The sequence below is a fragment of the Nonomuraea sp. B208 genome, from assembly GCF_057536035.1.
This window is the reverse complement of record NZ_BAAJOU010000024.1, coordinates 277985-331655: the sequence shown is the minus strand read 5'-3', so window position 1 is coordinate 331655 and position 53671 is coordinate 277985. Positions and strand designations below refer to the sequence as shown.

58 protein-coding genes (2 of these 58 cut by a window edge) are annotated in these 53671 nt (G+C 73.6%); 30 read left to right on the top strand and 28 right to left on the bottom strand.

Annotated features, from left to right (window positions below; translation table 11 throughout):
* Positions 1 to 248 carry the 3' portion of a response regulator gene (locus AC27IY_RS27760; RefSeq protein ID WP_344219184.1) on the top strand. 427 nt of this gene lie to the left of the window's left edge, so the window shows 248 of its 675 coding nt (coding positions 428-675); its start codon lies off the left edge, out of view; it ends in the stop codon at positions 246 to 248.
* Here the strand turns inward: AC27IY_RS27760 and AC27IY_RS27755 are convergent.
* Positions 221 to 898, bottom strand: a complete 678-nt coding sequence (locus tag AC27IY_RS27755; protein ID WP_487179716.1) for a DUF2306 domain-containing protein — start codon at positions 896 to 898, stop codon at positions 221 to 223. The genes AC27IY_RS27760 and AC27IY_RS27755 overlap by 28 nt on opposite strands.
* Before the next feature lie 163 nt (positions 899 to 1061).
* On the opposite strand from AC27IY_RS27755, the gene AC27IY_RS27750 reads away from it, so the two are divergent.
* Positions 1062 to 2054, top strand: coding sequence for an NAD(P)-dependent alcohol dehydrogenase (locus AC27IY_RS27750; RefSeq protein WP_487179714.1), 993 nt, complete (start codon positions 1062 to 1064; stop codon positions 2052 to 2054).
* Between the two features lie 122 nt (positions 2055 to 2176).
* Positions 2177 to 2983 (top strand): peptidoglycan recognition protein family protein, encoded by an 807-nt coding sequence (locus AC27IY_RS27745; protein ID WP_344219190.1) that lies wholly within the window; start codon positions 2177 to 2179, stop codon positions 2981 to 2983.
* Positions 2984 to 3001: 18 nt separating this feature from the next.
* On the opposite strand, the gene AC27IY_RS27740 is transcribed toward AC27IY_RS27745, so the two are convergent.
* Positions 3002 to 4549, bottom strand: a complete 1548-nt coding sequence (locus AC27IY_RS27740; RefSeq protein ID WP_487179712.1) for an alpha/beta hydrolase — start codon at positions 4547 to 4549, stop codon at positions 3002 to 3004.
* A gap of 322 nt (positions 4550 to 4871) precedes the next feature.
* Between AC27IY_RS27740 and AC27IY_RS27735 the strand changes: the two genes are divergently transcribed.
* Positions 4872 to 5324 carry a hypothetical protein gene (locus AC27IY_RS27735; protein WP_091086177.1) on the top strand — a complete coding sequence of 151 codons (453 nt, stop codon included), beginning with the start codon at positions 4872 to 4874 and terminating at the stop codon, positions 5322 to 5324.
* 91 nt (positions 5325 to 5415) lie between these two features.
* Positions 5416 to 5697, top strand: a complete 282-nt coding sequence (locus AC27IY_RS27730) for a hypothetical protein (RefSeq protein WP_423470714.1) — start codon at positions 5416 to 5418, stop codon at positions 5695 to 5697.
* A gap of 10 nt (positions 5698 to 5707) precedes the next feature.
* Here AC27IY_RS27730 and AC27IY_RS27725 read toward each other — a convergent pair whose 3' ends face one another.
* Positions 5708 to 6268, bottom strand: a complete 561-nt coding sequence (locus AC27IY_RS27725; protein WP_487179711.1) for a TetR family transcriptional regulator — start codon at positions 6266 to 6268, stop codon at positions 5708 to 5710.
* A gap of 65 nt (positions 6269 to 6333) precedes the next feature.
* Between AC27IY_RS27725 and AC27IY_RS27720 the strand changes: the two genes are divergently transcribed.
* Positions 6334 to 7083, top strand: a complete 750-nt coding sequence (locus AC27IY_RS27720; protein WP_487179709.1) for an SDR family NAD(P)-dependent oxidoreductase — start codon at positions 6334 to 6336, stop codon at positions 7081 to 7083.
* Between the two features lie 10 nt (positions 7084 to 7093).
* On the opposite strand, the gene AC27IY_RS27715 is transcribed toward AC27IY_RS27720, so the two are convergent.
* Positions 7094 to 8542: an MFS transporter gene (locus tag AC27IY_RS27715; RefSeq protein WP_423470710.1), complete on the bottom strand. Its 1449-nt coding sequence runs from the start codon at positions 8540 to 8542 to the stop codon at positions 7094 to 7096.
* 102 nt (positions 8543 to 8644) lie between these two features.
* Here AC27IY_RS27715 and AC27IY_RS27710 point away from each other — a divergent pair, with 102 nt between their 5' ends.
* A complete protein-coding gene (locus tag AC27IY_RS27710) occupies positions 8645 to 9070 on the top strand; it encodes a MarR family winged helix-turn-helix transcriptional regulator (protein ID WP_364452050.1) in 426 nt (141 codons plus the stop codon).
* A 37-nt stretch (positions 9071 to 9107) separates the two neighbouring features.
* Here AC27IY_RS27710 and AC27IY_RS27705 read toward each other — a convergent pair whose 3' ends face one another.
* Positions 9108 to 9683 (bottom strand): carboxymuconolactone decarboxylase family protein, encoded by a 576-nt coding sequence (locus AC27IY_RS27705; protein WP_449952374.1) that lies wholly within the window; start codon positions 9681 to 9683, stop codon positions 9108 to 9110.
* An 81-nt stretch (positions 9684 to 9764) separates the two neighbouring features.
* On the opposite strand from AC27IY_RS27705, the gene AC27IY_RS27700 reads away from it, so the two are divergent.
* Positions 9765 to 10031, top strand: a complete 267-nt coding sequence (locus tag AC27IY_RS27700) for a hypothetical protein (RefSeq protein WP_487179708.1) — start codon at positions 9765 to 9767, stop codon at positions 10029 to 10031.
* Between the two features lie 11 nt (positions 10032 to 10042).
* Here the strand turns inward: AC27IY_RS27700 and AC27IY_RS27695 are convergent, their stop codons facing one another.
* On the bottom strand, positions 10043 to 11215 hold the full coding sequence (locus tag AC27IY_RS27695) for an SRPBCC family protein (RefSeq protein WP_423448398.1): 1173 nt from the start codon (positions 11213 to 11215) through the stop codon (positions 10043 to 10045).
* 185 nt (positions 11216 to 11400) lie between these two features.
* Here AC27IY_RS27695 and AC27IY_RS27690 point away from each other — a divergent pair, with 185 nt between their 5' ends.
* From AC27IY_RS27690 to AC27IY_RS27680, 3 genes are read left to right on the top strand one after another with little or no spacing between them, the layout of a single operon-like run.
* A complete protein-coding gene (locus AC27IY_RS27690) occupies positions 11401 to 11982 on the top strand; it encodes a hypothetical protein (protein ID WP_487179707.1) in 582 nt (193 codons plus the stop codon).
* 5 nt (positions 11983 to 11987) lie between these two features.
* Positions 11988 to 13358, top strand: a complete 1371-nt coding sequence (locus AC27IY_RS27685; protein WP_487179705.1) for an SRPBCC family protein — start codon at positions 11988 to 11990, stop codon at positions 13356 to 13358.
* Between the two features lie 2 nt (positions 13359 to 13360).
* The gene (locus tag AC27IY_RS27680) at positions 13361 to 14002 is read left to right on the top strand and encodes a GvpL/GvpF family gas vesicle protein (RefSeq protein ID WP_487179704.1); all 642 of its coding nucleotides are present in this window, start codon (positions 13361 to 13363) and stop codon (positions 14000 to 14002) included.
* Between the two features lie 2 nt (positions 14003 to 14004).
* Here the strand turns inward: AC27IY_RS27680 and AC27IY_RS27675 are convergent, their stop codons facing one another.
* The 4 genes from AC27IY_RS27675 to AC27IY_RS27660 all read right to left on the bottom strand — a co-directional run bounded on the left by AC27IY_RS27675 (position 14005) and on the right by AC27IY_RS27660 (position 18938).
* Positions 14005 to 14919, bottom strand: a complete 915-nt coding sequence (locus tag AC27IY_RS27675) for an ornithine carbamoyltransferase (RefSeq protein ID WP_423448404.1) — start codon at positions 14917 to 14919, stop codon at positions 14005 to 14007.
* 116 nt (positions 14920 to 15035) lie between these two features.
* A complete protein-coding gene (locus AC27IY_RS27670; RefSeq protein ID WP_487179703.1) occupies positions 15036 to 16691 on the bottom strand; it encodes a heparinase II/III domain-containing protein in 1656 nt (551 codons plus the stop codon).
* A complete protein-coding gene (locus tag AC27IY_RS27665; RefSeq protein ID WP_487179730.1) occupies positions 16691 to 17683 on the bottom strand; it encodes a hydroxyacid dehydrogenase in 993 nt (330 codons plus the stop codon). Before AC27IY_RS27665 ends, AC27IY_RS27670 begins: the two co-directional genes overlap by 1 nt.
* Positions 17684 to 17849: 166 nt before the next feature.
* Positions 17850 to 18938: a LacI family DNA-binding transcriptional regulator gene (locus AC27IY_RS27660; protein WP_344219225.1), complete on the bottom strand. Its 1089-nt coding sequence runs from the start codon at positions 18936 to 18938 to the stop codon at positions 17850 to 17852.
* A 216-nt stretch (positions 18939 to 19154) separates the two neighbouring features.
* Between AC27IY_RS27660 and AC27IY_RS27655 the strand changes: the two genes are divergently transcribed.
* The 9 genes from AC27IY_RS27655 to AC27IY_RS27615 all read left to right on the top strand — a co-directional run bounded on the left by AC27IY_RS27655 (position 19155) and on the right by AC27IY_RS27615 (position 28585).
* Positions 19155 to 20438, top strand: a complete 1284-nt coding sequence (locus tag AC27IY_RS27655; RefSeq protein WP_487179702.1) for an ABC transporter substrate-binding protein — start codon at positions 19155 to 19157, stop codon at positions 20436 to 20438.
* Positions 20435 to 21385: a carbohydrate ABC transporter permease gene (locus AC27IY_RS27650; RefSeq protein WP_487179701.1), complete on the top strand. Its 951-nt coding sequence runs from the start codon at positions 20435 to 20437 to the stop codon at positions 21383 to 21385. Before AC27IY_RS27655 ends, AC27IY_RS27650 begins: the two co-directional genes overlap by 4 nt.
* Positions 21382 to 22203 (top strand): carbohydrate ABC transporter permease, encoded by an 822-nt coding sequence (locus tag AC27IY_RS27645; RefSeq protein ID WP_423448410.1) that lies wholly within the window; start codon positions 21382 to 21384, stop codon positions 22201 to 22203. The genes AC27IY_RS27650 and AC27IY_RS27645 overlap by 4 nt, the downstream gene beginning before the upstream one ends.
* A gap of 16 nt (positions 22204 to 22219) precedes the next feature.
* Entirely contained in the window at positions 22220 to 23635 is a 1416-nt protein-coding gene (locus AC27IY_RS27640; RefSeq protein ID WP_487179700.1) for an RICIN domain-containing protein, read from the top strand.
* A 90-nt stretch (positions 23636 to 23725) separates the two neighbouring features.
* Positions 23726 to 24667 carry a cucumopine synthase-related protein gene (locus tag AC27IY_RS27635; RefSeq protein WP_364452087.1) on the top strand — a complete coding sequence of 314 codons (942 nt, stop codon included), beginning with the start codon at positions 23726 to 23728 and terminating at the stop codon, positions 24665 to 24667.
* Complete coding sequence (locus tag AC27IY_RS27630) at positions 24664 to 25755, top strand: NAD(P)/FAD-dependent oxidoreductase (protein WP_344219237.1); 1092 nt, start codon at positions 24664 to 24666, stop codon at positions 25753 to 25755. Before AC27IY_RS27635 ends, AC27IY_RS27630 begins: the two co-directional genes overlap by 4 nt.
* A gap of 3 nt (positions 25756 to 25758) precedes the next feature.
* Positions 25759 to 26985, top strand: a complete 1227-nt coding sequence (locus tag AC27IY_RS27625; RefSeq protein WP_423448412.1) for a cytochrome P450 family protein — start codon at positions 25759 to 25761, stop codon at positions 26983 to 26985.
* A 69-nt stretch (positions 26986 to 27054) separates the two neighbouring features.
* On the top strand, positions 27055 to 28227 hold the full coding sequence (gene manA / locus AC27IY_RS27620) for a mannose-6-phosphate isomerase, class I (protein ID WP_487179697.1): 1173 nt from the start codon (positions 27055 to 27057) through the stop codon (positions 28225 to 28227).
* Between the two features lie 160 nt (positions 28228 to 28387).
* On the top strand, positions 28388 to 28585 hold the full coding sequence (locus AC27IY_RS27615) for a hypothetical protein (RefSeq protein WP_364452097.1): 198 nt from the start codon (positions 28388 to 28390) through the stop codon (positions 28583 to 28585).
* Positions 28586 to 28605: 20 nt separating this feature from the next.
* Here AC27IY_RS27615 and AC27IY_RS27610 read toward each other — a convergent pair whose 3' ends face one another.
* Complete coding sequence (locus tag AC27IY_RS27610) at positions 28606 to 30264, bottom strand: FAD-dependent oxidoreductase (RefSeq protein ID WP_487179695.1); 1659 nt, start codon at positions 30262 to 30264, stop codon at positions 28606 to 28608.
* 93 nt (positions 30265 to 30357) lie between these two features.
* Between AC27IY_RS27610 and AC27IY_RS27605 the strand changes: the two genes are divergently transcribed.
* Entirely contained in the window at positions 30358 to 30939 is a 582-nt protein-coding gene (locus AC27IY_RS27605) for a helix-turn-helix domain-containing protein (protein WP_487179693.1), read from the top strand.
* A 10-nt stretch (positions 30940 to 30949) separates the two neighbouring features.
* Here the strand turns inward: AC27IY_RS27605 and AC27IY_RS27600 are convergent, their stop codons facing one another.
* From AC27IY_RS27600 to AC27IY_RS27575, 6 genes are all read right to left on the bottom strand, one after another.
* Entirely contained in the window at positions 30950 to 31420 is a 471-nt protein-coding gene (locus AC27IY_RS27600) for a VOC family protein (RefSeq protein ID WP_364452104.1), read from the bottom strand.
* A gap of 78 nt (positions 31421 to 31498) precedes the next feature.
* The gene (locus AC27IY_RS27595; RefSeq protein ID WP_344219250.1) at positions 31499 to 32392 is read right to left on the bottom strand and encodes an ABC transporter permease; all 894 of its coding nucleotides are present in this window, start codon (positions 32390 to 32392) and stop codon (positions 31499 to 31501) included.
* A 93-nt stretch (positions 32393 to 32485) separates the two neighbouring features.
* The gene (locus AC27IY_RS27590) at positions 32486 to 33325 is read right to left on the bottom strand and encodes a hypothetical protein (RefSeq protein WP_487179692.1); all 840 of its coding nucleotides are present in this window, start codon (positions 33323 to 33325) and stop codon (positions 32486 to 32488) included.
* An 82-nt stretch (positions 33326 to 33407) separates the two neighbouring features.
* Positions 33408 to 34379, bottom strand: a complete 972-nt coding sequence (cydB, locus tag AC27IY_RS27585; RefSeq protein ID WP_487179691.1) for a cytochrome d ubiquinol oxidase subunit II — start codon at positions 34377 to 34379, stop codon at positions 33408 to 33410.
* A 14-nt stretch (positions 34380 to 34393) separates the two neighbouring features.
* Positions 34394 to 35767, bottom strand: a complete 1374-nt coding sequence (locus tag AC27IY_RS27580) for a cytochrome ubiquinol oxidase subunit I (protein WP_423448421.1) — start codon at positions 35765 to 35767, stop codon at positions 34394 to 34396.
* An 83-nt stretch (positions 35768 to 35850) separates the two neighbouring features.
* Positions 35851 to 36825, bottom strand: coding sequence for an Acg family FMN-binding oxidoreductase (locus AC27IY_RS27575; RefSeq protein WP_487179690.1), 975 nt, complete (start codon positions 36823 to 36825; stop codon positions 35851 to 35853).
* A gap of 198 nt (positions 36826 to 37023) precedes the next feature.
* On the opposite strand from AC27IY_RS27575, the gene AC27IY_RS27570 reads away from it, so the two are divergent.
* Together AC27IY_RS27570 and AC27IY_RS27565 are read left to right on the top strand one after the other, a co-directional pair.
* Entirely contained in the window at positions 37024 to 37692 is a 669-nt protein-coding gene (locus AC27IY_RS27570; RefSeq protein WP_364452120.1) for a CBS domain-containing protein, read from the top strand.
* An 80-nt stretch (positions 37693 to 37772) separates the two neighbouring features.
* Entirely contained in the window at positions 37773 to 38552 is a 780-nt protein-coding gene (locus tag AC27IY_RS27565; protein WP_487179689.1) for a hypothetical protein, read from the top strand.
* On the opposite strand, the gene ppk2 is transcribed toward AC27IY_RS27565, so the two are convergent.
* On the bottom strand, positions 38530 to 39312 hold the full coding sequence (gene ppk2, locus AC27IY_RS27560) for a polyphosphate kinase 2 (protein ID WP_449952321.1): 783 nt from the start codon (positions 39310 to 39312) through the stop codon (positions 38530 to 38532). The two genes, AC27IY_RS27565 and ppk2, sit on opposite strands and share 23 nt — an antisense overlap.
* 88 nt (positions 39313 to 39400) lie before the next feature.
* Entirely contained in the window at positions 39401 to 40240 is an 840-nt protein-coding gene (locus AC27IY_RS27555; protein WP_449952318.1) for a universal stress protein, read from the bottom strand.
* A gap of 138 nt (positions 40241 to 40378) precedes the next feature.
* Here AC27IY_RS27555 and AC27IY_RS27550 point away from each other — a divergent pair, with 138 nt between their 5' ends.
* Entirely contained in the window at positions 40379 to 41104 is a 726-nt protein-coding gene (locus AC27IY_RS27550; RefSeq protein WP_423448430.1) for a helix-turn-helix domain-containing protein, read from the top strand.
* On the opposite strand, the gene AC27IY_RS27545 is transcribed toward AC27IY_RS27550, so the two are convergent.
* Positions 41105 to 42130, bottom strand: a complete 1026-nt coding sequence (locus tag AC27IY_RS27545) for a glycoside hydrolase family 113 protein (protein ID WP_449952313.1) — start codon at positions 42128 to 42130, stop codon at positions 41105 to 41107.
* 88 nt (positions 42131 to 42218) lie between these two features.
* Here AC27IY_RS27545 and AC27IY_RS27540 point away from each other — a divergent pair, with 88 nt between their 5' ends.
* Positions 42219 to 42821 carry a TetR/AcrR family transcriptional regulator gene (locus tag AC27IY_RS27540; RefSeq protein WP_423448434.1) on the top strand — a complete coding sequence of 201 codons (603 nt, stop codon included), beginning with the start codon at positions 42219 to 42221 and terminating at the stop codon, positions 42819 to 42821.
* Here the strand turns inward: AC27IY_RS27540 and AC27IY_RS27535 are convergent.
* From AC27IY_RS27535 to AC27IY_RS27510, 6 genes are all read right to left on the bottom strand, one after another.
* On the bottom strand, positions 42816 to 43223 hold the full coding sequence (locus tag AC27IY_RS27535; protein ID WP_423448436.1) for an ATP-binding protein: 408 nt from the start codon (positions 43221 to 43223) through the stop codon (positions 42816 to 42818). The two genes, AC27IY_RS27540 and AC27IY_RS27535, sit on opposite strands and share 6 nt — an antisense overlap.
* The gene (locus AC27IY_RS27530; RefSeq protein ID WP_487179688.1) at positions 43220 to 45202 is read right to left on the bottom strand and encodes a SpoIIE family protein phosphatase; all 1983 of its coding nucleotides are present in this window, start codon (positions 45200 to 45202) and stop codon (positions 43220 to 43222) included. The genes AC27IY_RS27535 and AC27IY_RS27530 overlap by 4 nt, the downstream gene beginning before the upstream one ends.
* Positions 45199 to 45510: an STAS domain-containing protein gene (locus AC27IY_RS27525; RefSeq protein ID WP_344219011.1), complete on the bottom strand. Its 312-nt coding sequence runs from the start codon at positions 45508 to 45510 to the stop codon at positions 45199 to 45201. Before AC27IY_RS27525 ends, AC27IY_RS27530 begins: the two co-directional genes overlap by 4 nt.
* A gap of 166 nt (positions 45511 to 45676) precedes the next feature.
* Positions 45677 to 47434, bottom strand: a complete 1758-nt coding sequence (locus AC27IY_RS27520; RefSeq protein ID WP_423448440.1) for a SpoIIE family protein phosphatase — start codon at positions 47432 to 47434, stop codon at positions 45677 to 45679.
* 99 nt (positions 47435 to 47533) lie between these two features.
* Positions 47534 to 48301, bottom strand: coding sequence for a hypothetical protein (locus AC27IY_RS27515; RefSeq protein WP_487179687.1), 768 nt, complete (start codon positions 48299 to 48301; stop codon positions 47534 to 47536).
* A complete protein-coding gene (locus AC27IY_RS27510; protein ID WP_344219017.1) occupies positions 48298 to 48798 on the bottom strand; it encodes a SigE family RNA polymerase sigma factor in 501 nt (166 codons plus the stop codon). The genes AC27IY_RS27515 and AC27IY_RS27510 overlap by 4 nt, the downstream gene beginning before the upstream one ends.
* 116 nt (positions 48799 to 48914) lie before the next feature.
* Between AC27IY_RS27510 and AC27IY_RS27505 the strand changes: the two genes are divergently transcribed.
* From AC27IY_RS27505 to AC27IY_RS27495, 3 genes are all read left to right on the top strand, one after another.
* Positions 48915 to 49286, top strand: a complete 372-nt coding sequence (locus AC27IY_RS27505; RefSeq protein WP_364452149.1) for a hypothetical protein — start codon at positions 48915 to 48917, stop codon at positions 49284 to 49286.
* Positions 49287 to 49388: 102 nt separating this feature from the next.
* Positions 49389 to 49682 carry a TraR/DksA C4-type zinc finger protein gene (locus AC27IY_RS27500; RefSeq protein ID WP_364452152.1) on the top strand — a complete coding sequence of 98 codons (294 nt, stop codon included), beginning with the start codon at positions 49389 to 49391 and terminating at the stop codon, positions 49680 to 49682.
* A 222-nt stretch (positions 49683 to 49904) separates the two neighbouring features.
* Complete coding sequence (locus AC27IY_RS27495; RefSeq protein ID WP_423448445.1) at positions 49905 to 50636, top strand: dienelactone hydrolase family protein; 732 nt, start codon at positions 49905 to 49907, stop codon at positions 50634 to 50636.
* A 37-nt stretch (positions 50637 to 50673) separates the two neighbouring features.
* Here AC27IY_RS27495 and AC27IY_RS27490 read toward each other — a convergent pair whose 3' ends face one another.
* Both AC27IY_RS27490 and AC27IY_RS27485 read right to left on the bottom strand, forming a co-directional pair.
* The gene (locus AC27IY_RS27490; RefSeq protein ID WP_344219025.1) at positions 50674 to 50904 is read right to left on the bottom strand and encodes a hypothetical protein; all 231 of its coding nucleotides are present in this window, start codon (positions 50902 to 50904) and stop codon (positions 50674 to 50676) included.
* A 298-nt stretch (positions 50905 to 51202) separates the two neighbouring features.
* Complete coding sequence (locus AC27IY_RS27485) at positions 51203 to 52633, bottom strand: MFS transporter (RefSeq protein WP_487179686.1); 1431 nt, start codon at positions 52631 to 52633, stop codon at positions 51203 to 51205.
* Positions 52634 to 52697: 64 nt separating this feature from the next.
* Here AC27IY_RS27485 and AC27IY_RS27480 point away from each other — a divergent pair, with 64 nt between their 5' ends.
* Positions 52698 to 53378 carry a TetR/AcrR family transcriptional regulator gene (locus AC27IY_RS27480; RefSeq protein ID WP_487179684.1) on the top strand — a complete coding sequence of 227 codons (681 nt, stop codon included), beginning with the start codon at positions 52698 to 52700 and terminating at the stop codon, positions 53376 to 53378.
* Positions 53379 to 53564: 186 nt separating this feature from the next.
* Positions 53565 to 53671: the start of a hypothetical protein gene (locus tag AC27IY_RS27475; RefSeq protein ID WP_487179683.1), read on the top strand. Its footprint extends 118 nt past the window's final position; only the first 107 of its 225 coding nucleotides appear in the window; it begins with the start codon at positions 53565 to 53567; the stop codon falls past the right edge of the window.

Genomic DNA, 53671 nt, shown 5'->3' with positions numbered 1-53671 from the left:
TCGGCGCGTTCGCCGGCTCGGCCCCGTCGGCGCCGCCCGCGCAGCCGGTCGAGCCGCTGACCGAGCGGGAGGAGGAGATCCTGGCGACGGTGGCGCGCGGCCGGACCAACAGCGAGATCGCCGCCGAGCTGCACATCTCGCTCAGCACGGTCAAGAGCCACGTCGCGAGCCTGATGACGAAGCTCGGCGTGCGCAACCGGGTCGAGATCGCGATGTGGGCCTACGAGACCGACCGGGTCAGGCGCTGACCCCGGCGGCCCGTGCTGCGGCGGATCAGCCCTTCGGCCACCGCCAGGTTGACCGCCCATCCGGCGCCGAGCAGCAGCGCCCGCGTCGTGCCCGTGGGATCGCCGCCCGCGGCGCCCGTCCAGAGGCCCAGGATCAGCGCCTGGCTGCCCGCGCCGAGGCCCAGCGCGTAGGCGCGGATCATCCAGGCGCGGTGGTGGGCGTAGCGGCGGCGCAGCACGGCGGCCAGGCCGAGGACGAGCGCGGCCGCCATGAGCGAGCCGAACCCGAGCCGGAAGGCGGCCAGCAGGTCGCCGTCGCCGTCCTGGCGGGGGTAGGAGAGCGTCATCCATATGCCGGACAGCGCCACGACCAGCCCGAGCGGCAGCAGGATCCGCCCCATCAGCCGGTGCCTGGCGGGCGGCCTGCGGCCACCGAACTGGAAGGCCCCGAGCACGATGTAGCCGGTCGCCGCGATGATGTGCGCCACGACGGGCACGGGCATGGCGGCGAAGCGGGCGCCGTCCGGCATGACGTCCGGGCCGCCGGACAGGGCCGACAGCCGGAGCGCGCCGGCCACCAGGGGGACGACGGAGAGCGCGATCAGCGCGACGGGCACGAGCCGCGACGCGCGCCGCCCGGCTGAGCCGGTGGGAACGGATGCCTGGGTCATGCCTCGATGGTGGCGGCCGGGGTGGGGGCCGCTCATCGGCGCTTCGGCCCTGATCCAGGCGTCCCAAAGGCCACTCGGGAGGTCGTACTTTCGGCGGTTACGACGGGGCGGGGCCGCGCCCACACTGGCGTTCGTCAGTCCCCACCCGAACAAGGAGCGCCCCATGAAGGCCTTCGTCCTCGACTCCTACGGCTCCCCCGACGCGCTGAAGCTCACCGAGCTGCCCCGCCCCGTGCCCGGCCCCGGCGAGGTGCTGGTGCGGGTGCGCGCCACGTCCGTCCAGCCCTTCGACTGGCACCTGATGCGCGGCGAGCCGCGCCTGGCCCGCCTCATGCCCGGCGGCCCCGGCCTGTTCCGGCCGAGCCTGCCGATCCTCGGCGCGGACGTCGCCGGCGTCGTCGAGGAGACCGGCCCCGGCGTGACCGAGGTCGCCCCCGGCGACGAGGTGTACGCGATGTCCGGCGGCGGCGGCTTCGGCGAGTACGCCGCCGTCAAGGTCGCCGACCTGGCGCCCAAGCCGCGGACGCTGTCGTTCGAGGAGGCCGCGGCGGTGCCGATGGCGGCGCAGACCGCCCTGCTGGCCCTGCGCGACGACGGCGGCCTGGAGGAGGGGCAGCGGGTCCTGGTCAACGGCGCCTCCGGCGGCGTGGGCACGTTCACGGTGCAGCTCGCGCGGGCGTTCGGCGGAAAGGTCACCGCCGTGTGCAGCCCCGCGAACCTGGACGTGGTGCGCTCGCTCGGCGCCGAGGAGGTCGTGGACTACACCAAGGAGGACGTCCTGGGCCTCGGCCGCCGCTTCGACCTGGTCGTCGACATCGCGGGCAGCCACCCCGGGCGGGCCTACCGGCGGCTGATCCGGCCGAAGGGGCGGCACGTGCAGGTGGGCGGGCGGGGCAGCCGGTGGCTGCAGCCGATGGGGCGGATGTTCGGGACGCTGGCGGCCGCGCCGTTCCTGCCGCACCAGGTCGCCATCACCAACGGCCCGTGGAAGGAGACCCGGCGCAACCTGATCACGCTGGGCGCGCTCATCGACGCGGACGAGGTACGGCCGGTGATCGACCGGCGGTACACCTTCGAGGAGATCCCGGCGGCCGTCCGCTACCAGGAGGAGGGCCACGCGCGCGGCAAGGTCGTCGTCACCGTGACGGAGTCCTGACCTCTGCGCGCGCAGGTCAGCCCGCCCGGCCGGGGGCCGGGGCGGGGAAAGCGCTCATAATCCCGATTTTGTCGGGCATTCTAGGGAACCGCGCAGGACGCACGAAGCGATGGGAGTCCTTGATGCCGTTCCTGACCCAGCTCGCCGACGTCGCCCGCCGCACCGGCAGCCCGGTCACCGAGGTGGCCGGGTGGCGGACCCGGGGCCACGGGCCGCAGCCGGAGGTGCAGGGCGTCGTCTGCCACCACACGGCCGGCCCGGCCGGCGGCGGCGACTACCCGTCGCTGGCCGTGGTGCGCGACGGGCGGCCCGGCCTCGACGGCCCGCTGTCGCACTTCGGGCTCGGCCGCTCCGGCCGCATCTACGTGATCGCCGCCGGGCGGTGCTGGCACAACGCCCCCTCGACCTCGCCCTGGCACGACAACTCCAGCTCGCTCGGCATCGAGGCCGAGAACAACGGGACCCAGCCCTGGCCGGCCGCGCAGCGGGAGTCCTACGTCCGGCTGTGCGCGGAGCTGTGCCGCGAGTTCAAGCTGCCGGCCTCGCGGGTCAAGGCGCACCGCGAGGTCAACACCGCCAAGCCCGACCCCCACTCCATCGACATGAACGACTTCCGGGCGTCGGTGGCCGCCATCATCAAGGCCGGCCCTGGCGCCTTCTGGACGGAGGAACTCGTGAGGAACCTGCCGGTGATCAGGCTCGGCGACGACAACTACGACGTCAAGACCGTGCGCGGCTGCCTGTTCGCCCGCGGGCACGTGCCCCCGGCCGCGTACGCCGACCTCCCCGGCGGGCTGCGCGCCTGGCTGGAGTCCACGGTCGCCGACGAGGGCCTCATGGCGCTGGTGAGCGCGTTCCAGCAGGCGAGAGGGCTCGGCGCGGACGGCGTCGTCGGCCCGGAGACCTGGCCGCCGCTGCTGCGGGTCTGACCCCCGGCCGCGACCCGGTCATGGGCAGGTGGTGCGGTTCTCCGGGACCGTGCCGTCCAGGAGGAACCGGTTCACGGTGTCGTCCACGCAGGAGCTGCCCGAGCCGTACGCGCCGTGGCCCTCACCCCGGTGGATGAGCTCCACGCCGGCGCCCAGCCGTTCGGCCATCGTGGCCGCGCCCTCGTACGGCGTCGCCGGGTCGCCGGTGGTGCCGACCACGAGGACGGGCGGCGCTCCCGGGGCGCGCACGTCGGTCGCGGGCGCCGCGCCGGCGACCGGCCAGCCCGTGCACTGCAGCAGCGACCAGGCCAGCAGCTCGCCGAAGACCGGCGAGGCGGTGCGGAACTCCGGCAGCCGGGCGCGTACGTGCGCGGCGGTGTAGCGGTCGCTGGAGTCGGCGCAGTTGACGGCGGCGTTGGCGGACTGCAGGTTCGTGTAGCGGCCGTCGTCGCCCCGGCCGTAGAGGGCGTCGGAGAAGTACAGCAGCAGGTCGCCCTTGCCGTCCTCGATCGCCGAGCGCAGCGCGAGCCTCAGGTACGGCCAGGACTCGCGGGAGTAGAGCGCGGCGGCGATGCCGTACAGGGCCTGGGTCTGGGTGAGCCAGCGTCCGCCGGCGGCGGGCAGCGGGCGCGAGTCGAGGCGGGCGAGCAGCCGGGCGATCCGCCGCTCGCCCCGCCGGTTGTCCTGTTCCCCGCCCTTCCGCCGGGCGGCCCGCCCGCCGGGGACCGGGCAGTCGCGCCGCCCGGCGCAGTCGCGCAGGAAGTTGCCCAGCGCCCGCTGGAACCCCTTCGCCTGGTGCAGGGCGACCTGCTCGGCGTTCTCCGTGGGGTCCACGGCGCCGTCCAGCACCATCCGGCCCACCCGCTGCGGGAACAGGTGGGCGTAGACGCCGCCGAGTTTGGTGCCGTACGAGATGCCGAAGTAGTGCAGCCGCTCCTCGCCGAGCGCCTGCCGCAGGAGGTCGAGGTCGCGGGCGGCGTTCTCGGTGCCGACGTACGGCAGCACGGCGCGGGCGTGGCGGGCGCAGGAGGCGGTGAACGCGCGGAAGCCGCCGATCAGGGTGCGTTCCTCGGCCGGGCTGTCGGGGGTGCCGTCCAGGTCGCGCCAGGCGTCGAACCCCCGGCCGTCCAGACAGCGCACCCCGTCGCTGCGGCCCACGCCGCGCGGGTCGAAGCTGACCAGGTCGTAACGCCGGTGCAGCTTCAGGTAGCGGTCCTTCGCGATCGGCGGCAGCGTGGCCACGCCGGACTCGCCTGGGCCGCCGAAGTTGAAGACGAGCGAGCCGAGCCGCCGCTCACCCGCGCCCGGTTTGGCCTTGGCGCGGATGAGCGCCAGCCGCAGCCGCGGACCGTCCGGGCGGGCGTGGTCCAGCGGCACCTTCAGCGTCGCGCACTCCCAGGCGGTGCCGTCGGCCAGCGGCTCCGGCCGGTCGCCGTTCTCCTGTGCCGGGCACCGCTTCCACGTGAGCTCCTGGCCGGTCGCAGTGGCGGGCGGGGCGGTCACAGTGACGGTCACAGTGGTGGCCACCAGGGGAAGCAGGGCGGCCACGGCCGCGAATCTCCTCATGCACGCTCCTCGGGCAGGCGGCCGGTCGCCGCGCGACGACATCCTGGCGGCCCGCACGCTCCGGCGTACGGCGGTTTCCCGCGCCTTGGCGCGGCCACGACCACGTCATCGACGTCCTGCCCCGGGGCGGGTGAAACTTTCATCGGCCCCTGCCGGACCTGCTCCGGTCGCCGGGCTGGTGGGCGGCGTGGCCCGCGAAAAGGGGTGTGCAGGCGGCCCGGTTCGTGCCCGGCCGGATGACGCCGGCACCGGACCCCGTGCACGTCCGACCATAATCTCGCCGCGAGTGGACCCGCCCTACTCCCCCATCAGGAGGACGTGCATGCGAAGCCGCATCGCGCTGTTGCTCGCCGCCATCGCCGTCGCGCTGCTGCCGCTCAGCCCGGCACAGGCCGCGTACGGACCCCCGAGCCCGATCATCCTGCAGGTGAACGCGAGCGACGGCACCCAGCTCGCCCGCGTCGAGGGCACGGTCGCCTTCGACGACGGGAACACGCGGTACACCTATTCGCTGGTGCTGTGCCGCCGTTCGAGCTTCCAGGCGCCGTACGTCAGGATCTACGTCAACGGCGTCCTCTACAACACCCTCTTCTGGAACCCCTCCACGACCGTTCCCTGGTGCTTCTACTCCGGCTTCGCCTCCCCGCACTCGGGCGAGGTGGACTACGGGGCCGTCGTCCGGAACGTCACCTTCGAGCTGATCGGGTCCAGCTTCCCGAACAACGTCTACAGGGAACACCGCAGCGGCTTCACCTACGACAACCCCTACAACTGACGATCCCGTACGACGGCAGAAGGCCGCGCTGACGTGGCCTTCTGCCGTCGCGGTCTTGCCGTGATCATCCGGCTCTGCTTACGTGGTCGGGATGAACCGTCGAACATCACCTGCGAGCCGCGTCGCGCTGCTGCTCGTCCTGGTGGCGGTCCCTCTTCTGCTGGTCAATTGGCTCGTCGCCGGCCTGATCCTGGGGTCGGGCTGCGTCTCCCCGTACGAGGGCGGCAACATCACGGAATGCGCGGGCGGGCTCTCCGAGGAGGAGATGTCGGCCGTGGCGGGGCTGGTGGCGTTGGCGCTGTTCGCGCTCCAGTCCTGGTTGATCGCCCGGCGGTACGGCAGGAAGAAGGCCGGGCGGCCGGCCGAGGGCTGACCGGCGGGCGTCAGAGCTCCACGCCTTCGCGGAGCAGGGACCAGGCGCGGCGGACGGTGGCGCGGCGCTCAGGGGCCGGGATGTGGGCGAGGGCGCCGGCGATCATGCCGAAGATCAGCACGAGGTCGTCGGCCGAGACGCCGGGACGGATGCGGGGAGCCCGCCGCGGGTCGTCGAGGACGCCCTGGAGCAGGCCGACCACGCGCTCGCGCAGGCCGAGGATGCGCGGGTCGGGCTCGGCGGAGGCCCGGGAGACCAGCTCGATGAACGCGGTCGAGGCGACGGCGTTCTCGGTCATCACCGCGAGCAGGTCGTCGATGGTGCTGCCCGGCTCGGCGGCGAGCGACTCCAGGGCGGCGACCTGCTCCTCGAACACGGCCATGGCCAGCGCGACGCGGTCGGGGAAGTGCCGGTAGAGGCTGCCCTGGCCGACGCCGGCGGCGCGGGCGACAGAGCTGAGCGGCGCGCCGTAGCCCTCGGCGGCGAAGACCTGGCGCGCGGCGGTGATCAGCGCGGCGCGGTTCTCGGCGGCGGCGCTGGGTCCTTTGTTCGGTCGACGCGGCCCCGGCATGAGGGTTATCGTACAACCGGACAGAGATGTCCGGTTGCCGAGCACCCCCCAGGAAGGACAGGCTCATGAACGCATTCGACGACCGTGTCGCCCTCGTCACGGGAGCGGGGTCGGGGATCGGCCGGGCCATGGCGGTGGCCTTCGCCAAGGCCGGCGCCCGGGTGGTGGCCGCCGACGTGGACCGGGCGCGGGCCGAGGAGACGGCCGCCATCGTGGGCGAGGCCGCGCTCGCCGTCACCGCCGACGTCGGCGACCAGGCGTCGGTGGCGGCGCTGACGGAGGCGGCCATCGGCGCGTACGGGCGGATCGACGTGCTCTGCAACAACGCCGGCATCCTGGACACCATGGCGCTGCCCGCCGAGATCGCCCCCGAGGTGTGGGACCGGGTGATCCGCGTCAACCTGACCGGCGCGTTCCTGGTCACCCACGCGGTGCTGCCGCACCTGCTGCGCCAGGGCCGGGGCGCGATCGTCAACACCGCCTCCGAGGCGGGCATCCGCGGCGGCGCGGCCGGAGCCGCCTACACCGCCTCGAAGCACGGGCTCATCGGCCTGACCAGGAGCGTCGCCTGGGCGTACGCGAAGGACGGCATCCGCTGCAACGCCATCCTGCCCGGCCCCACCGCGACCAACATCGCCGACGGGGCCAGCTTCGACCCGGCCGGCACCGCCCGCCTGTCGCCGGTGCTGGCCCTGGGCGAGCTCATGGCGCAGCCGGAGCAGATGGCCGACGCCGCGCTCTACCTGGCCTCGGACGCCGCCTCGTTCGTCAACGGCGCGATCGTCCCCGTGGACGGCGGCTGGTCGGCCGGGTAGGAAGGGGCGCTCAGCGGGCGGGCAGCTCCTCGTCCAGGCCGGACGGGGCGCCGGCGAGGTGGCGGGCGGCGGCGCGGCGGCCGGGGATGGCGGTGACGATGAGCGCCGCCAGCACTGCCACGCCCGCCCCGATGACGAACCCGGTACGGAAGCCCGCCTCGGACGGCAGCGTCGCCGGACCGACCTGGATCGTCATGTTGGCCAGCACCGCGCCGAGCACGGCGCTGGCCGACGAGGTGCCGATCGAGCGCATGAGGCTGTTGAGGCCGTTGGCGGCGGCCGTCTCGGTACGCGGGACCGCCGACATGATGATCGACGGCATGGCCGCGTACGCGAAGCCGATCCCGGCGGCCACCACGGCAGAGAAGATGAGGATGCCCCAGGCGTGCCTCATGAGGACGAGGGCCAGCAGGTAGCCGGCGGCGATGACGAGCGCGCCGAGCAGCAGGGACGTCTTCGGCCCGCGCGCCGCCGACAGGCGGGCCGCCACGGGCGAGATCGCCATCATGACCAGCCCGCCGGGCGCCATCCACAGGCCGGCCTCGACCATCGAGCGGCCCAGGCCGTAGCCGGTGGCGACGGGGAGCTGGAGGAGCTGCGGGGTGATGAGCGACATCGCGTACATGGCGAAGCCGATCACGATGGAGGCCAGGTTCGTCATGAGCACCTGGCGGCGGGCGGAGGTGCGCAGGTCGATCAGCGGCGCGGGCACGCGCAGCTCCCACCAGCCCCACAGCAGCAGGACGAGCACCGAGGCCCCGAACATGCCGAGCGTGGTCCCGCTGGTCCAGCCCCATTCGCTGCCCTTGGAGACGGGCAGCAGGAACAGCACCAGGCCGGCCGACAGGCCGATCGCGCCGACCACGTCCAGGCGGCCGGGCGACCTGACCGGCGACTCGGGCACGATCACCAGGATCAGCACGCTCATCAGCAGCCCGAGCCCGGCCGCCGCCCAGAACAGCGCGTGCCAGCTCACGTACTGGGCGACGAGCGCGGCGGCGGGCAGGCCGAGCGCGCCGCCGACGCCGAGCGAGGAGCTCATGAGCCCGATGGCCGAGCCGAGCCGCTGCGGCGGGAGCACGTCGCGCATGATGGCGATGCCGAGCGGGATGACGCCCATGCCGAGGCCCTGGAGGGCGCGGCCGGCGACCATGGGGACCAGCGTCTCGGCGGGCGCGCACACGAACGAGCCGGCGGACAGCAGGAGGGCGCTGGCGACCATGACGCGGCGTTTGCCGTAGAGGTCGCCGAGGCGGCCGGAGACGGGCATGGCGACCGCGCCGGCCAGCAGCGTGGCGGTGATGGCCCAGAAGGCGTTCGCGGTGGTGGTGTGGAGGAGGGCCGGGAGGGTGGCGATGAGGGGGACGATGAGGGTCTGCATCAGCGAGACCGTGATGCCCGCCGCCGCCAGCACCCCGACGATCAGTCCGCTGCGCGGCACCGTGCCCGGTTCGTCCATGCGTCGCTCCCCCGATGTCGGCCTGCACGCCAGGCGCAAATGGTGTGCATCATACACATGCCCACTCAACGGATATTCTTGACTCCCGCGACGGGAGGCAAGGTGCGCAGGGAGATCGCCGACATCGAGCGGGAGCTCATGTTGATCGGCCGTTACAAGGAGCTGGTGGCGGCCGGCCGGCCCGACGAGCGGCCGCTGGAACGCAGCAGCTACATCCTGCTGAGCCGGTTGGAGGCCGAGGGGCCGCTGTCGATCGGGCAGCTCGCGCGGGCGTTCGGCCTCGACACCTCCACCGTGAACCGGCAGACCGCCGTGCTGCTGCGGGCCGGGCTGGCCGAGCGCATCCCCGACCCGGAGGGCGGCATGGCGCGCAAGCTCCGCGTCACCGAGGAGGGGCTGCGGCGGGCGCGGGCCGAGCGGGAGGGCCGGCTGCGCGGGCTGGCCAAGGTGCTGGAGGGCTGGACGACGGAGGAGCTGGAGTCCTTCGCCGGCGGGCTCGCGCACTTCAACGCCAGCATGGAGCGCTGAGAACGTCCTGTCCCGGCCTCCGTGAAGGCTGCGGAGGTCATTCGCCGGCGAAGACCCTCAGTTGCAGGGCGAGCGTGCCGTAGTAGCCGACCAGCGTCGTCAGCTCGAACAGGCCGCGCTCCCCCAGCGCCGCCACCGCCCCCGCGTACTCCTCGTCGTCCAGCCGGCCGCGCGCCGTGAGCGCGGCGACGGCCCGCAGCGCGGCGCGCTCGGCGGGGTCGTCCGGCTCGGGCAGGCCGCCCTCCCGCAGCGTCGCCAGCTCGTCCTCGGTGAGGCCGCACGCGCGGCCGGCCGCCTCGTGCGCCTCGCGCTCGAACGCGCTGTCCCAGTGCGCGGCCACGGCCAGGATCGCCAGCTCCCGTACGCGGGCGGGCAGGACCGAGCCGTAGCGCACCGCGGCCCCCAACGCCTGCAGCGCGCCGCCGACCGGCGGGCTGAGCAGCATCGCGTTGAACGGGCCGCGCAGCCGCCCCTCCGCGTCGGCCAGCGCGAACGGCTGCGGCCCCCGTGACCGGGGGCCGCCGGCGATGGCCTGGTAGACCTGCCGCTGCTCCTCGTCCAGCTCGTCCGGGCGCAGTCCGGGCAGGCGTCGCCCGGGGTCGCTCCGCTCCACTCACGGCCTCCGTCCGTCCGTTTAGCTGCGCATTACAGCCTGCCTCCTATCGTGACGCCCGAGGAACTCTCGGGAGCGTTCATGTCACAGAGAAAGGTCAAGCGCAGGCGCGCCGAGCTGCGGCGCGAGGAGGCTGCGCGGCAAATCAGGCACAAGCGGGCGGTGCGCAGGTTCGCGCTGGTCGCCGTCGCGCTGGTGGCGGTGGTGGCGGTCGCCACGGGGGTGCTGGTGGTCACCTCGCTCGGCAAGCCGCCGGAGACGGCCGCCCCGGCCGTCCCGTCAGCGTCCGTCTCGCCGGCGGCCTCCACGTCCCCCACTGCGACCGCGTCGCCCTCACCCTCTCAGTAGGAGACCGGCGGTCACGCGCGGGCGACGGCCGGGAGCGCGGCGTGCTCGGCGTGCGTCTTGAGCATCGCCAGGCTCTGGCGCAGTCGGCGTTCGGGGTCCGTGCCCAGCAGCCGGGCCACGATGTGGCCCGCCGCCCCCGCCACCGGGTTGTACGAGAGCCGCACCTGCACCTGCGTCCGGCCGCCCGGCCCCGGGGCCAGCCGCAGCGTGCCCGCGTGCGCGATGAGCTCGCCCTCGGCCGACTTCCAGGCGAGTTCGCGGCCCTCCACGCGGCGGGTCTCGCTCGCGTCGAACCGTACGGGTGTGCCGCCCGGGCCGCTGACCAGCCAGTGGGAGGTGCGGCCGTCGACGGACAGGCGTACCTCGTACACGTGCGGCATGAACTTCGGGAACGCCGAGTAGTCGCTGATCAGCCCCCAGACGGCGGCCGGGGGCGCGTTCACGGTGACGGCGGCGGTGACGTCGACCCCGCGGCGCCCGGCGTTGATCCCGGTCAGGCGGCGCAGCGGCAGGTTCGTCGCGGCGCGCACGGCCAGCACCCCGGCCAGGCCGCGCGCCGCCGTCGAGAACGGGCCCGGCAGCCGCAGGGTCCAGAGGACGACCGCGGCGGTGCCCGCCAGGAAGCGGGCCGACGGCGACCACTGGACCTGCAGCAGCTCGGGCACCGGCCGCCGGAGCCTGCCGCCGTGCAGCCGGGACGTCCCTCCGGCCTCGCGGTGGGCGGTCCAGACGGCCTCGACCCCCCGTACGCCGGGAACGCGGCGAATCGCCCGGCGGGCCCGTTCGTCCTCCGCGGCCAGCACGTCGCCGGCGAGCGTGACGATTCCCTCGTCCACCCGAACCTCGACGGCGTGCGCGTGGCTGACGTGGCGGCCCAGCTCGGCGCGTACGCGCTCGTGCAGCACCCGGTCGTCGACGGACTGGCTCCTGCAGCGGTAGCGGACCGCCGCGGCCAGCCCCCGGCTGCGGTTGGTCAGGTCGCGGCTCAGGACGCCGAGGCCGTCGCGCAGCTTGTGCGTGGCGTGGGCGGCCTTGTCCCGCCCTATGGCCCGGCGGCTGCGTCCTCGTACCGGGTCGCAGAAGTACGCCACCGCGGCCCCGGCGCAGAACGCCGCCCCCGCCGTGACGGCTCTCCCCGGCCCGCGCCGCCCTCCAGCGGCTTTATCGTCCGTGCTCAGGCGCATGGTGTCCCCCCTCGTCCGCCCCTCGACCAGCGGCTACCCGCCTCCGGCCCCTGTCATGCGTCATCGCTGTTCATCGCACCGACCCAAAATGTGTCCCTTTTGTCGGCATATGTCGTTTTTTAAGGGAGGGTCGGGGCATGGAGGGACGGATTCCGACCGGGCGCGTACGCGCAAAGGAGCGGGCCATGAACGAAACGGGCAAAGTTGCGCTGGCCCTCGTCGCCGGCTACTACCTCGGCAGGCGGCACAAGCTGCGCATGGCCTCGGCCATGGCGGCGACGATGCTCTTCCGCAAGCTCAAGCGGAACGGAGGCGACCTGCTGAGCGGCTCGCCGGAACTGGGCGAGCTGACCGGACGGCTGCGCGGGGAACTGCTGGATCTGACCAAGTCCGCCGCCATGACGGCCGCGGTCCGGCAGATAGAGGCCCTGGCCGACCGGCTGGAGCAGGCCGGGCAGGCCGAGAAGGGCAGCGAGAAGGGCGCCGAGGAAGGCACCGAGAAGGGCCCCGAGAAGGACACTGCAGAGGACACCGAAGAAGGCACTGCAGAGGGCACTGACGAAGGCGCCGAGGAGGACGCCGACCAGAAGGGCGGCGGCGAGGAGGACGAGGAGGAGGAAGAAGAAGAGCCCCGCAGCAAGAAATCCCGCCTCCCGAAGCCGCACGTGCCGAAGCCGCACGTGCCCAGGGCCGCCGATCGGGTCAGAGCGGCCGCGTCGGGCGTGGCCCGCCGCCGGTCCGCCGAGCGGGACAAGACGAGGGAGTGAGCGCGATGACCGAAGCGCTGAGGGCGGCGGAGAAGGTCGTCGGCAAAGGCAAGGAAACCCTGAAGAAGACCCCGGTGGTCGGCAAGGCGGCCTCGAAGCTGCCGACGGGAGAGCTCAGCTCCGCGCTGAAGCGGCTGGGAGTGGCCGCCGCCGGGCGGGCGTTGACGTCGGTGATCGGCAAGGTCGAGGGCGTGAACGGGCGGCTGAACAACTACACGCCGGGCGGCTCGGGCCGCGGTTCGGGCCGCGGTTCGGGCGGTGACCCCGGCGATGACCCCGGCGGTGACCCCGGCGACGGCTCGGAGGGCGGCTCGGGAGGCGGGCTGCTCAGCGGCGCCAAACAGTTGCTCGGCGGGTCGGGAGGCGGCTCGATCGGCGGCTCGACGCTGGCCGGAGCGGCGAAGGGCGCCATCAAGGGCGTGTTCGGCAAGATCGGCAAGATCTTCAAGCGCGGTAAAGGCTCGGGCGGCAAGTCGCTCAAGGTCACCAACATCGTCGAGGCGATCGACATCGGAGCGCCCCGCCGAATCGTCTACAACCAGTGGACGCAGTTCCGGGACTTCCCGACGTTTATGAAGAAGGTCGAGAACATCGACCAGCAGTCCGACGAGAGGCTGAACTGGAAGGCGCAGGTCTTCTGGTCGCACCGCGCCTGGCGGGCGAAGATCCTGGAGCAGACGCCGGACGAGCGGATCATCTGGCGGTCGGAGGGCGACAAGGGGTACGTGGACGGCTCGGTCACCTTCCACGAGCTCACGCCCGACCTGACCCGTGTCGTGGTGATCCTGGAGTACTACCCGAAGGGGCTGTTCGAGCACACCGGCAACCTGTGGCGGGCCCAGGGACGGCGGGTACGGCTGGAGCTCAAGCACTTCGCCCGGCACGTCATGTCCCACGTGATGCTGCATCCCGAGGAGATCGCCGAGGACGGCTGGCGGGGCAAGATCCACGACGGCGAGGTGACCCCGCCGGAGGAAGCGGAAAAGGAAGGCGCACCCGAAGAGGAGGAAGGCGCCGAGGAGGAAGGCGCCCAGCAGGAAGAGCCCGAAGAGGAGGGCGCCGAGGAAGAGGAGCCCGAAGAGGGGGAAGAGCCCGAGGAAGAAGGGCCCGAAGCGGAGGAGGGTGCCCTCGACCAGGGCGAGCCCGAAGAGGAGGAAGAGGAGCCCGAGGAGGAAGAGGAGCCCGAGGAGGAGGAAGAAGAGGAGCCTGAGGAGCCGGAGGACTACGAAGAGGACGAGGGCGAGGAGGAGCCCGAAGAGGAGGAGGAGCCCGAGGAGGAGCAGCCGGCTGCCGGGGAGAAGCGCGGGGTGCGGGCGGAGCCGCGCCGGGCGGGCAATCCCAGGGAGTCGATGCGCCCGATCCGCCGCAGGTCGTGACCATGCCGGTGCCGGGTGAGCAGAACCAGGGCGCGCGCCTCCGGGCGCCCGCCCTCTACGTGTACGGCATCGTCCCCGCCGACGTCGAGGTGGACGGGCAGGCCCAGGGCGTCGGCGAAGCCGGCACCATGCGGGTGATCCGCCACCGCGAGATCGCCGCCCTCGTGAGCGAGACGGACCAGAGCACCCCCCGGCCGACCGACAGGGCCGCGCACGAGGACCTGCTGGACGCCACCGCCGCCGAGGTCCCGGTGCTGCCGCTCCCCTGCGGGACGGTGGTCCCGGACCGGGCGGCCGTCCTCGACGGCCTGCTGAAGCCGCGTCACGACGAGTTCGCCCGCGCGCTCCGGGAGCTCGAGGGGCGGGCCGAGTACCTCGTCGAGCTCCGCTACGCCGCGCAGGAGCGGCCACGCGAGCCCGACGTGCGCGCCCTGGTCGAGGCGCTCGCCCCGATCGCGGCACGCCTGTCGCCGGGCCGCCCGACCGGGAGGCGGGACACGGCCCGGCTGGCGGTGCTCGCCGAGACCCGCCGGGCCGGCGAGCTGGAGCGCGCCCTGGACACCCTGGCCGAAGGCTGGGCGGGCCGGATCGAGCTGCGCCTGTTCGGCCCGCTGGCCCCGTACGACTTCGTGCCGCCCGGCTGAGGTCAGCGGGAGGCGGCCAGGCGGTTGGTGAGCAGCGCCTCCATGACGGCCTGCGCGGCGGGCAGCAGGTTGGCGGCCTGCGCGAGCACCCGCGAGGCGGGCCCGTCCACGACGGCGGCCTCGACCTCGGCCCCGCGGCGGAGCGGCAGGTGGTGCAGGAAGATCGGGTCGGGCCCGGCGGCGGCGAGCAGGTCGGGGGTGACCCGGTAGGGGGCCAGCGCCGCCGTCGCCGCCGTGGAGACGGGCCAGGCGCCGGTGCAGACCGCGTCGGCCTCCTTGACCGCCTCGTACGGGTCGGGGGTGACGATCACCTTTCCGCCGCCGCCCGAGGCGGCCTCCTCGGCCCTGGCCAGGACGGCGGGGTCCGGTCCCGCGTCTTCCGGAGCCGCGACGGCGAGGGTCAGGCCGGTCAGGGCGACGGCCTCGATGAGGCTGTGGGTGACGTTCGAGGCCGGGCCGACGCAGGCGAGCTTGCGGCCCCGCAGGTCGCCGAGGTGCTCGCGGAGCGTCATGAGGTCGGCGAGGGTCTGGAGCGGGTGGTGGTCGTCGGTCAGCGCGTTGAGCACCGGCACGTGCGCCGCCCGCGCGAACCTGACCGCCTCGGCGTCGTCGCTGATCTGCAGGACCACGAGCGCCGTGTACGCGCCGATCACCTGGGACGGCTCGCCCAGGCGCCCTTCGCGGCCACGCCCCCGCGTGCCGGGCCCGGCGTGCAGCGGCGTCCCTCCCAGCCGGGCGACGGCGGTCTCGATCGGTACGCGGATGCGGGCGCACGGCCGCGTGCAGTACATCAGCACGGTACGCCGGCGCAGCAGCCCGGGCGCCGCGAGCGGCCGGGCCTTGAAGTGGTCGGCACGGTCGAGCAGGAACCGCAGCTCGTGCCGGTCCAGGTCGGCGATGCGCAGCAGGTGCCTCACAGAAGCCGCTCCTCTCGGCGGGCGACGCGGGCGAAGGGGGTTCGCCATCCCAGCACACCACTGGGCCTACCCACGAGTACGGAGGCTAAGGAATCCAAATGGACGGACTTTCGTCCCTACGGCAGCCGGAAGGTGAAAACGCAGGTGCCGGAGGGGATGGAGGCGGTCAGGCGGACCCGATGGACGGTCTCCGGGCGGCCGTCGTGGCCGCGCACCTCCAGCTCCTCCGGGGAGGCGCGCCACGGTTCGGGCACGCGGAGCGTCACCGGCCCCCACGAGACCGTTCCCCGGCCCACGACCGGGCGGCGGCGCGAGACGAACACCTCCTCCACCCGGCACTCCCCGCCGTGGAAGGTGAAGGCGTCGGCGACGTCGAGCCGGCCGGGACGCCAGGTGAAGGTGCGGACGAGGCGGGCCAGGCGCGGCGTGCCGTACGCGGCGGTGAGGTCGAGGGCGAGCAGCAGCGGGTCGCCGGGGACGTGCGCGACGACCCGCGCGGCGCGTTCCCGCCCCGGGAGCTGGGCCGCGCCGTCGATCAGGGGGACCGAGTGCCAGTCCGCGGCGGCCTGCGGGGTGCGGTAGCGGAGCGGGCCGAAGTAGTCGCGGGTGTACTCGGGCGCGCCGAGGTCGTCCAGGATCGGCTCGCCGCCCGCGTACAGGACGAAGTGGCCGAGGTCGAGGTGGTTGTGCGGCTCGTCGTTGTGGCCGCCTTTCGCGGCGAACGCGCTCCCCTCCGTGCGGGCGGCGACGATCCCGGCGTGCGGAAGGAACGCCTGCGGGGCCGGCGGGCGGCGGGCCGCGCCGGTGGTCCACCAGAGGGTACGGCTGAGGTGCGCCCAGCGGTAGCAGGGGTCGTCGTGGAAGGACGGCCCGTCCCCCGGCCGGGCGGGCACGGCGACGTCCAGGCGTACGGCCAGCCGGTCGAGCAGCCCGGCCGGGTACGTCCCGTGCCCGGTCGCGTCGGCGAAGGCCGGGCGGTGGCCGCCGCCGAGGTCGATGGCCGCGGGATAGGCGGCCATGGCGCGTACGTGGGCGCGTACGTGGGGGTCGTCGAGCAGGTCGCGGCCGGTGCGTGCGCGCAGCGCCTCGGCGAAGTAGACGAAATACCCGAAACCGTAGGCCCAGTAGTCGGGGCCCTCCAGGCAGGCGCCGTCGGGGGCGGCCCCTGACCGGTACGACGCCAGGGCCGCCTCGACGCGGGGCAGCAGGACGGGCAGCCGGTCGGAGTCCAGGGCCAGGGCGGCCATCCCGGCCGCGCCGGCGCAGACGGCGGCCCAGTTGTGCGCGCACGTCTCCCACCACCAGCGGCGCTCCTGCACGGGCGCGAGGACCCGCCGGTCCACCTCGTCCCGGACGCGGGCGCTGATGGCCGGCGCGATCTGGTCTCCCAGGAGGGTGACCGCCTCGGCCAGGGTGTGAGCGGTCTCGGCGGCGAACAGGTCCACGTGCCGGTCCAGGTCCGCCGGGTCGTCGCCGTCCGGGGCGTGGGCGGGCAGGATCCAGGTGTGCTCGTCGCAGACGGACCCGAGAAGGGCGTCGAGCGCCGGGTCGGGACGGTCGTCCAGGTGGGCGGCCAGGAGCAGGGCGGCCAGGCGACGGCGCCGCTCGAAGTAGACGGCCTCGTACGCGAGCCGATCACCGGACTCGGCGAAGCGCCGCCACAGGGAGAGCATCAGCGCGGGCACCTCCGTCTCCCGAGCCCGCACCGCCTCCACCCGGACCTCCCGCACGAACCGCTCCAGCACGGCAGGCAAGGCGGATGGGGTGGGCATCAGGCGATGTGGGGGAGGTCGGAGGGGTGGACGGCGCCGTGGAGGGGGTGGCCGTGGGCGAGGCGTTCGACCTCGGCGACCGCGAACTCGCCGAGCCGGCGCAGCTCCCTCCCCCGCGCCCCGCTGATGTGCGGGGTGACGAGCACGTTGGGCAGCCCGAGCAGCGGATGCCCCTGGGGCAGCGGCTCGGGCTCGGTCACGTCGAGCACGGCGCCGATACGCCCGCTCGCGCAGTGCCGGACCAGGGCGGCGGTGTCGATGAGCGCGCCCCGGGCGGTGTTGACCACGACCGCGCCGTCCCGCAGCAGCGCGAGGCGACGCCCGTCGAGCAGGTGGCGGGTCTCCGGCAGCTCCGGCGCGTGCACGGTGACCAGCTCGGCCTGGCGGCACAGCTCGTCGAGCGGCACGTGCCTGGCGCCGAGGGCGGCGGCCTCGTCCGGCCCGACGTACGGGTCGCTGAGCAGGATGTCGGCCCCGTGCTCGCGCAGCCGCGCGATGACCAGCCGGCCCACCCGGGAGGCGCCGACGACGCCGACGGCCGCCCCGGTCAGCCCGCCGCCGTCGCCGGGGGTGGCCACGCCGGGCAGTGCGTCGCCGGACCAGCCGGCCGCCGCGTACGCCCGCGCCCGCGCGAACGCCTGCTTGGCGGCCAGGACGAGCATGGCGAGGGTGTAGTCGGCGACCGGCACCGCGTTGGCCGCCGCCGCCGAGGAGACCGCGATGCCGCGTTCGAAAACGGCCGGCGTCAGGTGCCCTTTGACGCTGCCGGCGGCGTGCACGACCGCGCGCAGGCGCGGCGCGCCGGCGAGCACGGCGGCGTCGATGCGCGGGCAGCCCCAGCCGGTGATGAGGATGTCGGCGTCGAGCGGGCCGTCGAAGGAGTCGATCACGCCCCCGGCGACCCCGGCCACGGCCGCGAGCCGGCGCATCAGGTCGCGAGGGAACAACTCGGGCAGCAGGAGCGGCTGCATGGCGAACGCCACGCGCGGCATCATCCGGCCGTCACCCGGGTCGCCGCTCGGGCCGTCACCCGGATCGCCGCTCGGGCCGTCACCCGGGCCCTCGCTCGGGCCGTCATCCAGGTCGTCGCTCCGGGCGTCGCCCGGCCTGTCGCTCGGGCCGTCGCCCAGGTCGTCACCCGCCCGATCGCTCGGGCCGTCATCGCGACGCCACCGGCGGTCCGAGGCGGCGTACGGAGCCGCGGACGACGATGTGCGTGCCGAGCGTGAGGACGCGCGCGCCCCCCACGCCGTCCGGGGCGCCGGTGGAGGGCGGACCGGGGGTGAGGCGGCCGAGGGCCAGCCGGACCGCGGTGCGCCCGAGCTCGTCGTGGGGCAGGTGCACGGTGGTCAGCCCGAGGTCCTGCGCCGGGGGGACGTCGTCGTAGCCGACGATCGAGATGTCCTCGGGCACGCGCAGCCCGTGCTCGCGCAGCGCCTGGATGGCGCCGGCGGCCACCAGGTCGTTGCCGGCGAAGACGGCGGTGAAGGTCGGCGGACCTGCGGCGAGGCGGCGGCGCATGGCGGCGTAGCCGGCCTCGCGGTCGAACTCGGCCTCCACCTCCAGAGAGGGGTCGGCGGGGACGCCGTGCTCGGCGAGGGCGGCGCGGTAGCCGGCCACGCGGCTGTCGGAGGTGGTGTGGCCGGGCCGCAGCCCGAGGTAGAGGATCCTGCGGTGGCCGGCCGACAGCAGGTGAGCGGTGACGGCGTGCGCGCCGCCGGTGTTGTCGAAGCCGACGACCAGCGCCGGCACCCCCTCCCCCAGCGGCGGCCGGCCGCACAGCACCAGGCGGGAGCCGGCGGCGGCGAGCGCGTGGGCGTACTCGGTCATGCGCTCGCGGTATTCGTCGTCGACGACCACGCTGCCGACGAGGATGACGGCCTCGGCCCGCTGCTCGCGCAGGAGCCGCACGATGGACAGCTCCCGGCCGGTGTCGCCGCCGGTGGTGCAGATGAGCGAGAGCCGTCCCTCCTGGGCGGCCTGCTCCTCGACGCCCTGGGCGATGAGCGCGTAGTAGGGGACGGCGACGCTGTTGACGACGATGGCGATGGCCCCGGGGCGGGCCGCGGACAGGGCGCGGGCGTGGGCGTTGGGGACGTAGTCGAGCTCGCGCACGGCCCGGACGACCTTGTTGCGGGTGGCGGCGAGCACCGGGTACTCGCCGCCGAGCACGCGGGACACCGTGGCCACCGAGACGCCGGCCCGCTTGGCCACGTCCCTGATGGTGACGCGGTTGGACGGGGTCATGCGGGCCTCCTGCTGGTAACCGGTTACCTGATCGCTGTCCTGGACGGTAAGAGATCCGCTTTCCGTCGTCAACCCCGCCTGCACCGCGATTGTAACGAAAAGTTAACAGCGTGTTGACTCGTCACGTCGATCGCGTTTACCGTCCGGCTCACGACGTCTGAAGTAACCGGTTACCTGGCATCGGCCCCGATCCTTCCCCCCAGAGAGGTGGCCTCGATGGACGGACCACTCACCCGGCGCGGACTGCTCAGAGGATCCGTGCTCTTCGTCGCCGGCGCCGCCGTCGCCGCCTGCGGCGGCGACCCCCTGGCCAAGACGAAATCCACGCCCGCCGGCGGCGCCCCGAAGATCACGCTCAACCACTGGTACCACGAGTACGGCGAGGAGGGCACCCAGCAGGCGGCGATGCGGTACGCGGCCGACTTCACCAAGGCCAACCCCGACATCGCGGTCAAGGTCTCGTGGATTCCCGGCGACTACGCCACCAAGTGGACCGCCGCCGTGCTGACCGCCGACGGACCGGACGTGTACGAGGTCAACGACGTCAGCCCCAACATGGTCAAGGCCGGCCAGGTGACGCCGCTGGACGAGGTGCTGGGCGCGGAGAAGTCCGACTTCGACCCGAAGGTGCTGGCGCCGTACACGTGGGGCGGTCAGGTCTACGCGGTGCCCATGATCATCGACCCGATGTTGCTGTTCTACCGCAAGTCCCTGTTCCAGAAGGCGGGGGTGGCGGTGCCGGGGAGCTTCGCCGAGCTGGTCGCGGCGGCCAAGAAGCTGACGGCGGGCAAGCAGAAGGGGCTTTTCGCCGGCAACGACGGCGTCGGCGCGCTCAACACGATGGTGCCCTGGTCGAACGGCAACCTGCTGATCGACGACCGGAAGATCATCTACGACGACCCCAAGGTGGTCGAGGCGCTGACCGGGCTGAAGGAGCTCTACGACGCCAAGACGACGCTGCAGGGCTACTCGACCGACTGGTGGGACCCGGGCGCGCTGATCAACGGCGCGGCGGCCATGCAGTGGGTGGGCCTGTGGGCGGTGCCCGGCATGACCGAGGCCCTGGGCGACGACTTCGACGCCTTCCCGCTGCCGGCGTTCGGGCCGGGCGGGCGTCCGGTGGTGAACATGGGCGGCTGGGTGCAGGTCGTCAACGGCAAGAGCCGCAACCTGGACGCGGCCAAGCGGTACGTGCGCTGGCTGTGGGTGGAGAACACCGCCGCGCAGACCGACTGGAGCCTCGCCTACGGCTTCCACGTGCCGCCGCGCATCAGCGCCGCCGCCAAGGCGGACAAGCTGACCAGCGGCCCGGCCAAGACCGTGATGGACGCGGTCGCCGCGCACGGCGTCAAGCAGCCGGCGCTCTGGACCGCCGAGGTGCGCCAGCCCTACACCGACGCCGTCACCGCGATCGTCAAGAAGGGCGCCGACCCGGAGAAGATGCTGGCCGAGGCGGCCCAACGCTCGCAGGACATCCTGGACAAGGTGCCCGTGCTATGACGACCCCGGCCGGCCTCGCCAGGCTGCGCACCGGCCGCTGGCCGGCCTGGCGCGCGTTCGTCCTGCTCACGCTGCCGATGGTGGCGGGGCTGTTCCTGTTCAAGTACGTCGCCATCGGCTGGGGGCTGCTGCTCAGCTTCAACGACGCCCGGGGCACGATCAGCCTGGGCTCCTGGAACGGGCTGGAGAACTACCGGCGGCTGCTGTCGGGCCCGGCCTTCACCCGGTCGCTGGTGACGATCCTGCTGTTCACGCTGTTCATCGTGCCGGTGACGTTCGCGCTGGCGCTCGGGCTGGCGGTGCTGGTGAACCGGCTGCGGCGGGGGCGGGCGCTGTTCCGCACCACGTTCTTCGTGCCGGCGGCGGTGTCGTACGTGGTGGGCGCGCTGATCTGGAAGATGAGCCTGTTCAACGGCACCCCGTCGGGGGTGGCCAACAGCCTGGCCTATCTGCTGGGCCACGAGGACGCCATCGGCTGGGTCGCGACGGTCGATCCGCCGCTCTACTGGATCGTGCTGGTCACCGTGCGGCTGTGGCTGCAGACCGGGTTCTACATGATCCTGTTCCTGGCCGGGATCCAGCAGGTGCCCGCCCAGCTCTACGAGGCCGCGCGGGTGGACGGCGCGCACTCCGAGTGGACGCTGTTCCGGCACATCACCTGGCCCATGCTGCGCAACACGTCGGTGGCGGTCACGCTGCTGCTGATCATCAACGCGTTCCAGGCGTTCGACGAGTTCTACAACATCCTGGCCTCCAACCTGTCGGGGCTGGGCGGCGCGGACGGCCGCACGCCGTTGATCTACCTGTTCCAGACCGCGCTCGGCGAGCAGAACTACGGGGCCGGATCGGCGGGCGCGTTCGTGGTGACCGCGCTGATCGTGACGTTCACGCTGCTGCAGGGGCGCTTCGCCGGGTTCGGCAGGACGGCCGAGGAGGAGGCCCGATGAGAAGGTCGCGGCTGGGCTCGTACGCGGCGGTGGTGGTCTTCGCGGTGCCGTTCCTGCTGCCGTTCTACCTGCTGGTCCGCAACGCGCTGATGACGCGGCGGGAGCTGGGCTCGCTCGACTGGCACTGGTGGCCGGAGACGGTGACGTTCCAGGGGTTCGCCGACGCCTTCGGCAACGACGCGGTGCCGCTCGCGCACGCGCTCGGGAACTCCACGCTGATCTCGGCGATCTCCGCGCCGCTCGCCACGCTGCTGGCCTCGATGGCCGGGTACGCGCTGGCCCGCATCCCGGTCGCGGCGGCGCGGCCGGTGTTCTTCTTCATCATCGCCACGATGATGGTGCCGGGTGCGGCCACGTTCATCCCGACGTTCGTCGTGGTCGGGTCGATGGGCGGGGTCAACACGCTGTGGGGGCTGATCGCGCCCGGCCTGTTCAGCGCGTTCGCGGTGCTGCTGTTCCGCGGCTTCTACCTGCGCTTCCCGCGCGAGCTGGAGGACGCGGGGCGGGTGGACGGCCTCGGCCACCTCGGGCTGTACGTCCGGCTGGCGCTGCCGAACTCGGGGGCGCTGTTCGCCTCGCTCGGCATCCTGTCGTTCATCGAGCACTGGAACGCGTTCCTGTGGCCGCTGGTGATCGGCCAGGACCCGGAGTACTGGACGGTCCAGGTCGCGCTGTCCACCAACCTCAACCAGCAGGCGCTCAACCTGCCCGCGCTGTTCGCCGGCGCGCTGGTGGCGATCCTGCCCCTCGTCGTGCTCTTCCTGGTCGCCCAGCGCTGGATCGTGCGGGGCGTCCTGCTCAGCGGAGTCAAAGGCTGATCCGAAGGAGCTTCCCATGTCCCGTGTGCTGCCCCTGCTGGCCGGGCTGTTACTCGTCCTGCTGCCCGCGCCGCCCGCCCGCGCCGCCCCCGTGACCGTCGCTGTCGGGGCGCCGTTCACCGACACCTCGGGCGGCGCGCTGCACGCGCACGGCGGCGGGGTGCTCAAGGTCGGCTCGTACTACTACTGGTTCGGCGAGAACCGCAACGCCGACGGCACCTTCCGCTACGTCTCCGCCTACCGGTCGACGGACCTGCGGAACTGGGAGTTCAGGAACCACGTGCTCACCCAGTCCAGCGCGGCCGAGCTGCAGGTGGCCAACATCGAGCGGCCGAAGGTGATGTACAACGCGGCGACCGGCCGGTTCGTCATGTGGATGCACAAGGAGAACGGCAGCGACTACGGCGAGGCGCGGGCCGCGGTCGCCGTGTCGGCCACGGTGGACGGGAACTACACCTACCTGCGGAGTTTCCGGCCGCTCGGGCACATGTCGCGCGACATCACGACCTTCACCGACACCGACGGCGCGGGTTACATGATCTCGGCCGCGGACGAGAACTACGACCTGCACGTCTACCGGCTGAGCGCCGACTTCACCGACGTCGCGTCGCTGGTGCGGGTGTGGGACGGCGACCACCGGGAGGCCCCTGCGCTGTTCAAGCGGGGCGGCGTGTACTTCATGCTGACCTCGGGCGCCACGGGCTGGCAGCCCAACCAGGCCAGGTACGCCACCGCCACCTCCATCACCGGCTCCTGGAGCGCCTGGCAGGACGTCGGCGACGCGACCACCTTCGGCTCGCAGCCGGCGTACGTGCTGCCGGTGCAGGGCACGTCCGGCACCTCGTACCTGTATCTGGGCGACCGGTGGGCCGGGGCGTGGGGCGGGCCGGTCAACGACTCGCGGTACGTGTGGCTGCCGATCCAGTTCCCCTCCGCGACGTCGATGAGCCTGTCGTACGCGCGGGAGCTGACGATCGACGCGGCGGCCGGCACGATCACCGCCGTGGGCTCCGGCCACGACCGGCTGACCGTGCGCCACTCGGGCAAGTGCGCCGACGTGCGCAACGCCTCCGGCGCGAACCTGACCGCCGTCATCCAGTACACCTGCGGCTCCGGCTTCAACCAGCAGTGGCGCGTCCAGTCCGTGAGCGGCGGCTACGTGCAGGTCGTCGCCAGGCACTCGGGCAAGTGCCTGGACGTGAACGGGCAGAGCACCGCCGACGGGGCCGCGATCCAGCAGTACGCCTGCGGCTCGGGCGCCAACCAGCAGTGGACGGTGCAGGACGCGGGCGGCGGGTACGTACGGCTGGTGGCCAGGCACTCGGGCAAGTGCGCGGACCTGCCGTCGTCGTCGCAGGCCGACGACGTGCAGTTCAAGCAGTATCCGTGCAACGGCGGCCAGAACCAGCAGTTCCTGCGCACCCCGCTGTAGGGGTGCCTCGTCCCCAGAAGTGGTCATGACCTGGTAAAAGGCCCACCCCCGCCCGAATCGGCACAATTTGTGACGATACAGTGACGAATTGTGAACGAGAAGCTCGTGGAAATAGCCTGGCCCGGCCTCGGTATCACCGTGGCCGCCGAACTCGACCAGCGGAACCCGGCCCTCGCCCAGTGCTTCTGGGACGCGTTGCCGTACCGGAGCCTGCAGGGCCACGCCCTGGTCGCCGGCCATCACCTCTACCACGTCGCACCGGTCCACTCGCTGCTGCACGCGCCCGCGGAGCACCGCGTGGACCGGCGCACCGTCCCGGACGGGACCCTGTTCGGCTCTCGCCTGCAGCACCTCGGCATCAAGTACGGCGAGCTCACCGAACCCATGACCGCCACGCCCATCGGCCAGGTGCTGCCGGAGCACCTGGACGGCCTGATCGAGGCGGGCCGCGAGGTCTGGCGGGCCGTCTACACCACCAAGGAGCCGGTCATCGCCGAGGTGCGCCGCGCCGGGGAGAGCGGCGGGCACCGGCTGCCCCGGCTCCCGGTCGGCGACCCGCAGGTCAACGCGCTCATCTCGGACGTGCACGCCGAGACCGAGCGCATCTGGCTCGACCCGCCGCGCGAGCTGGTGGACCTGCACGAAGGCCGCATCGCCTCCCGCGCGGGAAGCTACGAGACGGTCCTGACCACGCTGCTGTTCGTCAACGGCGAGACCCGCCCGCTCGGCTACAGCTGCTACGGCGGCCTCGTCCGGGCGGCCATCGAGGGCATGCCGATGCCGTGGCTGCGGCAGATGACCCGGCTGCTGGCCCACACCCCGGCGGAGTTCCTCGGCTACTGCGGCCTGGACACGCTGTGGGGGTTCACCCGGCGGCTCCTGGACAACCTCGACCGCATCAACGACCACGTCGACTTCATGTCGGTGATGGCCACCATGGCCCTCTACTGCAACTGCCTCGGCGGGTGGAACCTGCACCTGTTCCCGTGGGAGGCGGGCGACAGCCTGCGGCGCGTGGAGGCCCACGTATGACCGACACGCGCGTGGCGGTGATCGGCGGCGGCGTCATCGGCCTGTCGATCGCCTACCATCTCGCGGAGGCCGGAGTCGAGACGACGCTGCTCGAACGCGGCGCGCTCGGCTCCGGCGCCTCGCGCGCCACCGCCGACGTGGTCCGGTCGTACTTCGCCGGCAACCCCGTCAGCTCGGCGCTGGCCGTACGGAGCCTTGCGGCCTACCGGGACTTCCCGGTCCGGCCGGGGGCCGACCTGCCGCTGCGGCAGGTCGGCTACCTCGTCCTGTTCTCCACGCCCGAGCAGGTCGCCGCCTTCGAGGCCGACCTGCCCGCGCAGCGGCGGGCGGGCGTGGACGTGGGGCTCATCGGCGTGGAGGAGGCCAGGGAGCGCAACCCGCTCATCGGCGACCTCCCGCTGCTGGCCGCCGCCTGGTCGCCGCAGGCGTACGTCTCCGACACCGCCGCCATCGTCACGGCCTACGCCGAGGCGGCCCGGCGCTCCGGCGCCACGCTGATCACCGACCGCCCGGTCTCGAGGATCGACTCCTCGGCCGGGCGGGTGTTCACCGAGGACGGCGGCGAGCTGACGGCCGAGGCGGTCATCTGCGCGGCCGGCGCCTGGTCGCCCGCCCTCGTCCGCGGCGCGGGCGTGGACCTGCCGATGACCGAGCCCATCGAGCAGGAGCTGCTGCTCACCGATCCGCTGCCGCCCGGCACGCCGGAGATCCCGTGCACCCTGCACGCGGCGAGCGGCCTGCTGTCGCGGACCCGCGGCGACCGGCTGCTCGTCGGCATGGGGTATCCGGGTCCCGACCGGGAGGCGTGGCGGCGCGAGGTGGCGGAGCGGTTCGCCGAGGTGTACCCGGGCCTGTCGGGGCTGGGCCTGCGCCCGGCCGTCACCGGGCTGCGCGACGCCAGCCCGGACCGGCGCGCCTTCATCGGCCACCTGCCGGGGCCGCCGGCGTTCCTGTACGCCACCGGCTTCTCCGGGCACGGCCTGTGCAACGCGCCGGCCGCCGGCGAGCTCGTCCGCGACCTCTATCTCGACCAGGACCCCGGCATCGACGTGACCGCGTTCGCGGTCGGCAGACAACGAACGGGATGACCCATGACCGAGCTCGTGCGTTTCATCATCGATCCCGCGGCGCCGGACCCGCATGCCGACAACGACCGGCTGCGCGCGGCCGGGCCGCTCGTGCCGGTGACCGCCGAGGGCGTGGACGCCTGGGCGGCCACCAGGTACGCGACCCTGATGACCGTCCTCACCCATCCCGACCTCACGAGGGAGATCCAGTACTGGGACCCGCTGGAACGTTCCACGCTGCCGCCGGGGACCGCCATCGACCGCATCGTCACCGACATCTCCATGCTGAACGCCGACGGCGAGGAGCACCGGCGGCTGCGCGCGCCGCTCGCCGCCGGCTTCACCCCGCGCCGGGTGCAGGGCCTGCGGCCCAAGATCGAGGCGCTGACCGCCGCGCTGATCGACGACCTCGCCACCCTGCCGGCCCACGAGCCCGTGGACCTGCGGGCGCGCTTCGCCTATCCGCTGCCGCGTGACGTCATCTCCGAGATGATCGGCATCCCGCCGGCCCACCAGGAGCGGATGCACGAGCTGACCGACGCCGTCGCGCACGTCAGCGAGGACCTGGCGGACGGCCCGCGGGTGCGCGAGGAGCTGCACGCGCTGCTGCACCGCATCATCGAGGAGCGGCGGCGCTCGCCCGGCGAGGACATCATCACCGACCTCATCAGGCTGCGCGAGCAGGACGGCGGCAGGCTCTCGGAGGAGGAACTGTTCGCCACCATCGACCTGCTGTTCATCGCCGGCCACGTGACGACGGTCAACCTCATCACCAACGCCGTCGGCGCCCTGCTGCACACGCCCGGCCAGCTCGCCCTGCTGCGCTCCGGGAAGTGCCCGTTCAGCGCGGCCGTGGAGGAGACGCTGCGCTGGGACTCGCCGATCGCCTACTTCCCGTTCCGGTACGCCAAGCGCGACGTCGAGATCGACGGCGTGCACCTGCGGGCGGGCGAGGCCGTGCTGGCCTGCTTCGCCTCCTCCGGACGGGACCCGGAGCAGTTCGGCCAGGACGCCGACCGCTTCGACCTCACCGATCCGCCGGCCTCGCACCTGGCCTTCGGGCACGGGCCGCACTTCTGCCTGGGCGCGCCGCTGGCCCGGCTGGAGGCGGAGATCGCGTTGCGGGCCCTGTTCACGGCCTTCCCGGCGATCAGGGCCGCCGGGCCACGGGAGGAGTTGCGCCAGATCGACACGTTGCTCGGCAACAGCACCCGTACGATGCCGGTCGTCCTCGGGCCCCGCGCCCGGTAGCCGGCGGCGGCCGGGACGCCGGAGCGGCTCCGGCGTCCCGGCCGTCCCCGGGGGCGATAGCCTCTTACCGTGTCTCAGCTCGATCTGCGCGCTCCGATGCGCCTGGCGACCACCATCCGCCCCTACGACTGGGGGTCGGTGACGGCCCTTCCCGAGTTGTTCGGCACGGAGCCGACCGGGCAGCCGCAGGCTGAGCTCTGGATGGGCGCCCACCCCGGCGCGCCCTCCACCGTCGGGGGCGTCCCGCTCGACGCCGTCATCGCCGCCGACCCGGCCGCCGCGCTCGGCCCCGGCACCGCCGCGCGTTTCGGCGGGCGGCTCCCCTACCTGCTCAAGATCCTGGCCGTGGCCCGCCCGCTGTCGCTGCAGGTGCATCCCACCGCCGAGCAGGCCCGCGCCGGCTACGCCGCGGAGAACGCGCGCGGCATCCCGCTCGACGCCCGCGAGCGCACCTACAAGGACGACGCGCACAAGCCCGAGATGGTGTGCGCCGTCACGCCGTTCCACGGGCTGTGCGGCTTCCGCTCCCCCGCCGCCACCGCCGGCCTGCTCGACCGGCTCGGCGTGCCCGGCCTGCGCCCCTGGATCGGCGCGCTGCGCGACGGCGAGCCCGCCACGGCCCTGCGGACGGTCTTCGCCGAGATGCTCGCCGACGCGGCCGCGCCGCTGCGCGCGGAGGTCGAGCGCGCCCTGCTCGCCGCCGGCGACCCCGAGCTGGCCCCGTACGCGGAGATCGCCCGCGCCTGCCCGGGCGACCGCGGCGTGACCGCCGCCCTGCTGCTGCACCACGTCGAGCTGGCCCCCGGCGAGGCCCTCTACCTGGGTGCCGGCGTGCCGCACGCCTACCTCGGCGGCGTGGCCGTCGAGATCATGGCCAACTCCGACAACGTGCTGCGCTGCGGCCTGACCTCCAAGCACATCGACGTGCCCGAGCTGATGCGGGTGGTCGGCTTCGCGCCCGGCGAGCCGCACCGGGTGGCCGCCGAGCCGGGCGGTCCCGGCGAGCACCGTTATCTGCCGCCCGCGCCGGAGTTCGCCCTGGTCCGGCACGAGCTCGACGGCGAGCGGGCGCACGAGCTGCCCGGCGGCGTGCCGCAGATCGTGGTCTGCGTCGAGGGCGAGGCCCGGCTGGTCGGCGCCACGGTGCTGCGCCCCGGAGAGTCGGCTTTCATCCCCGCGGAGGTTTCGACCACCCGCCTTGAGGGTAAGGGGACGGCCTACCGGGCGGCCCCAGGAGCTTGAAAACCGGGCATGCTTGACAAACCGGGCATCTCGACGATGCAGCTTGATCCGCGGCGAACAGTGCCGTAAGTCCCGGTGCCCGCGGCCCTTCGCCACTACCCCCAGGTTCCGCCGCCCGGCCATCATCATGGTGTCCCCGCTCATCGGAGGTGAACCGATCATGGTTGGCGGTCGCATGCTCATGGAGGCGCCGGCTCTCGACGTCGAACTGCTGGCGGTCAAGAAGCGGCTCGCCGAGCTGGAGGAGCAGGTGCGCACGCTCAGCGCGGCGAACCTGGCCCTCGTCCGCGCGATGGAAGGGCTCGACGAGCGCGTACGCGCCCGCGAGGACGACCGGCCCCTGTCCCCCACTCCCTGAGACCTCCCGGCCCCCGGGCGTCAGGGGCGCCGGCGGGCCCTGATGACGTAGTCCACGTGGGCGCCGGGGGTGCCGTCGGGCGCGGTGCGCTCGCGGGTGAACTCCTCGCAGGTCAGCACCTCCCACCCGGGCCCGGTCAGCTCGACCGCGTCGAGGACGTCGCCCGGCGTCGGGAAGGCGACCTCGACGGGCGGCTTCTCCACCCAGGACGGCCAGCCCAGGTGCCCGATGATCAGCAGCGTCCCGCCGGGGACGACGGCCGCGGCGGCCTTGCGCAGGACCTCCTCGCGCGGCAACTGCACCGGGGAGTGCAGGTAGCTCGCGCTCACCAGGTCGTAGGAGCCGTCGGGGAAGGACGTCGCCAGGTCGTGGCGGCGCCACTCGATCCGGTCGGCCACGCCCGCCCGCTCCGCCTCCTCGGCGGCGCGGTCCAGCGCCACCTGGGAGATGTCGGCGGCGGTGACCCGCCAGCCGCGCTGGGCCAGCCAGACGGCGTCGGCTCCCTCGCCGCAGCCGAGGTCGAGGGCGCGGCCGGGCGGCAGGTCCGCGGCCTCGCGGACGAGGGCGACGTTGGGCGCGCCGCTCCAGATGCGGTCCTGCTCGCCGTAACGGCCGTCCCAGAACTCCTCCGCCGTGACCCCTTCTGGCACCTCGAATCCACTCTGCCCATGCCCATGCCCGTGACCGTGCCCGTGACCGTGCTGGTTCTGGGCGTTCGCGCGAAACGCGGCGACGGCGCGGCGGTTCTCCTGCTCGATCAGGTCCGCGTTGATGGCCGCCCCCGCCCGTACGCCGCCCGCCGCCGCGGCGATGACCTGGTCGGTCACGTTGACGGCGTTGCCCGCCACCCACACGCCCGGCACGCGGGTGGCGCCGGTCGCGTCCCCCGGAACGTGGGTGCCGATCACGTGCCCGGCCATGACCAGCTCCTCCGTCTCCAGCCCCAGTCCGGGCAGCAGGTCGGCGCGGGCGCTGAGCCGGGAGCCGACGGCGAGCGCCTCGCACGGCACCACCCGCCCGCCGTCCAGCCGCACCCCGGTCAGCCGGTCCCCGTCGATCTCCAGGCCGGCCACCCGCTCCTCGACCACGGTGACGCCCCGCGCGGCCAGCTTCTCGCGCTGCTCGTCGTCCGGCCGGGGCCCGTCGTGCAGGAAGAACGTCACCCGCTCGCTCCACTGCCGCCACAGCAGCGCCTGGTGCACCCCCAGCGGCCCGGTGGACAGCACCCCGATGGCCCGGTCGCGCACCTCCCACCCGTGGCAGTACGGGCAGTGCAGCACGTCCTTGCCCCACCGGTCGGCGAGGCCCGGCACGTCCGGCAGCTCGTCCACCAGGCCGGTGGCCAGCAGCAGCCGCTCGGCCACGACCGCCGTCCCGTCCGCCAGCGTCACCCGGAACGGGCCCGGCTCCTCGCCGCCCAGGTGCTCGGCCGCGACGACGGTCCCGGTGACGATCTCGCCGCCGTACCCGGCGACCTCCTCGCGGCCGGCCGCCAGCAGCTCGTGCGGCGGCATGCCCTCCCTGGTCAGGAAGGTGTGCACGCCCTCGGCGGGGGCGTTGCGCGGCCGGCCCGCGTCCACGACCAGCACCTTGCGCCGCGCCCGGCCCAGGGTCAGCGCCCCGCTCAGCCCGGCGGCCCCGCCGCCCACGATCACCACGTCGTACTTCGTGTTCACCACTTCGGCTCCTTCCACGTCGCCTTGTGAGGTCAACTGTCCGCGATCAGCGGCCGAATTGACAAACTTCGTTGCCGGAATGGCAAAATCGGAAGAGTGGAGGACCTCGACGAGACACTGCAGTCGGTGGGGCCGCGGCTGCGCGCCCTGCGCCAGGAGCGCGACGTGACATTGGCGGAGCTGTCGAAGAGCACCGGCATCTCGGTCAGCACGCTGTCGCGGCTGGAGTCCGGGCACCGCAAGCCCACCCTGGAGCTGCTGCTGCCGCTGGCCCGCGCCCACCAGGTGCAGCTCGACGAGCTGGTGGGCGCGCCCGTCACCGGCGATCCGCGGGTGACCATGCGGCCGGTCAAGCGCAACGGCGTGACCTGGATCCCGCTGAGCCGGAGCCCCGGCGGGCTGCAGGCGGTCAAGCTGATCTACCCGCCCGGCTGGCCGGGCTTCGTGCCCGAGCAGAAGGTCCACGAGGGCTACGACTGGCTGTACGTGCTCTCGGGGCGGCTGCGGCTGCTGCTCGGCCCGCACGAGGTGGTGCTGAAGCCGGGCGAGGCGGCCGAGTTCGACACCCGCACCCCGCACGCCTTCCAGAACGTGGGCGACGAGCCGGCCGAGGTGCTGGCCCTGTTCGGGCCGCAGGGCGAGCGCATGCACGTACGCGCCCGTCCTGCTCCGAAATAGCCTCGGACGGTCAGCCGCGGGTGTCGTCGGTGCCGAAGCCGTCCAGCGCCTGGCGCTCCTCGGCGGCCTGCAACTCCTGGAAGACGGTGATGTGCAGGCCGCCCGGCGCGTCGAGCCGGGCGTTCAGCGACTGCCACGGGGTGACGGTCGGCGGCGCCACCTCGCTCGCGCCGGCCGCCACCAGCCGCTCGGTCGTGCCGCGCGAGTCGTCCACCTCGAACGCCACCCGGAGCTTGGGCGCGACCTGCCGCCCCACCTCGACCTCGTCGATCATCTTCTTCTGCGCCGGGTTGGCGATCTCCAAGGTGGCCCGGCCGGCGTCGAGGATCGCCACCCGTGCGCCGTCACCGGTGGAGAAGGCCGCCTCCTCGGGCAGCCCCAGGACGTCCCGGTAGAAGGCCAGCGCGGCCTCGTAGTCCTCGGCCTCCACCACCAGGCGAAGCTGGCGGACCGGGCCGCGGCCCTCGGCGTTCGTGCTCAATGCGTGCTCCTCGGTGCTGCGCGGATGCTTCCCTCTCCGCAACCCGCGCGGACCGCACGATCATCCCGGGCGGGCCGGTCAGCCGCGCCCGTAGCGGTCCTCGGCCCGCCAGAAGTACCAGAACCCGCCGACCAGCGTGACCACCGCCCAGCACAGGCACGACAGCCACACCATGGACGGCGGCGTGTGGCGGGTGAGGAGCAGGTCGCGCATGAACTCGATGAACGAGGCCGCCGGATTGAGGTACATCGCGGTGGCGACCCACTCGGGCAGCCCCGCCGAGCCGACGACCTTGTCGTGGATGGCGAAGAACACGCCCGAGGCGTACAGCCAGGTGCGCATGATGAACGGCAGGAGCTGGCCGAGGTCCCGCAGGGACGCCCCGAGCCTGGCCATGATCAGCCCCGCCCCGATGTTGAACATCGTCTGCAGCAGCAGGACCACCGGGACCATCAGCCAGAACCAGCTGATCGGCTCCCCGGTGATCAGCACGATGACCAGCAGCACGCCCATGGAGACGGCGAGCTGCTGGAGCTCCTGGATCGTGTACGCCAGCGGCAGCGAGGCTCGCGGGAAGTGCAGCGCCCGGATGAGGGACAGGTTCCCGGAGATGGACTTCGCCCCCGCGGTGACCGTGCGCTGCGTGTAGGTGAACACGAACATGCCGGTCAGCAGGAACGCCGGGTAGTTCGGGATGTTCTTGCTGCCGCCCAGGATGAGGCCGAACATCACGTAGTAGATCGCCGCGTTCAGCAGCGGCGTGAGGACCTGCCACAACTGCCCCAGCGCCGACCCCGAGTACTTCGAGACGTTGCGGGAGGTGGCGTAGGTCAGGATGAAGTGGCGCCGTTCCCAGAGCTGGCGCAGGTAGGCGGGGAAGCGGGGGCGCGCGATGGCGGGGCGCAGCCCGTGCTTCCTGGCGAGCTCGGCGAGCGACCCGCTCTCGGGCGCGGTCTCTTCCAGTTGGCTCATGGGCACCTCGGTCGCGACGGTCCGACAACCGGGGATGCTAGCAAGGGAGCCGCGTGTCTTCCCTGCTTATGGCCGTGGACGGGCGGCGCGGCGTCAGGGGACGGTCACGCCGGTGACGGCGAAGCGCTCCACCTCGGCGACGTGGCCGCCGGTGGAGGCCACGACGGTGAGGGTCGTGCCGGACGCCGGCTTGAAGGTGACCTCGGCCGACCAGGGGGACTTCTCGCCGCCCGCGCCCACGCAGCAGTGCTCGCCGAGCGCCTTGCCGCCGCCGGGGCGGCGCACCTGGACGCGGATGCTCTCGTCCACGCCGGTGATCCGGCCGCCGACGGTCATCGGGGAGCCGACGGAGGCGCCGTACTCGGGGGTGGTGAGGGAGAAGGTGGTGTCGTCGGTGCCGACGACCTCCCAGGGGGCGTCCGCGCCCTTCCCGTAGCGGACCAGGTGGACGACGGCGGCGACCATCGGGCGGGGGCCCTCCTCGGCGGTGAGGCCGACGTGCACGCGGGCGTGGGCGCCGTCGAGGTCGGTCTTCACGGCGCGGTCGATCTCCCTGAAGCCGAGGTGGTCGCGGGCGAAGCGGACCGCGGTGCGCGCCGGGTCGAGGTGCCAGGCGTCGGCGCCGTCCTCACGGTGGCGGCTCCGCCACGCCTCCGCGGCCGCGGCGTCGGCGAACGGCCACAGCGGCTGGTAGCGCCCGGCCACGAGGTCACGGGACCTCGTGGGCGAGGCGCTCTCCGGCGACCCGGGGGTCGACGGCGGCGGGGAGCTCTCGGCGGGCGGGGAGGTCTCGGCGGACGGGGCGGTCTCGACGGGCGGGGCGGTGGACGGGACGGAGGGGGACGGGGTGCGGCCCGGTTCGCCCCCGCAGCCCGCCGCGGCCGCCCCCAGCGCGACCAGCAGGACCACGGCGCGCCCGGTACGTGCTGTCATGTCATGCCTCCTGGGGGTGGGGGTTCACGCCTGCCGTCGGGGGTCCTACCCTGCCAGCCTGAAGCCCCACCGCGCCGGGACTTCAGGCCGAATACGCGCCCGTCAGCCGGCGGCGGAACACCCAGTACGTCCACGCCTGGTACCCCAGCACCACGGGCGTGAAGACGGCCGCCACCCAGGTCATCACGGTCAGCGTGTACGGCGAGGAGGCCGCGTTCGTCACGGTGAGGCTGTTGGCCGGGTCGAGTGCGGGCAGCACGTTCGGCCACATGCTGGTGAACAGGGTGGCCACGAACGCGGCGATGGCCAGGGCGCTGCCGGTGAAGGCCCAGCCGTCGCGCCCGCGCAGCGTGGCGATCAGCGCGACGGCGAGCCCGATCGCGGCCACGGCGACCGCGGCCCAGGACAGGACGCCGGCCCGTGCCATGAGGAGGAAGGCGAGGACCACGGCGACGGTGATCGGCGCGAGCGCGGCGGCGATCCTGGCCGCGCCCTTGCGCAGCTCGCCGGTGGTGCGCAGGGCGAGGAAGACCGCGCCGTGCTGGGTGCAGAGCAGCAGCATGGCCAGGCCGCCGAGCAACGCGAACGGGTTGAGCAGGGTGAACAGCGTGCCGGTGTACTCGTGGTCGGCGTCGAGCGGCACGCCCCGCACCATGTTGGCGAAGGCGACGCCCCACAGCAGGGCCGGGCCGAGCGAGCCCCAGAAGAAGGCGCGGTCCCAGCCCTTGGTGCTGTCGCTCTTGCCGCGGTACTCCAGGGCCACGCCGCGCACGATCAGCGCCAGCAGGATGAGGAACAGCGGCAGGTAGAAGCCGCTGAAGAGGGTGGCGTACCACTCGGGGAAGGCGGCGAAGGTGGCGCCGCCGGCGACCAGCAGCCACACCTCGTTGCCGTCCCAGACGGGGCCGATCGTCTTGACGATGGTGCGGCGCTCGCCGTCGCCGCCGCCGAGGAAGGGCAGCAGGATGCCGACGCCGAAGTCGAAGCCCTCCAGGACGAAGTAGCCGGTCCACAGCACGGCGATGAGCAAGAACCAGACGGTGGTGAGTTCCATGGCCGGTGAGTTCCTTAGTAGGACAGGGCGGGCACGGGAGCTTCGGGTTCGAGCTCCTCCTGCGCGCCGCGCTTGATGAACTTGAGCAGCAGCCGCACCTCGATCACGGCGAGGACCGCGTACACGAGGGTGAACCCGACCAGGGTGATCGCGACGGAGGGGACGTCGGCGGTGGGCGAGACGGCGGCGGCGGTGCGCATGAGGCCGAACACCGTCCACGGCTGGCGGCCCATCTCGGTGAAGATCCAGCCGAGCGAGTTGGCGACGAACGGCAGTCCGATGCCGAGCATGGCCAGGCGGTAGGCCCACGTGCCGGCCGGCAGCCGGCCACGCCGGGTGAGCCAGAGGCCGGCGAGGGCCAGCAGCGCGGACAGCATGCCGAAGCCGATCATGAGCCGGAACGACCAGTACGCCAGGCCGACGACCGGCCGGTAGTCGCCGGGGCCGTAGAGGGCCTGGTATCGCTCCTGGATGTCGTTGACGCCCTCGACCTTGCCGTCCAGGGTGTTGGTGGCGAGGAGGCTGAGGCCGTAGGGGATCTGCAGGTTGACGTGGTTGCGGCCGTTCTCGACGTCGCCGATCGCGAACAGCGAGAACCCGGCCGAGCTCTCGTCCTCCCACAGCGCCTCGGCGGCGGCCATCTTCATCGGCTGCTGCTCGGTCATGATCTGCGCCTGCATGTGGCCCGACAGCGACACGCCGGCCGCGGCGACCAGGCTGACGACCATGGCGAGCCGGGCCGCGGGGCGGAAGACGTCCACCTCGCGCCGGCGCATGAGGAACCAGGCGCTGACGCCGAGCACGAAGCCGCCCGCGACGAGGAAGCCGCCGGCGATGACGTGCGGGAAGGTGACGAGCGTGGTGGAGTTGGTGAGCACCGCCCAGATGTCGGTCAGCTCGGCGCGGCCGTTGTTGATCCGGTAGCCGACCGGGTGCTGCATCCAGGAGTTGGCCGCGAGGATGAAGTACGCGGAGACGTTGGTGCCGATGGCGGCCAGCCAGATCGTGGCCAGGTGCACCTTCTTCGGCAGCTTGTCCCAGCCGAAGATCCACAGCCCGAGGAACGTCGACTCCATGAAGAACGCGATCAGCCCCTCCATGGCGAGCGGGGCCCCGAAGACGTCACCGACGAAACGCGAGTAGTCGCTCCAGTTCATCCCGAACTGGAACTCCTGCACGATGCCGGTCACCACGCCCATCGCGAAGTTGATGAGGAACAGCCGCCCCCAGAACCGGGTCATGCGCAGGTACTCCTGCTTGCCGGTGCGGTACCACGCGGTCTGGAGCCCGGCCACGATCACCGACAGGCCGATGGTCAGCGGCACGAACAGGAAGTGGTAGACGGTGGTGATCCCGAACTGCCATCGGGAGAGGTCGAGGACGTCCATGCGGATCAGCGTCTTGCAAGATCCCGGGCCTCACCTAGGGCCCTTGGTCCTCTCCGTCCGGGACCTCCGCCTTTCTGAGCCGCTCAGCTCAGCAGGTCGCCGACCGGACGGCGGACCGTCTCGGCGTCGTCGAAGGTGATGCCGAGCCGCATGATCATCTGCGGGTGCGCGCCGCCGCACAGCTCCTCGCGCAGGAACGCGCGCAGGTGGTCCATCTCCAGGGCCTGGGTGTGGAAGGCCGCCGACACGCCGTACGCGCTCGCCTTCAGCAGCACGTGCTGCAGCGCCTCGCCGGCCTTCAGCCAGTCCTCCCTGGTGTCGCCGGCGGTGGTGAGCACCGCCACGACGCCGGGCGAGGTCGAGCCGGCCTGGTCGGCGGGGTTCCCCCAGTCGTGGCGCCAGGCGTAGTCGCGCTGCGCGAAGGCGGGGTCGGTGCGCGGCTCGTCGTGCGGGTAGGCCCCGGCGGGCACGCCGTCCTTGCGTGCGCTGCCCGGCGGCCGGGCCCAGCGGACGACCTCCAGGTGGCGGGGCCGGTCCTCGCTCTGCACGATCTGGGCGGCCCGGGTCAGCGCGGCGACCGCCTCGACGGCCGGCGGGGCGAGGACGAGCAGCGCGGCGCCCTCCTGCCCGGCGGTCGCCGCCAGCGACCGGACCAGCCGGTCCGGGACCGGCAGGGTGGTGAACCCGGACCGGTGCGTACGCCGCCGCTCGATCTCCCCGGCCAGCACCCTCGTGTGCTCGTCGGGCTCGGTCCCGGCGCCGGGCCGGACCAGGGCGAGCAGCGACGGGCGGTCGGGGTCGGGCAGGACGCGCACGACGGGCTCGAAGCCCGCGCGGCGGATCGCCGTGCGGATGGTGAACAGCGCCGCGCCGCAGCTGATGAGCAGCTCCCTGCCGGCCGGGTCGCCGACGCGCAGCCGGCGCCCGGTGTCGGCGCGCAGGCCGATCTCGTCGCCGGACACGGCGAACGACCAGGGCTGGGTGTTGTGCACGGACGGGGCCCAGCGCGCGGCTTCCAGCGCGGCCTGGACGGCGTCGCTCGCCGTACGGATGCTCATGTCCCCACCTCCAGCGGACGATACGACCAGTCCATCACGGCAGGTGGCGGCCGATGAGGGCCGAAGGTCCCCTCCGGGCAGGGGCGTCGGGCCCGCGAGCGGCCCGGCCTGACCAAGGACCGCCTCACCAGGGACTTCCGTCCCTACTCCCCCGGCCCGCCGGGAGCTGTGATGGAGGCGACCGCAAAGGAGGCAGGCATGCGAATGACCGTAGCGGACGTCATGACCGGCGAGGTCGTCTCCGTCACCGAGGAGACGCCGTTCAAGGACATCGCCCAGGCCCTCATCGAGCACGGCATCAGCGCCGTACCGGTCGTCGACGGCGACCGGCACGTGGTCGGCGTGGTGTCCGAGGCCGACCTGCTGCGCAAGGAGGAGTTCCGCGAGGAGTTCTACCGCGAGGGCTACCGTCCCCCGCTCCGCGCCCGGCTGCGTCACCCCAAGGGCCGGCAGAAGGCGGAGGGCGACACGGCCGCGGAGCTCATGACCCGTCCCGCCGTCACGATCAGCGGCGAGGCCTCGGCCGTCTCGGCCGCCCGGCTCATGGACGCCCACGGCGTGAAGCGGCTGGCCGTGGTGGACCACAACGGCCGCCTGACCGGCGTCGTCAGCCGGCGCGACCTGGTCAAGGTGTTCCTGCGCCCGGACGAGGAGATCGCCGAGGAGGTCCGCGACGAGATCCTGGACCAGGCGCTGTGGGTGGACACGGCGGGCGTCCACGTGGAGGTGCACCAGGGCGTCGTCACGCTCACCGGCTGGATGGACCGCCGCACCGAGGCGGCCGTCGCGGTGCGCATGACCGGCCGGGTCAACGGCGTGGTCGGCGTGGCCGACAAGCTGACCTGGAAGCAGGACGACACGAGGTGATCGGGACGGCGCGACCGGCTTCCCCCGGATGATCTTGGCGCGGTAGCCTTCGGCGTCCCCTCGTCGTGGAAGGACCGCCGGTGTTCCGTCTCCTGGCCGTGCTGGCGGCCGTCACGCCCGCCGTTCTCGCGTCGGTGATCCCCGGCGAGACCTGCGGGTACTTCGGTTACCGGAGGCCGGAGCCCTCCGCGCTCGCCGTGGTGGTGTACTCGGCCGCGGGATGGGCAGCCGACCTGCTGCCCGTGGCGCTGGCGCTCACCGGGCTGTGGCTGCCGCGCCGCTTCCCCCTGGTCGGGGCGGCGGTCTCCGGGCTGGTGCTGCTGCTGGGCGGGCTGACGTACCTGGTGCCGTACGTCTCGATCTGCGGGACGACTCAGGGCCTCGGGCTCGTGACCGGGTGCGCGGCGGCGGCGACGGCGGCCTGTCTCCTCGCGCGCCGCGACGCCGGCCCGCGCCGGGTCCCGGCGGCGGTGGCGGCGGCCTGGACCACCGTGATCGGTCTCGCGCTGGCCCGCTCCTTCACGCTCTGGGGGCCTGACGCCTACCTGGGATGCTTTCCGGACCTGACGGACGAATGGGCGTCGTGGTGGATGCGCCTGGACACCTCCGAGCGGCTGGGCCTCTGGGTGGCCGTGGCGGCGCTCGGCGCCATCCTCGTCAACGGCAGGGGCGCGACGGCCGCCGCCGTGGCGCTGCTCGTCCCGGCGCTCTACACGCCGCTCGCCGCAGTGCTGTCGGGCGCCGCGCACGACTGCTCCAGCCTGGCGAAGCTCGTCGCTTGGCCGTACGTGGCCGCGGCGGTCATCGGCGTGATGGCGGCCAGGGCCGCGCGGGACGTCACTCCGGCAGGTCGCGTGTGACGTCGGGGACGTGGGACCCGACGCGGGGCGGGCGTCGGTAGCCGGTGGCGGGCGGCCGCTCGGGGATCTCCAGCGGCGCCCGCCGCACCTCGTGGTACGGGATCGAGGCCAGCAGGTGGGAGATCATGTTGATGCGGGCCCGCCGTTTGTCCTCGCTCTCCACGTCGTACCAGGGGGCCTCGGGGATGTGGGTGTGCACCATCATCTCGTCCTTGGCCCGCGAGTAGTCCTCCCACCGGGTGATCGACTCCAGGTCCATCTCCGACAGCTTCCACCGCCGCATCGGGTCCTCCAGCCGGGCGCGGAAACGCCGCTCCTGCTCGGCGTCGCTCACCGAGAACCAGTACTTGCGCAGCAGGATGCCGTCCTCGACCAGCAGCCGCTCGAAGATCGGGCACTGGTGCAGGAACCGGGTGTACTCCTCCTGGGTGCAGAAACCCATGACCCGCTCCACCCCGGCCCGGTTGTACCAGCTGCGGTCGAACAGCACGATCTCCCCGGCCGCCGGCAGGTGCGCCACGTAGCGCTGGAAGTACCACTGCGTGCGCTCCCGCTCGGTGGGGGCGGGCAGGGCCGCGATGCGGGCCACGCGCGGGTTGAGGTACTCGGCCACCCGCTTGATCGCGCCGCCCTTCCCCGCGGCGTCCCTGCCCTCGAAGATCACCACGATCCGGTGGCCGCCGGTCTTCACCCACTCCTGCAGCTCGACCAGCTCCGCCTGCAGGCGGAGCAGCTCCTTCTCGTACGGTCTGCGCTTCAACCTGCCGGTCCTCGCATCGGTGCTCATCCTGGCAGCCAACCGCGTACGGGCCCGCCGGGGCAAGGATCAGCGCGCCATCAACGCACCGTCAGCGCACCACGGCGACGGCGCAGCGGGCGTGGTGGAGGACGCCGCGGCTGACCGAGCCGAGCAGGGCCGAGCCCATCGCGCCGCGCCCGTGCGAGCCGACCACCACGAGGTCGGCCTGCGCGCCGGCCGCCGTCAGCACGTCCACGGGGTGCCCGGAGTGCGTCTCCTCGATGACCTCGACGGCGGGGTGCTCCGCGCGGAAGGGCTCCAGCGCGGCTGCGACGAGCTCGTGCTGGGCCGCGCGGATCTCGTCCACGTCGTAGGCGATCTCCGGCGCGAACGCGTGCACGGGAAGCTGCCAGGCGTGCACCGCCCGCAGCTTGGCGCCGCGCAGCTCGGCCTGGCGGAAGGCATAGGCGAGGGCGGGCCGGCACTCGGGCGAGTCGTCGACGCCGGCCACGATCTCGCCGCAGGCGGGTTGCCGCGCGGCGCGTACCACGACGGCGGGGCAGCGGACGTGCCCGGCCACGTGGGTGCTGACGGAGCCGAGCAGCGCCCCGGCGAAGCCGCCGAGCCCCCGGCCGCCGACCACGATCTCGCTCGCGCCCTCGGCCTCCTCGCGCAGCACGACGGCGGGGGCGCCCTCCACCTCGCGCGTCTCGACCTCGACGTGCGGCTGCCGCTCGCGTACCAGTGCGACGGCCTCGTCCAGGATCCTGCGGCCCTCGCGCAGCAGCGCGTCGGGCAGGACGGGGGTGGGGAACCTGCCGACCTGGTACGGCGTGCGGTCCACGGCGTGCACGATGCGCAGCGGCTCCCGCGTCCGCACCGCGTCGGAGGCGGCCCACTCCACGGCCGCGCGCGCCGCCACCGATCCGTCGACGCCCACAACGATCATGACTTCCTCCTCGGCCGCTCCTGCTGACACCTCCAGTCGACCGCACGGGCGGCGGCCGGGTGCAGGGCCGGAGGTCCCGGGGCGCCGGGTCCAACGGCCCTTGGGCTGGCCGGGGGTCTCGCGGGTAGCGTTCAGGACATGGGCACCGCTTCGGCGGACCTCGATCCGACGCCGGCCGCCGGGCGGCCCAGGAACGGGGGAGCCATCATGACCGGAACCGGCGATCTGGGCCGGCGCCTGATCCATCACCGCGAACGCCTCGGCCTGACCCGCGAGCAGGTCGCCGCTCGCGCCGAGATGTCGGCGGGCTACGTGCAGTACCTGGAGGAGCACGCCGACATGCCGGACACCGGGTCGCTGCACCGGCTGGCGAACGCCCTGGACACGACGATGGACGAGCTGCTCGGCGGGGGCCGCGAGCGGCCTCCCGGGCGCGGCCCGGCGATGGCCCACCCCTCGCTGGAGGTGCTGGGCGAGGACGAGTGCCGGCGGCTGATCGAGCCGGGCGGGATCGGGCGGGTGGCCTTCTCCGGCTCGCACGGGCCGACGGTGCTGCCGGTGAACTACCGGATGCACGGCGGCGCGGTCGTCTTCCGCACCGCCCACGGCGGGCCGATGGACCAGGACCTGCGGTCCGGGGTGGTGGGCGTCGAGATCCTGATCGCCTTCGAGGTGGACCACATCGACGAGACCCGCCGCGAGGGGTGGAGCGTGCTGGTGCAGGGGGCCGCGCACCACGTGCCGGAGGAGGAGGCGGCCGCGACGGCCGGGGCCGGGGTGACGCCGTGGGCGGGCGGCGAGCGCCACCTGTACGTCAGGATCGTCCCCCAGCAGATCACCGGGCGGCGCATCCGCGGGCTGTGATCACCCGGTGAGGCCGCCGTAGTGGGCGGCGACGGCGGCGAACGCCTCCTTCGGCTCCCAGGGCAGGTCCGGGTAGGTGGTGCCGCGGCCCTCGGCCAGCACCTTGACGATGCCGTAGCTGGCCAGGTCGAGGTCGTCGCGCGGGTCGCCGTCCGGGCGGTGCACGTGGTCGTAGAGGGCCAGGATGAACACGAACGCGCTGTCCACGCCGGCGGCGTCGAAGATCTCCAGCAGCTCGCGCACGTACGCGGCCTGGCCGGGCTCGTCGCGCTCGTACACGCCGCGCAGCCGGACCGGGCCGTGCTCGTCGTACTCGACGGCGTCCAGGGCGGTGGCGCCGAGGTCGCCCGCGCCCCGGTAGCCGGCCGCGCCGAACTCGGTGATCGCGACCGGCTTGCCCTGCGCGACCAGCGCGCGCACGCCGTCCTCGAAGCGGTCGGCGACCTCGGCCGACCGGTAGAGGTCCACGGAGACGAAGTCGAACGGCGTCCAGTCGACGCGTTCGAGCGGGATGGAGGCGTAGGTGACCCGGCCGCCGAACCGTTCGCGGACCAGCGCCACGGCCTCGCCGAGGAAGTCGTTGACCAGGGTGCTCGCCCCGGCGACGCGCTCCGGCAGGCCCTCGCCGCGCAGGAGCCCGTCGAGCCGTTCCCTGAGGCTGCCGCCGGGCAGGAAGCCGGGGTTCATGAGGCTCAGCTCGGCGCCGGCGACGAAGACGACCTCGGCGCCGCGCCGCCTGACGCGCTCCGCGCGCTCGGCGCAGTCGGCGAACAGCTTCAGGCACTCCTCGCGGGTCAGCTCCAGCGGGTAGGGCGAGAACCAGACCTCCAGGCCGAGCTCGGCGGCGCAGGTCGCGGCGAACTCCAGCCGGTCGGGGTCGCCGCCGATCACGCGTACGGCGGTGCAGTGCAGGTCGTCGCGGATGATCCGCAGCTCGCGGCGGACCACGTCGTGGTCGAACTCCCGGCGGGAGAACTCGCCCTTGTTGAGGAACCCGGTCTCGTAGCTGATGCCTTTGGCGCGCATGATCGCACGCCTCCTTCCAATTAGGGTACGGCCAGTACCGTAGAACCAAGCAGCGCAGGGCACAACCCTGTTCCGCTAAGGTACGGACGTGAGCGATTCGACGAAGCGGCCCCGCCGCCGGGGCGCCGCGCTCGAGGAGGCGATCCTGCGCGCCGCGGCCGACGAGCTGGCCGAGTCCGGCTACGCCGGCTTCACGATGGACCGCGTCGCCGCCCGCGCGGGCACCAACAAGAACGCCCTCTACCGCCGCTGGCCCAACCGCCTCGCCCTCGGCGTGGCCGCCTACCGCCTGCTGACCGCGACCGTCCAGCCCCCCGACACCGGCGACCTGCGCGAGGACGCCCTGGAGATGCTGCGCCGGGCCAACCGGCACTGGAGCTCACCGCTCGGCATGATCCTGCGCGAGCTGATGGCGGCGGCCGGGGGCGCGAGCGAGCTGCTGACCCGCCTGCCCGACCAGTCCACGGACACGACGGCCGCCACCTGGCTGACCATACTCGGGCGCGCGGTCGCCCGCGGCGAGGCCGCCCCGGAGACGCTGCACCCGCGGGTCGCCACCGTGGCCATGGTGCTGCTGCGCAACGAGTTCGTGGTGCGCGGCGTCCCTAGCGCGCCCGACGACGTCCTCGTCGAGATCGTCGACGAGGTGTTCCTGCCGCTGGTCCGCAGGCGCGGCGCGGCGGGCTCATGACGTCTCCAGCACGATGGTGGTGCCCCGGGCGTCGGAGCGCAGGGTGAAGCGCTCGACGTTGTTCCTCGCCAGCCAGAGCCCCCGGCCGCGCGGATGGTCGGGCGGCGGCAGGTGGGGGTCGGCCGCGCCGCCCGGCCCCTGGTCGTCGACCCGGCAGAAGAGCCGGGGGCCCTGCTGCCACAGGCTCAGGCTGCCGTGCCCGCCGCCGTGCCGCACCGCGTTGGTGGTGATCTCGTTGACCGCGACGACGAAGCGGTACAGCGTCAGGCCGCTCAGCCCCCATGTGCGGCAGGCGCGCTCCACCTCGTGCCGGAGCAGGACCAGCGTGTGACGGTCGAACTCGAACGCCAGCAGGGCCTGCCGGCCGGACGGCTGCGCCCCGGAGTTCCCCTGCTCGCTCATCGCGCCTCCCCGGGGAGGAGCGGGCGCGCGGCCAGGATGCAGGTGTCGTCGTCGGGGTTGGCGTGGCGGAGCTGTCTCAGCAGGTCGGCCAGCGGGTGGGGCGCGGGCTCGGCGGTGATCCGGTCGAGGACGGCCAGCACGGCGGCGAGCCCTTCGTCGAGGTTGCGCCGGCGGTGCTCGACGAGGCCGTCGGTGTAGAGCAGCAGCACGTCGCCTTGGCGCAGACGGGTGGAGGTGGTGGCGTAGCGGGCGTCGGGGAAGGCGCCGAGCAGCGGCCCGCCGGGCCGGTCCAGCTCGACGGTCCGGCCCGCGCGGGCCAGCAGCGGCGGGGGGTGCCCGGCGCGGGCCCACACCAGACGGCCGGTGGCCGGCTCGTAGCGGGCCACGACGGCGGTGGCCGTCACGGGCACCCCGCGCGGCGGGCCGGTCGGGTCGCCCGCGAACAGCAGCCGGTTGAGCGCGGCGAGCAGCCGGGCCGGGTCGCGGGTGGTGGTGACGGACAGCGCGGCCAGGGCGTGGCGGAGCCGGGCCATCGCGGCGGCCGCCTCGATGCCGTGCCCGGCCACGTCGCCCACGGCGAGCAGGACGGCGCCGTCGCCCGCGGGCGCGGCGTGGTACCAGTCGCCGCCGACCCTGCTGGCCTGTTCGGCGGGCAGGTAGCGGACCGCGACCCGCAGGCCGGGCAGGTCGATCGGCTCGCTCGGCATCGGCAGCACGATCTGCTGGAGCCGGCCGGCCAGCTCGTGCTCGGCGGCGAGGATGCGCTGGTGCTCGCGGAGCTGCTCCTCGACCTCGGTGAGCCTGAGCCTGCTGGTCTCGCGGGCGGTGACGTCCTGGAGGATCCCGTACACCTTGACCGGGGCGCCCGCCGCGTCGCGTACGGCGTCCACGACCATGCGGACGTGCTTGACGCGGCCCGCCACCCCGATGCGGAAGGTCGCGTCCACGGCCTCGCCGCGACCGAACGCCTCCGCCGCCTCGCGGCGTACGGGCAGGTCCTCGGGCAGGACCAGCGCCTCGCTCTCCTCGCGGGGCAGCGGCCCGGCGGCCGGGTCGCGCTCGTAGATCTGGTAGAGCCCGGCCGACCAGCGGGTCTGCCCGGCGACCAGGTCCCATTCCGCCCAGCCCATGTTGCCGAGGCGCTCGGTCTGGGCGATGCGCTCGGCCAGCCGCGTCTCCTCGTCGTGGCGGACCCAGCTCTGCAGCAGGCCGCCGCCGACCGGCCACACCTTCACGGTGAGCAGCACCTCGGCGGGCACGCGGTCCGCCGAGCTGACGTAGGGGACGGGGCCGACCTCGCGCGGCCGGCCGTCGCGCAGCGTCTCGCGCCAGGCGTCCCAGATGGGGCCGCCGACCACCGAAGGGTAGATCTCGCTCATCCTGCGGCCGAGGATCTCCGCGCCGCCGCGCCCCGACAGGTCCACGACGGACGGGGCGGCGGCGGCGATGACGTAGTCGGCGACCTGGCCGGTCACGTCGTACTCGGGGAGGATCAGGATGTGACGCTCGGGCAGGGCGTCGAGGACCTGCCGCACGGCCTCGATCCACGCCGGCCGCGGCGGGGCGGGCTCGCCGGCCGCCTGACCCGCCGGCCCGGTCGCCGGCGGGGCGGGCAGCGGTGCGGGGGGCAGGGCAGGCGACAGCGTGGGCGGCGGGGCGGGGGGCAGGGTGGCGTGGCGGGCCGGGCTCAGGCGGGACGGCAGGGCCGCCTCCACGGTGGCGGCCAGCCCGGCCTCGCCGCGTGGCGGCAGGCGTTCCAGCGCCGCCAGCACCTCGGCGGCCAGCTCATGGACGGGCCGCCGCCGCTCGGCCGCCAGCCGGACCAGGTAGGCGTGGGCCTCCCCCACCCGGCAGCCGGTCCGCCCGGCCAGCAGGCCGCTCGCCCGCGCCAGCAGCACCTCGGGGTGGGAGCGCGCCCGCGCGAGGCGGGCGTCGAGGTCGGCCAGCCGGCCGCGGTAGCCCTCCAGCGGGTCCATCATTCGAGGCCGAACGCGGTCAGCAGCCCCGTCGTGCGCAGTTGGTCCAGCATGCGGCGGGTGGGGTTCTCCACCCGGAAGTCGGCCTGCGCGGCCAGGGCCACGCGCATGGCGTCGACCAGCACCCCGATCCCCGTGGAGTCCATGAACGTCACTCCCGCCAGGTCGACGCGGACCGCCTGGGGCCGCCGCTCGGACACGGCGTCCGTGATGATCTTGTGGATCTCGGTCGAGTTCGTGAAGTCGATCTCGCCGCGCAGCGTCACGCGCAGCGCGCCGTCGTCGTTGGTGTCGACCGACGCCTCATGCATGGCGTTTACCCCCTCCAATACCGTTCAAGAAGATGAAACCGGCATGAACGCCACGACTTACCGACTCCGCGACTCTGCGTCTCACACGGGTTGCACTAGGCGTATTCTTCCGCAACGATCGCGCGCTGTCAGTGGTACGTCGCACCGCAAAGCCGCCGGGCGCCGTTCAGCGGGGCACCCGCAGGACGAGCATGGCCACGTCGTCGTCGTTGTCGCCCGGCCGCACCCCCGACAGCAGCAGGTCGCAGAGGGAGTCCAGGGACCGCTCGGCCAGCCCGGCGGCGTAGGCGGCCAGCCTGTCGAGCCCTTCGTCGAGGATGCGGCTCGGCGACTCGATCAGCCCGTCGGTGTAGAGCAGCAGCGTGGAGCCGGGCGGCAGCTCGACGGCGGCCTCCGGCCGGGGCGCGCGCAGGCCGGTGCCGAGCAGCAGGCCGTGGCCGTCCTCCAGGTAGCGGGCCCGCCCGCCGTGCTCCACCAGCAGCGGCGGCGGATGGCCCGCGTTGGTCCAGCGCAGCGTCCAGCGGCCGGACGGGCCGGGCTCAAGCCGGGCGAGGACCATGGTGGCCATGACGGGCTGGACCATCCGCGTCACGGCCTGGTCGAGCCGGTCCACGATGGCGTGCGGCGGATCGTCCTGGCCGCCCGCGAAGGCGCGCAGCATGTTGCAGACCTGCGCCATGCCGGCCGCGGCGTCGAGGTCGTGGCCGACGACGTCGCCGATCACCAGGGCGGTCGCGCCGCCGGGCAGGGGGAAGGCGTCGTACCAGTCGCCGCCGACCTGGGAGGCGCGCGGCGCGGGCCGGTAGCAGGCGGTCATCCGCAGGCCGGGCACCGACGGGAGCTGCGGCAGCAGGTGGCGCTGCATGGTCTCGGCGACCCGGCGCTGCCGCTCGTACAGGCGGGCGTTGTCCAGCGCGAGGCCGGCCCGGCGCGCGATGTCCTCCACCAGCAGCAGCTCGCTGCGGGTGAACGCGTCAGGGCGGGAGGCGCGGCCGAGGGTCAGCGCCCCGACCGTCTCCCGGACGCCGCGGATCGGCGCGATGCTCGCCGAGTGCATGCCGGTCGCCTGGAACAGCTCCTGCTGGACGACCGCGAGGGCCGAGTCGGGCTGTCCCCGGTAGGTCTCGGGCCCGGCCAGGGCCGCGGTGACCCCGCGCAGCGCCCGTGACAGCGGCATCGAGGACGCCTCCGGCACGGGCGGCATGGCTCTCTCCAGGTCCTCGTGGTGGACGAGCCCGCCGTTCTCGTGGTGCACGACGACCTGCCGCGCCACGCCGCCCTCCTCGGTGAGCAGGTCCACGACCGCCCAGTCGGCGAGCAGCGGCACCACCAGCCGGACGAGCTGGCGCAGGATCTCCTGGACGTCGAGGGTGGAGGTGAGCGTCGCCGTCGTCTCCGCGAGCAGGGCCAGCCGGTCCAGCTCCGACAGCGGCCCCTCGGCGTCGGCCGCCCACGGGCCGGGGGACGCGGTCGGGTCGACCTGGTGGAAGATCACCAGCGCGCCCCGCTCCCCCGGGGCGAGCTCGCAGGGGGCGACGGTCCAGGCCATCGGCAGCAGGGAGCCGTCGCCGCGCTCGAACCACGCGAGCTCGCTCTGCAGGGTGCGCCCGGACAGGAACGCCTGCTTCACCATGCAGCGGATGCCGGGGATCGACTCGCCGCGGCTGTCGCGGTGCAGCAGCTCGTGGGCGTTGCGGCCGAGCAGGTCGGCGGTCCGGCGGCCGACCAGCCGCTCGGCCTCGGCGTTGACCGCGACGATGAGGCCCCGGTCGTCCACGACGTACAGGCCGGCGTCGATGAGCTCGGGCAGCCGCCAGGCCCGCGCGGCCGAGCCCAGCCCGCCCGGAGCCGGCCCGGCCGAGACCCGCCCGCCCGGAACCGGCCCGTTCCCGACCCGCCCGCTCCTGCCGCCGGCACCTTCCATGGTCCGGATCTCCTTCGACTCACCTCCCGCTCCCTCTACCCGCCGGATCTGACCCCATTACCCTCGGCTCCGCCCTTGTGACGCGCAGTCGCCGTGGCGCTACTCCTTCCGCGGGGCGTCGTACACGCCGACGGCCCAGCCGCCCGGCTGCTCGCCCACCTCGGCCGACAGACGTTCGAGCACCTCGGGACGGGACAGCGCCCCGGCCTGATCGTCCTCGTCGCAGCCCCTCGGCTCGCAGCCGACGGTCGACTTCATCACCTTGCTGATCGGGGCGTCCGAGGGGAAGACCCAGACCTCCAGGGTCTGGGGCCGCTTCAGCCAGTCGGCCGGCGCCGACAGCTCGTCGTGGTGCGGGCCGCCGCCCTTCCCGCACCGGCCGCTCGTGCCGCTCGGCTCGCCGCTCCTGGTGTCGATGATCGTGACGACCCAGGCCCGCGGATCGGCGCAGACCACCGTGAAGCCGGTGGAACGGCTGACCGGGGTGAAGGTGACGGTCCGGTGGACGCCGACCGTGGAGAATTGCTCGGCGTGGATGCGCGGCATCGCGAACTCCTTGGCGCCCAGCTTCACCTGGTACGTCGCGGGCAGTTCCGGGGCGCGGACCACTTCGGCCATGTCCGCGGGCGGGCCCGCGGACATCGAGGCCGGCGGCGCTTCCTGCCGGATGACCGGCAGGGTGAACACCAGCGTGACGGCGGCGGCGAGCGCGCCGCCCGCGCCCAGCGCCCGCCGGACCCGGCGACCCCGGTGGATGCGGCGGCCACGCCGGACGATCGCGTCGAGGCTCACGGACGGCTCACCGCCGGCCGGGTGGTGGCCGCGCTCGTCGAGCAGCGCGCGCAGGTCGCTTTCCGTGTGTCTCATCGCGAGGTCCTCTCCAGCGTCATGGTCCGGATGTCGGGATCGACGCGCAGCCGGGTGAGCGCCCGGCCGAGCTGGCTCTTCACCGCTCCCAGCGAGCAGCCGACGATGTCGGCGACCTGGGCGAGCGTCCGGCCCTCGAAGTAGTGCAGGACGATCACCGCGCGCTGGCGCGGCGACAGCGTGCCGATCGCGTTCCACAGCGCGGCCTGGTCCTCCAGCCGGGCGGCCGGGTCGTGCGGATCGGCCGTGTCGGGCAGCGTGGCGGCCGGGATCTCACCCCGCCAGCGCCGTCTCCACCAGGAGGAGTGGGTGTTCACGATGATCCGGTAGACGTACGGATCGGGGTTGCCCTCGATCCGCCGCCAGGCCAGCCACGCCTTGGCCAGCGCCGTCTGCACCAGGTCCTCGGCCGTGCCCCAGTCCCGGGCGAGGAGGTATGCCATCCGGCACAGGCGCAGGTGACGCTGCGCCACGTACTCGGCGAACCCGTCGTCCATCAATCAGCTCCGTCTTGTCGGTTCCGGCGATGACTACCGGCCGGGAAGGCGGTTCGGTTGACAGCGACTCGCAGATGTACATGCCTTTTGGTGCCTTCTGGGCTATGGTCACCGGTATGACGGGACCGTGGCGGACTGCACCCGGGTCCATCGCACGTCTCGGCGTGATGGGCCTGGTTCTGCTGTCCATGGTGCTCATGGTCTGCACGAACGCCGGCTCGCGCGCGGGCGCCGCGCACGCGTCGGCGTCGGTCTCCCACTCCGGCTGGACCCCCGACGGACTGGACGCCCGCCTGTCGAGCCTCCCGCCCGTGCAGCACGTCACCGCCCGCGAGCTCCACATGCTCTCGCTCTGGCCGCGCGGCGACCGCGCGCCGGACGCGCACCTGGCGCTGCTGCCGAGGACGGGCGCCGAGCCGGCCGCCTTCCGCGACCCCCAGCAGCTCGGTCACTGCGCCGCGGGCTCACGCAGCCCGCCGTCGATCTGACCGGTTCCCGCCCTACGTTCCACGTTCCTTCCGGGCCGCCCGCCGTCGCGGGTCGTGGCCCTTCCCCGTGGTTTCCCTTCCGAGAAGGAGCCGATCTTCGTCATGGCCGGCGTTGGATCCCTTCACGACCTCATGCGGCACTACGACCAGCACCTGGAGGGGCTGGAGAGCCTGCGTACCCTGCTGCACGACCAGCTCGCCGCCGCCCGGCGCCTCCGGGACTCCCGGTCGGCGCGCCTGGCGGCCGCCATCGAGGCGGCGCTGGAGCGCATGGACCGCGGATGCTACGGCACCTGCCTGCGGTGCGGCGCGCTGATCCCGTTCGAGCAGCTCATGCGGCGGCCCCAGCGCCGCCACTGCGACGGCTGCGCCGAGACCCCGACCCGGGCCGCCTGACGGCCCGCCGGTGACCGGCGGCCGGGCTCGGGAGCGCCGCGCTCGTCCGGCGTGGCGGTCGCGAGTTCAGCCGCCGGAAAGATCGTGATAAGTTCGGCGTCGCCGTGCATGGCCCGCGACCTGAGGAGGTGAGACCGATCAACGCTGTGACAGATCGGGGCTCCCTCCCTCGCATGGCCTAGGGAGCGCCCGCAGCAGTCATCCCGGAAGGCATGAACCGCTTTGCGCTTCACTTCTCCGACGTCGTCGGACGGCGTCACCGAACGATCGTTCACCCTCGGCGAGATCCCCGGCGTGCTCTGGACGCCGCAGGACGCCACCGGCCCCCGCCCCCTGATCCTGATGGGGCACGGCGGCGGGCAGCACAAGAAGGCTCCGGGCGTCGTGGCCCGCGCGCGGCGCTTCGCCGGCGGGGGCGGCTTCGCGGTGGCCGCGATCGACGCGCCCCATCACGGCGAGCGGCCGAAGAGCGAGGAGTTCGCCCGGATCACGGCCGGGCTGCGGGCCGGCATGGCCGCGGGTGAGGACGTCGGCGAACAGCTCGCCGCCATGCACACGTTCCTCGCCGGGCAGGCCGTGCCCGAATGGCGGGCGGTCCTCACCGCCCTGCGGGAGCTCGACGCCGTCGGCGACGGGCCGGCGGGCTACTGGGGGATGTCGATGGGCTGCGCGCTCGGCGTCCCCCTCGTCGCCGCCGAGCCGCGGATCGGCGCCGCGGTGCTGGGCCTGCTCGGGGTGAACGGGCTGGCCGCGAGCGCCGCGGAGGTCGCCGTCCCGGTGCTGTTCCTGCTCCAGTGGGACGACGACATGGTGCCAAGGGAGCAGGGCCTGGCGCTGTTCGACGCCCTGGCCTCGCCCGGCAGGACGCTGCACGCGAACCCCGGCGGGCACGGGGAGATCCCCGAGCCGGAGACCGGCAGCGCGCTGCGGTTCTTCGCCCGGCACCTCACGTAGGCTCCCCGCCTCCTCACGCTGAGCGTCAGGAGGCGCGTCAGGAGGCGGAGGAAGCCGCCACCTGCGCCGGTCGCCGCAGCTGCGCGGTGGTGGCGGGCGTCGCGGGCGTCTCGGCCGCCGCCGGGGGCTGCTGCGGCTCGGCGCGGTGCCCCTGGCAGTAGCCGTTGCTGACGATCAGCCGGCCGCGCGCGGCGGTGTAGGCGCTGTTGTCGGGAGCGATGAGCACGCCCTGGCAGGTGGGGCAGACGAGAGGCTGGTCGGCGGTCATGGTGGCCCTTTCGGTGAGGGAATCGTCGTACGGGCACGCGATCAGAGGGCTCTGCCCAGGACACGCCGGGTCACACCCGGCGATTCCGCATCCGTCGCCGTCCCAGCGCGATCGGGGGGCCGCGCCACCTCGCAGTATGCCTCGCGCGCCTGCTCGGCGCGGCGCGCGGGGCGCGGGGCGGCTAAGGATCGTCATCCCGCGAGTACGATTCCTTACCTTCCACGAGGGACAACTTCTCCCGTGGAACGGGGGGTCGCCGTCGCCAAGGTGATATTCATCTCAACTTCGACAAGCCGTATCAATTACTGAGATCCGCCGTAGAACCGGACGGCTCGGCCGCGGCCATGCGGGGCAGGACGGTCGCGGCGATGAGCACGGCGGCGAGCAGCAGCCCGGCCGCCAGGGTCAGCCCGAGCGCGTACCCCTCGGCGAGCGCCGCCGGGCCGGCCGACCCACCGGCGCGGCCGTACGCGACGGTCCCGAGGCCGGCCAGCCCGAGCGCGGCCCCGAGCTGGCGCGAGCTGTTCAGCAGGCCCGACGCGGTGCCGCTCTCATGGGCCGCGACGCCGGCCGTGGCGGTGGAGACGACCGGCCCGAGACAGAGCCCGAACCCGGCCCCCGCGACCACCGAGGGCCCGAGGACGTCGGTGAGGAAGGCGCCGTCCGGGCTGATCAGCCCGAACCAGGCGAATCCGGCCCCGGTGAGCAGCCCGCCGAGCACCATGAGGGTCCCCGGCGCGAGCCGGTAGCCGAGCCGCACGCCGAGGGCGGCCCCCGCGACCACGGCGAGCGCGAACGGCAGGAACTGCAGCCCGGTCAGGGCCGGCCCGCTGCCGAGCACCCGCTGCAGGTAGAGGGAGACGAAGTAGAAGGCGGCGGCCATGGCCGCGCCGAGCAGCAGGTTGTAGGCGTTCGCCGCGGCGACCGAGCGGTTGGCGAACAGGCCGAGCCGGATCAGCGGCTCGCGGGCGGTGGTCCGCTCGACGTACGCGAACGCGGCCAGCAGCGCCACGGCGGCGGCCAGCGTCACCGCCGTGACCGGCGAGGCCCATCCGAATTCCGCCGTGCGTACGATGCCGAACACCAGCAGCGTCATGCCCGCCGTGACCAGGACCGCGCCGAGGACGTCCGGCCGCCCGCCGCGCACCAGGGCGAGACCGGCCGCGACCCGCCAGACCAGGGCGAGCGCGACGGCCGCCATGGGCACGTTCACGAACATCACCGAGCGCCAGCCGGCGTACTCGGTGAGCACGCCGCCGATCAGCACGCCGAGCGCGCCGCCCGCGGCGTTCGTGGCGCTCCACACCCCGAAGGCCCGCACCCGCGCCCGTCCGGCGGGGAACGCCGCCGTCAGCAGCGCCAGGGCGGCCGGGGCCAGCGCGGCGGCCCCGACGCCCTGCGCGGCGCGGGCGGCCACCAGGTGGCCGGGCTCCTGGGCGAGGCCGCCGAGCAGCGAGGCGAGGCCGAACAGGACGAGCCCCGAGAGCAGGACCCTCTTCCTGCCGTACCGGTCGGCGGCCTTGCCGCCGAGGAGCAGCAGGCCGCCGAAGGTGAGCGCGTAGGCGTGGATCACCCAGGTCAGGCCCACGCCGCTGAAGCCGAGACCGGCCGCGATGCTCGGCAGGCCGACGTTCACGACGGACAGGTCCAGGGACACCATGAACTGCACGACGGCCACCGCGGCCAGGGTGATGCCCGGCCCGGCGCTTCTCATGGACTTTTGGAACATGTTCCGAAAGTAGCATCACGAGTGCCCGGCCGTCGACAGCTAATGGGGCCGCCAGAATGGGACGGTGTCCGGAACCGAATCGTCACGCGGCCGCACCGGCCGGCCGCCGCTCACCTCCCGCGAGCAGATCCTGGCCGCGGCCCGCCGCATCATCGACAGGGACGGCTGGGAGAAGCTGACCGTCCGCCGGCTGGCCGCCGAGCTGGGCATCGGCGCGACGACGGTCTACCACCACGTACGCGACCGCGAGGACCTGCTGATCCAGCTCCTCAACCAGCACGCCGACCAGACCCTGAGCCCCGACCTGCCCGCCGAGCCGCGCGAGCGGATCGTGGCGGCGGCCGTCGCGATCCACGACTCCCTCGCCGCCTGGCCGTGGGCGGCCGAGGTCCTCACCACCGACGGCTTCCTCGGCCGCCTCGGCGAGTCGGCGCTGCGGATGGTGGAGGCCGTCGTGGCCGCCGCCGTCGACCACGGGTGCACGCCGGAGCAGGCCGTGCACGTCTTCCGCAGCATCTGGTACTACACGGTGGGCGAGATCCTGGTCCGCGCCCACTCGGAGGGGCGGCGGCCGGACGGCGACGGGCGGCCCGCCTTCTTCGCCGGCGTCGACCTGTCACACCTGCCGCGCCTCGCCGCCCTGGGCGACCAGTGGCCCGCCCTCGCCGCGCGCGACACCTACCGGGAGGCGCTGCGGGCCTTCGTCGACGGGCTCCTCGCCCAGGCGGCCGCGGCGGCCCGCTGACCTTTCTCGTCGCCTAATGGCGACAAATCCCATTAAAGGGCGATTTCTCCCTCAATACGACGAAGAGCGACGCGAGCGAGCGCCAGATTGGCACGTTCCCGGTCGACGACCAGATACAGGAGAAGCTGCGCACCGGGCACCGCGAGCAGCCGGATGACGTGATACTGACCCTTCAGCGTGATCAGGATGTCCTCGATTTCGTCGTCTCGGCCGAGCCGCTGCCGGGGCGGCTACGTCGTGGTGTACGCGGTGGGCCGCATGGGCCTGCCGGCCGTGCCGGCGGACGAGGGGCT

Excerpts from the sequence above, each read along its gene's own strand:
- AC27IY_RS27520 (WP_423448440.1), bottom strand. The coding sequence starts at position 47,434 with ATGGAAGGTGCCGGCGGCAGGAGCGGGCGGGTCGGGAACGGGCCGGTT.
- AC27IY_RS27630 (WP_344219237.1), top strand. The coding sequence starts at position 24,664 with ATGACCGACACGCGCGTGGCGGTGATCGGCGGCGGCGTCATCGGCCTG.
- AC27IY_RS27730 (WP_423470714.1), top strand. The coding sequence starts at position 5,416 with ATGAACCGTCGAACATCACCTGCGAGCCGCGTCGCGCTGCTGCTCGTC.
- AC27IY_RS27640 (WP_487179700.1), top strand. The coding sequence starts at position 22,220 with ATGTCCCGTGTGCTGCCCCTGCTGGCCGGGCTGTTACTCGTCCTGCTG.
- AC27IY_RS27645 (WP_423448410.1), top strand. The coding sequence starts at position 21,382 with ATGAGAAGGTCGCGGCTGGGCTCGTACGCGGCGGTGGTGGTCTTCGCG.
- AC27IY_RS27715 (WP_423470710.1), bottom strand. The coding sequence starts at position 8,542 with ATGGACGAACCGGGCACGGTGCCGCGCAGCGGACTGATCGTCGGGGTG.
- AC27IY_RS27625 (WP_423448412.1), top strand. The coding sequence starts at position 25,759 with ATGACCGAGCTCGTGCGTTTCATCATCGATCCCGCGGCGCCGGACCCG.
- AC27IY_RS27485 (WP_487179686.1), bottom strand. The coding sequence starts at position 52,633 with ATGTTCCAAAAGTCCATGAGAAGCGCCGGGCCGGGCATCACCCTGGCC.
- AC27IY_RS27670 (WP_487179703.1), bottom strand. The coding sequence starts at position 16,691 with ATGCCCACCCCATCCGCCTTGCCTGCCGTGCTGGAGCGGTTCGTGCGG.
- AC27IY_RS27575 (WP_487179690.1), bottom strand. The coding sequence starts at position 36,825 with ATGAGCATCCGTACGGCGAGCGACGCCGTCCAGGCCGCGCTGGAAGCC.
- AC27IY_RS27595 (WP_344219250.1), bottom strand. The coding sequence starts at position 32,392 with ATGAGCCAACTGGAAGAGACCGCGCCCGAGAGCGGGTCGCTCGCCGAG.
- AC27IY_RS27535 (WP_423448436.1), bottom strand. The coding sequence starts at position 43,223 with ATGAGCGAGCAGGGGAACTCCGGGGCGCAGCCGTCCGGCCGGCAGGCC.
- AC27IY_RS27725 (WP_487179711.1), bottom strand. The coding sequence starts at position 6,268 with ATGCCGGGGCCGCGTCGACCGAACAAAGGACCCAGCGCCGCCGCCGAG.
- cydB (WP_487179691.1), bottom strand. The coding sequence starts at position 34,379 with ATGGAACTCACCACCGTCTGGTTCTTGCTCATCGCCGTGCTGTGGACC.
- AC27IY_RS27685 (WP_487179705.1), top strand. The coding sequence starts at position 11,988 with ATGACCGAAGCGCTGAGGGCGGCGGAGAAGGTCGTCGGCAAAGGCAAG.
- AC27IY_RS27750 (WP_487179714.1), top strand. The coding sequence starts at position 1,062 with ATGAAGGCCTTCGTCCTCGACTCCTACGGCTCCCCCGACGCGCTGAAG.
- AC27IY_RS27570 (WP_364452120.1), top strand. The coding sequence starts at position 37,024 with ATGCGAATGACCGTAGCGGACGTCATGACCGGCGAGGTCGTCTCCGTC.
- AC27IY_RS27510 (WP_344219017.1), bottom strand. The coding sequence starts at position 48,798 with ATGGACGACGGGTTCGCCGAGTACGTGGCGCAGCGTCACCTGCGCCTG.
- AC27IY_RS27650 (WP_487179701.1), top strand. The coding sequence starts at position 20,435 with ATGACGACCCCGGCCGGCCTCGCCAGGCTGCGCACCGGCCGCTGGCCG.
- AC27IY_RS27505 (WP_364452149.1), top strand. The coding sequence starts at position 48,915 with ATGACGGGACCGTGGCGGACTGCACCCGGGTCCATCGCACGTCTCGGC.
- AC27IY_RS27755 (WP_487179716.1), bottom strand. The coding sequence starts at position 898 with ATGACCCAGGCATCCGTTCCCACCGGCTCAGCCGGGCGGCGCGCGTCG.
- AC27IY_RS27740 (WP_487179712.1), bottom strand. The coding sequence starts at position 4,549 with ATGAGGAGATTCGCGGCCGTGGCCGCCCTGCTTCCCCTGGTGGCCACC.
- AC27IY_RS27580 (WP_423448421.1), bottom strand. The coding sequence starts at position 35,767 with ATGGACGTCCTCGACCTCTCCCGATGGCAGTTCGGGATCACCACCGTC.
- AC27IY_RS27665 (WP_487179730.1), bottom strand. The coding sequence starts at position 17,683 with ATGCCGCGCGTGGCGTTCGCCATGCAGCCGCTCCTGCTGCCCGAGTTG.
- AC27IY_RS27690 (WP_487179707.1), top strand. The coding sequence starts at position 11,401 with ATGAACGAAACGGGCAAAGTTGCGCTGGCCCTCGTCGCCGGCTACTAC.
- AC27IY_RS27680 (WP_487179704.1), top strand. The coding sequence starts at position 13,361 with ATGCCGGTGCCGGGTGAGCAGAACCAGGGCGCGCGCCTCCGGGCGCCC.
- AC27IY_RS27525 (WP_344219011.1), bottom strand. The coding sequence starts at position 45,510 with ATGCATGAGGCGTCGGTCGACACCAACGACGACGGCGCGCTGCGCGTG.
- AC27IY_RS27555 (WP_449952318.1), bottom strand. The coding sequence starts at position 40,240 with ATGATCGTTGTGGGCGTCGACGGATCGGTGGCGGCGCGCGCGGCCGTG.
- AC27IY_RS27700 (WP_487179708.1), top strand. The coding sequence starts at position 9,765 with ATGTCACAGAGAAAGGTCAAGCGCAGGCGCGCCGAGCTGCGGCGCGAG.
- AC27IY_RS27720 (WP_487179709.1), top strand. The coding sequence starts at position 6,334 with ATGAACGCATTCGACGACCGTGTCGCCCTCGTCACGGGAGCGGGGTCG.
- AC27IY_RS27545 (WP_449952313.1), bottom strand. The coding sequence starts at position 42,130 with ATGCGCGCCAAAGGCATCAGCTACGAGACCGGGTTCCTCAACAAGGGC.
- AC27IY_RS27530 (WP_487179688.1), bottom strand. The coding sequence starts at position 45,202 with ATGATGGACCCGCTGGAGGGCTACCGCGGCCGGCTGGCCGACCTCGAC.
- AC27IY_RS27550 (WP_423448430.1), top strand. The coding sequence starts at position 40,379 with ATGGGCACCGCTTCGGCGGACCTCGATCCGACGCCGGCCGCCGGGCGG.
- AC27IY_RS27500 (WP_364452152.1), top strand. The coding sequence starts at position 49,389 with ATGGCCGGCGTTGGATCCCTTCACGACCTCATGCGGCACTACGACCAG.
- AC27IY_RS27660 (WP_344219225.1), bottom strand. The coding sequence starts at position 18,938 with ATGACCCCGTCCAACCGCGTCACCATCAGGGACGTGGCCAAGCGGGCC.
- AC27IY_RS27735 (WP_091086177.1), top strand. The coding sequence starts at position 4,872 with ATGCGAAGCCGCATCGCGCTGTTGCTCGCCGCCATCGCCGTCGCGCTG.
- AC27IY_RS27695 (WP_423448398.1), bottom strand. The coding sequence starts at position 11,215 with ATGCGCCTGAGCACGGACGATAAAGCCGCTGGAGGGCGGCGCGGGCCG.
- AC27IY_RS27515 (WP_487179687.1), bottom strand. The coding sequence starts at position 48,301 with ATGAGACACACGGAAAGCGACCTGCGCGCGCTGCTCGACGAGCGCGGC.
- AC27IY_RS27745 (WP_344219190.1), top strand. The coding sequence starts at position 2,177 with ATGCCGTTCCTGACCCAGCTCGCCGACGTCGCCCGCCGCACCGGCAGC.
- AC27IY_RS27615 (WP_364452097.1), top strand. The coding sequence starts at position 28,388 with ATGGTTGGCGGTCGCATGCTCATGGAGGCGCCGGCTCTCGACGTCGAA.
- AC27IY_RS27655 (WP_487179702.1), top strand. The coding sequence starts at position 19,155 with ATGGACGGACCACTCACCCGGCGCGGACTGCTCAGAGGATCCGTGCTC.
- AC27IY_RS27590 (WP_487179692.1), bottom strand. The coding sequence starts at position 33,325 with ATGACAGCACGTACCGGGCGCGCCGTGGTCCTGCTGGTCGCGCTGGGG.
- AC27IY_RS27490 (WP_344219025.1), bottom strand. The coding sequence starts at position 50,904 with ATGACCGCCGACCAGCCTCTCGTCTGCCCCACCTGCCAGGGCGTGCTC.